Source organism: Microbacterium sp. Mcb102 (assembly GCF_024519805.1).
In the GTDB taxonomy this organism is placed as follows: Bacteria; Actinomycetota; Actinomycetes; order Actinomycetales; family Microbacteriaceae; genus Microbacterium.
In genome coordinates, this window is sequence record NZ_JALJRG010000001.1 from 113,076 (window position 1) to 168,814 (window position 55,739).

Sequence of the window (55,739 nt, forward strand, 5' to 3'; positions counted from 1 at the left end):
GCCGGTTGACCGAGATCATGCACGGCAGCCACGCCGAGAACATGCTCGCCGAGGGGGATCCGGTCGTCGCCGCGCCGTTCGGCGGCCTCGAGCAGGAGCGCTGGGAGTGGGTCCGCCCCATCACGCGCGACCTGCTGCACCGCATGGCGGCGTCGCGCAGCTACATCATCACCGCCTCCGAGGATGAGAAGGCTCGGATCCGGCACGACCTCGACGCGCTGTTCGACGAGCTCGATCTGCACGGCGACACGACCATCGACCTTCCGTACGTGACACGGGCCTACCGCGCCGTCCGCGACTGAGGAGCGGCCTTCCGCAGGGCGATGGGGGTGGGGCCAGGTAGACTCGTGCCCCGTGGCTCTCACTATCGGCATCGTCGGCCTGCCCAACGTCGGCAAGTCCACCCTCTTCAACGCACTCACCAAGAACGACGTGCTCGCGGCGAACTATCCGTTCGCGACGATCGAGCCCAACGTCGGCGTGGTGAACCTGCCCGACCCGCGCCTCGACAAGCTCGCGGAGATCTTCGGCAGCGAGCGGATCCTCCCCGCGGCGGTGTCCTTCGTCGACATCGCCGGCATCGTGCGCGGCGCGAGCGAGGGTGAGGGGCTCGGCAACAAGTTCCTCGCGAACATCCGTGAGGCCGACGCCATCGCTCAGGTCGTGCGCGGCTTCTCGGACGACGACGTCGTGCACGTCGACGGCACGGTGAACCCCGCCTCCGACATGGAGACGATCAACGCCGAGCTCATGCTCGCCGACCTCGAGACGGTCGACAAGGCGATCACCCGGTACGAGAAGGAAGTCCGCGGCAAGAAGATCGAGCCCGTCGTTCTCGAGACCGCGAACGCGGCGAAGGATGCCCTGGAGCGTGGCGTGCTGCTGTCGGTCGCGGGCATCGACCTGACACCGATCCGCGAGTTGGGCCTCCTGACCGCGAAGCCTGTCATCTTCGTCTTCAACGTCGATGAGGCCGTGCTGACGAACGACGCCCGCAAGGCGGAGCTCGCCGCCCTCGTTGCGCCCGCCAAGGCCATCTTCCTCGACGCGAAGATCGAGTCCGAGCTCATCGACCTCGACCCGGAGGACGCCGCCGAGCTGCTCGCGTCGACCGGCCAGGACGAGTCGGGGCTCGACCAGCTCGCCCGCATCGGCTTCGACACCCTCGGGCTGCAGACCTACCTCACGGCTGGTCCGAAGGAAGCTCGCGCGTGGACGATCCCCAAGGGGTCGAAGGCCCCGCAGGCGGCCGGTGTGATCCACACCGACTTCGAGAAGGGCTTCATCAAGGCCGAGATCGTGTCGTTCGAGGACCTGGTCGAGACGGGCTCCGTCGTCGAGGCTCGCGCCAAGGGCAAGGCTCGCCTCGAGGGCAAGGACTACGTCATGCAGGACGGCGACGTCGTGGAGTTCCGCTTCAACAACTGAGCGGGGATCGTAGGTCCGGGGACCTCTCAGACCCTGTCTATTCCGCGGAGTCGGCACCAGGCTGTCGGGCCTCGGCGTCTGTCAGACCCTTCCGATACTTCGTGGTCCCACGCCGGATCGAGGCCACCTTCGGGTTATCCGCCCGCGATGCGGGAAGACGGTCGAGGATCGTCACGTCGGCTCGGGCGGCGAGCGTCAGAAGTCCCCAGATGCCGATCGAGTCGAGCTCGAAGTCGGCTTCCTCCGGGGTCGCTGCCGCGAACGCCGCATGCGCGGCCGCTTCGATCTCGGGGGCGCTCGGCCTCTTCGCCGCACCTTTCACCGCGTTCGGCTGATTCGAGTAGTCGTCGAGCTTCGTCAGCAGTCGCTCTGCGCGCTCTGCGCCGAGTGTCGATGCGAGCTCGGCTTGGATCGGGTACGTCTCCGTCACGCTCGTCTCCAGAGTTCTGATCAAGGCAGCTGCTGTCGGAGCCGAGGAAGGGCCCCGCACGGGCAGAATACCCAGTCCGAGGCCCTTCGCGTGCGGCCGGGAGCTCGTCAGAACATCCCGGGAATCTGCTGGAGCAGCCAGGAGAAGCCGATCATGACCACGGTCGCAAGCGGGAGGACGAAGACGGTCACCAGGCCTGCGCTGGCGCTCTCCGGCTGCTCGCCCGGCCCGACGATGGGATCGTCCTGCACCCGACCGCCGAGGTAGGCGCGCATCTGCAGGAGGAAACCGGCGGCGAGGAGGACCACGCCGATGGCCGAGGCGACCCAGATGCTCACCTCTCCGATCTGCTGAGGCAGCAGGAGAAGTGCGCCGACCATCACGATGAGCAGCGCCATCCAGCCGACCCAGCTGCGTACCGGATGCTGAGCGATCAGCTGCAGAGGCACGTGCGACGCGAAGAGGAGCAGCGCGAGCGCCCCCGAGGCGATCGCGAGCACGACGAGGTGCCCGACGGTCACGGCAAGAGCGTATTCGCCCGCGAATGCCGCCTGCGCGCTGAAGGTGGTGAGCAGCATGCCGAAGAGGCCCAGAACGAGAGCGATGCCCCATTCGCGATCGATTCGTTGAGGTGACTGCTGAGGCTGCTCCGGGGCGTCCTCGGCGGCGTACGCACGGGGTTCGCCGAATGCGGCAAGGGCGCTCTCGCCCGACTCGGACACATGACTCTCCACGACCACGAGGGAATCCCCGATCCGCGATCCCGGAACGCCGAGGAGACGCTGCTCGAGCACGAACTGCTCGATCCAGTCCCTCTCGACACTCGGCGCCAGTCGCGTGTAGGTGTCGACGGAGCCGAAGCCCGTCCTGTCGTTCAGGTTCATCGGTGCTGCCTTTCGGTTCCCGGTGGTCATGTCAGTTCCCGGCGCTTCTCGAGCGCTCCGTCGGTGAGCTCGCGGGTGGTCTTCGTGAAGTCGGCCCAGAGCTCGGCCATCGACCGGGCATGTGCGCGGCCCTGATCCGTCAGCGAGAAGTACTTCCGGCCGGGGCCGCCGTCGCCGGGACGCCATTCGACTTCGACGAACCCGGACTCCTCCAGACGGCCGAGGAGGGGGTAGAGAGTGCCGCCCTTGACGGTGCCCAGTCCGGCTGCGGTCAGGTTCTGGGTGATCGCGTACCCGTAGTTCGGGCCATCGAGGAGGGTCCGCAGCACGCACACGCCCAGCACGCTTCTCATCCACTCGCTCGGCCACTCTTCCGGACTCATGACTAGAGCGTACGTCGGACTAGTCAGATCTGCAACTAGTGCCGCTTCTGATCTCACCCGCGCGGAGGAGGGCACTGATACCTCTGAGCGATGGTCGACTCATGCGGGACGCGCCAGCCTGGGGGCATGCTCTCATCGACAAGCACAAGCACAAGCAGCACCGCCGAGACCCGGGCAGTCGGGTTCCTCCGTTCCCGCCGCATATCGGGCGGTATCGGCGCTCTCGCCTTGGCCGGCCTGGGCGTGGCGCATACGGCGACCAACGCCGTCGGCTTCGCGGCGGACGCGGACGCGTCCTGGCCGATGTTCTTGATCTTCGGCGTCGGAGTCAGCCTCGTGCTGTGGGCGGTCGCGGTCGTCGCCTGGCTCTTCTCGCGGCGCGGAGGCGGGCGCGTCGGGCGAGTGATCATCGCCGTGGTGGGTGCTCTCTGCTGTCTGATGGCGTTCAACGTGCTGCGCGTGCACCCCGAGATCGTCCTCTCGCCCGCCGGCCCAGGGCCGTGGACGCTCGTCGGAGGTCCGGCGCTGCTGCTCGCAGCGCTCCTGCCGTGGCGGAAGAAGGAGGCAACGGACGCAGGCTGCTTCTCCTCGACCCGGTCCGCGCACCACCCCCGCGGGTGACAGGATTGACGGATGACCGCAACACTCGTGGCCCAAGGGCTGGCCGGCGGGTACGGCCACCGCACACTGTTCGACTCGCTCGACCTGACCGTCACGGCCGGCGACGTCGTCGGCCTCGTCGGAGCCAACGGGGCAGGAAAGTCGACCCTCCTGAAGCTGCTCGCCGGCGTCGATCAGCCGCAGGCCGGCACCATCAGGCTCGCTCCCGCGGATGCGTTCGTCGGCTGGCTTCCGCAGGAGCACGAGCGCCTCGTCGGAGAGAGCGTCGTCGACTACATCGCCCGCCGCACCGGATGCGCGGCGGCGACCAGGGACATGGATGCCGCAGCCGCAGCCCTGGGAGACCCCTCGCTCGCGGCTCCGGGCACAGACCCCGCCGACACCTACTCCACGGCGTTGGATCGGTGGCTGGCCAGCGGTGCCGCCGACCTCGACGAACGCCTCCCCGCCGTGCTCGCCGACCTCGGACTCGACCTGGGTGATGAGCCCGCCGACACCATGATGACCTCGCTGTCGGGTGGGCAGGCCGCCCGTGTGGGCCTCGCCGCGCTGCTGCTCTCTCGCTTCGACATCGCGCTGCTCGACGAGCCGACCAATGACCTCGACCTCGACGGGATCGAGCGCCTGGAAGCCTTCGTCCGCGGTCTTCGGGGCGGTGTCGTGCTGGTCAGTCACGACCGCGAGTTCCTCGCCCGCTGCGTGACCAGAGTCCTGGAGCTCGACCTCGCCCAGGGGAGCAACAGAGTGTTCGGCGGTGGCTACGACTCGTACCTCGAGGAGCGGGCCACCGTGCGTCGACACCAGCGCGAGAAGTACGACGAGTTCGCCGATAAGAAGGCCGACCTCGTGTCCCGCGCCCGCACACAGCGGGAGTGGTCGAGCCAGGGTGTGCGCAACGCCATGAAGAAGGCGCCGGACAACGACAAGATCAAACGCAAGGCGTCAGCCGAGTCCAGCGAGAAGCAGGCGCAGAAGGTGCGTCAGATGGAGAGCAGGATCGCCCGGCTCGAAGAGGTCGAAGAGCCGCGCAAGGAGTGGCAGCTGGAGTTCACGATCGGCTCGGCCCCGCGTTCCAGCTCCGTCGTGTCGACCCTGAGCTCGGCGGTGTTCCGGCAGGGATCCTTCCAACTCGGACCGGTGTCGCTGCAGGTGAACGCGGGGGAGCGCATCGGCATCACCGGTCCCAACGGTGCCGGAAAGTCGACGCTGCTCCGCGGGCTGCTGGGGCGGCAGCTTCCCGATGAGGGAACGGCGAGCCTCGGCGCGAGCGTGCAGATCGGCGAGATCGACCAGGCCCGCGCGCAGCTCGTCGGAACGCAACCGCTCGCGGTCGCGTTCGAAGAGCTCGTGCCAGAGATGGCATCCGCGGAGATCCGCACACTCCTCGCCAAATTCGGCCTCAAGGCCGATCACGTGACGCGCGCGGTCGATGAACTGTCGCCGGGGGAGCGCACGCGGGCAGGGCTCGCCCTGCTGCAGGCCCGCGGCATCAACCTGCTCGTGCTCGACGAGCCCACCAACCACCTCGACCTGCCCGCGATCGAGCAGCTGGAGCAGGCGCTCGAGTCGTACGAGGGAACCCTGCTGCTCGTCACGCACGACCGGCGGATGCTCGCCACGGTGCACACCGACCGGCACTGGCGGGTGGAGGCCGGGCAGGTCGCCGAAGCATGACGGCCCTCGTCATCGACAGCGTCCCGCACGGCCGCCTGACCACGAATGACGTGGCGCGACTGCGAGAGTTGTTCGACGCCGAGTACTCCGCAGAGTTCGGGGCCTGGGATCCGGATCAGCCCTACGGCTACGCGCCCCATGACCATCACCTGATCGCGCGCGCCGGCGATGAGATCGTGGGTCACGTCGGTTGGGCGCGACGGACGATCGGCGTCGGCGCGGCGGAGGTCATGGTCGCGGGAGTCGGTGGGGTGCTGATCTCCCCACGCGCACGTGGGCAGCGCGTCGGTGCTCGGCTCCTGATACACGCGGCCGCGTCGATGACGGATGCCGGCGGGATCGAGTTCGGCTACCTCGGCTGCCGCGAGGAGGTCGTCTCCTTCTATGAATCGTGCGGATGGCGCCGAATCTCGGCGGTCGAGCACTCTATCGATCGCACGGGTCAGCCCACCACGCAGCCCTCAGGGCCTCCCATCCTGACCCTCGCGCTCGGCCCGACACCACGCATGTGGCCCGCGGGCACGATCGAGCTTCGGGGGCGGGCCTGGTAGTCGTCGGGCGAAGATGCTCCGGCAGTCCTCGTCTCGGTGGCCGCCGGGTCGGGATACGCTGGTGGACGGCGGCTCCGGTCGCGGTCCGGTCGCAGGCGTCCGCCGTGGAGGTTTCGCCTGAGTTCCTGACACCGACGGCACGAGGAGATTCACGCCGATGACCGACACCCAGATCTTCGAGCCCGACGGCCGCGCGATCCCCTTCGTCGATGAGGGCGACGGACCCGTCAAGCTCGTCCTGATCCAGGAGCGCGACCTCCCGGCCGACATCCTCGGTGTCGTCGCGCACTACCTCGCCGAAGAGGCGGGCTTCCACGTGCTGCGGATCGGTCACCGCGCCGAGGTCAAGGGCGAAGAGGTGTCGCTGGACGAGCGCGTCGAGGATGCGCTCGCCGTGATCGACCACGTCGGCCTCGGCGACACCTGGATCGGCGGACACGGATTCGGCGGCACCGTCGCACGTGCTTTCGCCGTCGCGCACGCGGACAGTGTCAACGGACTGGCGCTGCTCGGCGTCGAAGAACTCGACATCCCCCTCGCGCCGGTGATGCCCGTTCTGATCATTCAGGGGACGAAAGACAACGTCACGCCGTTCGCCAACGGTGAGCAGCTGCAGTCGACGGCACCCGAGCGTGCGAGCGTGAAGAGCATCGACGGGGGAGACCATCACTTCCCGATGACGCACCCGATCGAGACCGCGGTCGTGATCGAGGAGTACCTCGACTGGGACTGAGCCCCTAGCGGCCCTGCCGCTTCTTGTAAGGCTTCGGCTGACCCTTCACTGCGGGCGTTCGGCCCTTGCCCTTCGAGGCCTTCGCCTTGCCGCCGGCGGGTGCGGGGGCGTTCTTCACCGGCGCGGGCGCCGCGGCGACCTCCGCTTTCGCCTCGACCAGCAGGAGCTCGCCGACGTGCGTCAATCGAGTCTGCCCCTCGCGGTGGACGATCGGATGGCCGACCTCGGCCTCGAGCTTGTCGATCGACGTGTACAGCGAGGCCAACGGGATGCCGAGCTTCTCGGCCGCCCGCGGAAAGTGGAGTTCCTCCGCGAGGACGACGAAACGGCGGAGCAGAGAGATCTTCACGGGGGCCCTTCGACTGTTCGCACGGGATTGCGAGCCACTCCAGGTTACGCGGTGGAAGCCTGCGGTCAGACGTCGCTGAAGTCGTTCGCGGGAATGTTGATCTGCGTCACTGTGTCACCGTCGAGCCAAAACAGGGTGTAGAGGATGCCGACGGATCCCGGATGGGTCAGCGACTCGGTTCCCGGTACCTCGCGCGCGCCCAGCCCGACGTATTCCGCGGTCGTGGGGTCCTCGGTATCGACGATCCCCCATGCGCCCGCGTCGAGGAGCTCTGCGCGTGTGGACCCGACGGCGAGGCCTTCCTCGGTCTGGATTGGCACGCCGGCAAGCGAGGGGCCGGTAATCGCCATCGATGCCGGGCCCCCGAGGGCGCTGTCCGTGAACACTCGGAGCCCGTCCCACGTGTAGTTCACGAACGCGGAGTCGTAGCCGGGGGCGTTCTCGACCTTCTCCGGTTCCGGCAGCTCGCCGGTCGTGTCCTCCAGCAAGTCCAACAACCCGGCGGGATCCTCGAAGGCGGCGCTCCGGGTGCCGGATTCGTCGGTGACGACGATGCCGTCGAGGGAAACGACGATCTGGGGATCGATCTCGACCGTCGGACTGGGCGTCGGCGATGACGAGGCAGGCGTAGGGCTCGTGCGGGGCTCCGCCGAGGTGGGTGAAGCGCACCCGATGAGAACGAGAGCAGACACGGCGAGCGCCAGTGCGGGGGCGAGGGAACGACGCATGGTCACAGGCTATTGGAGTCACGCATCCTGTCTCGCGCACGGCAGGTCGAAAGATCTGAAATGTGATGTTCGATACACGACGGATGCCGCGACCGAATCGGCCGCGGCATCCGGAATCCTTCGGTCAGGCGACCTGAGGGAGCACGGCGAACGACACGGAGCCCTCGTCGTCCACGCCCGCATCGAGGATCTTGTCGTCGAGCGCGGCGACGGCGGACTCATCGAGGAAGAGTCGGGTGCCGGAGACTTCGACGACCTGGTCCTGGGGCTCCGGATCTGCGGCGACGAGCACCGCGAGACGCGCGCCGCCCTCCGCGTTCTGAGGTTCGGACGAGTGGATGCGCAGTCCGGCATCCGGGGCGTCGGTCTGGCGACTGACGAGCGTCGTCACGATGGCGGAGGCGTTGTCGGTGAGGGTGAGCACGAGACTCTCCTTCCGTTCGGGGCATGTCACGGTCGCAACATGTCCGGGCTACGATGCCGAACTCGGACGATCACCTCAACCCCCTTGTGCCGATTCGGAGGAGGCTCTTATCCTCCTCGCAGGTTCTTCCGCAGGAACACCTGCTCCGTGCCGTCGCCGTCCGGCACCCTCTCGTGCTCGACGTAGCCGCACCTCTCGTAGAGGCGGATGTTCGCCTCGCTCAGGCTGCCGGTGAAGAGCTCGGCGACCTGTGCGTTGGATGCGCGCTCCGCGTGATCGAGCAGCGTCCGCCCGACGCCCTCGCCCTGCATGTCGGGGGCGATCGCGATCCTCCCGATGAGGAGCATCCCGTCCTTCTCCACGAAGCGGATCGCGCCCACGAGGCGCCCGTCGATGCGGGCCGTCAAGCCGGACTCCGCGCGCAGCTCCGCCTCGAGCTCGGTGAGGGTCTGCGTCAGGGGAGGCATGTCCACGCTCCCGTAGATCGCGGCTTCCGAGACGAACGCCGCGCGCTGCACGGTGAGCACTTCACCGGCGTCCGCTTCGCTGATGTGCGAGATGACGATGTTCCGGTCCTTCTCGTCGTTCTGTTCTGTCACGATGCGGGGCTTCTCCTTGTGTCTCACGTTCGGGTCCGGTCGCCACACTCGGGCTCCGGGCTTCCGGTGTCAACCCCCTCGGGTCTGGGCCCAGGTCGCCGTTATCCTCACCGGCAGGAGGTCACAGACATGGCTGAAACGAAGACGAAGAAGACCGGCAGCTCGACGAAGGGCTCCGTGAAGACCACGCGTCAGCAGAATGCGGAGAAGGGCTTCACTGCCTCTCCCGCGCTCGCGAGCAACCTGCAACTCGTGCTCGTCGACCTGCTCGAACTGGCGATCCAGGGGAAGCAGGCGCACTGGAACGTCGTGGGCCGCAACTTCCGCGACACCCATCGCCAGCTCGACGAGATCATCGACGATGCGCGCGCGTTCAGCGACACGATCGCGGAGCGGATGCGCGCCCTGCATGCGGTTCCGGACGGGCGCAGCGCCACCATCGCCAAAACCACGACTCTGCCCGCGTTCCCCGCGGGGGAGGTCTCGACCACCGAGACCATCGATCTGGTGACCGAACGACTGGAGGCGGCGGTCGGGACGATGCGCGACGTGCACGACGCCGTCGACGAGGAAGACCCGACGTCGGCGGATCTCCTGCACGCGGTCATCGAGCGACTCGAGCAGTTCGCCTGGATGGTCAGCGCCGAGAACCGCAGTCCCGCCGGTCGCTGACTTCGCCCTGCTCCTCGGGCCGTGATCAGTCCGGTGCGGTTCCGGGGGAGCGGGGGCGGCCGCGCATGATACGCGGGAGGGCGGCCCACAGCGCGATCACCAGCACGAGCGCCGATACCAGGGCTACGAGCCCGGCCGTGCGGTTGACCGTGAAGTCGACGATCAGCATCGTGACCCCGATCGTCAGCGCTCCGATCACGATCAGATCGATCCTGACGATCCGGGAGGCGATCCGCACGAGCTCGGGTTTGCGGCGGTGTCCGAACAGGGCGCGGTGCATTCCCACGGGAGCCAGCGCCAGGATGGTCGCGATCGCGGCCAGGGCGACGAGGACGACGTAGAGGTCACGCTGGAATTCGTCCATCTCGGTGAACCTCGGCTGGAATGCCACGGCGAGGAGGAACCCGGTGAGGATCTGGGTCCCCGTCTGCATCACGCGGAGCTCCTGCAGGAGCTCTTCCCAGTTGCGGTCCGCGCGTTCGTTCGCAGTCTCGTCACGTCCGTCCCTGCGGTCATCGAGTTCGTGGTCGCTGCGCGGAGGATCCGATGTCATGATCACAGTGTCGTGCCGCCGCTCGCACGATGTCCAGGCTCTTGCACCGACGGATCGAAAGAAGGCATCATGACGCTCCCGCCCATCAGCGACTGGTGGTCCGAACTCTCGGAGGACGCACGCCGCTCTGTACTCGACGGCGACTCCCCGCACCTCGACGAGGACGTCCGCGAGGAGATCCGCGTCATCACCGGAGCGGTCGTGGGAATGGTGGAGAGCCTGACCGATGACGACCTCGACTACGCCCGCGCACACGCGGAGGAGCCGGCCGACTGATGCGAGCGGCAGCCGTGGTGATTCACCCCAGGGCGTCGGGATCCGGAGTGGGCTGCTCCTCGCGAAGCCGCGGCTCGGTGCGTCGCTCGGGTCGTGCCCCGGCCTTGTCGGCGTAGAACGCGCGGATCCGATCCATGTCCGCGGCGACGTCTCCGGTCAGGTCGATGGTGGGGCCGAGACCCGTCGTCATCGTCGTGCGATCGACGAAGCCGAGCGTGACCGGCATCCCCGTCTCCCGCGCGATGCGGTAGAAGCCCGACTTCCAGTACTCGTTGCCGCCACGGGTCCCGTCCGGGGTGACCACGAGCCCGAAGACCGTTCCGGCGTGCACCTGCCCGACGACATCGTTCACCACACGCGCCGGGTCCGCGCGATCCACGGGGATGCCGCCGAGACCACGCATGAGCGGACCTCGCCAGCCGCGGAAGAGGCTCTTCTTCCCGAGCCAGTGCACGTCGATGCCGAGTCGCCAGGCGATCGCGAGCATGAGGACGAAGTCCCAGTTGCTGGTATGCGGGGCGCCGACGAGCACCGTCGGGCGTGTGGGGGCTGCCTCGCTCGCGAGCGTCCATCTGCTGAACGCCCAGAACATTCGGGCGAGGAGTCGTTTGAGCATGGATCAACCGTAGGGGAGAACGGCTGTCGAGCCGCTGTCCGCACCCGGCGTGCGGCTTCGGCGCCACCGCCTCGGAGCAGGCGTACGATCGAGGGATGAAGAAGACGCCGGAGGACACCGTGCAGCAGGAAGCGCCCATCGGGCTGCAACCGCTCCCGGGAGCCCTGGACCTGCTCGAGGGCGATGCCGCCGGCTATTGCAGCAACGGCGTCTGCCACTTCCCCGCCCCGAAGGCCGAGTAAGAAGCAGACGCCGTCGCGTGCAAGCGCTGGGGTCAGTGACCGCCGTGGAAGCCCTCGCCGGCGTCGTCGGCGGGCTTGCGGACGAACGGGCTGAGCGCCACCGCTGCGAGCGAGATGATCGCGGCGATGAGGAACGCCATGCGCGCGCCCGGTGCTCCGGCCGCTGCTCGCGACAGGCCTTCGCCCTCGCCCGCGTGCAGGATCGCCGAGTAGGTGACCGTCAGCAAAGCGACACCGGCCGCGCCGCCGACCTGCTGGAGCGTGTTCAGCACAGCGGAACCGTGCGAGTACAACGACCGCTGCAGCGAACCGAGCGAGGCCGAGAACAGGGGCGTGAACGACATCGCCAGTCCGACGGACATGGCCGCCTGCACGATGATGAGCACCCACCACACGGTGTGCTCGCCGACCGTGGAGTAGAAGAACAGCGCCGCCGACACGAGGATCGTGCCCGGGATCAGCAGCGGACGCGTGCCGCGCGCGTCGTACACGCGACCCATGACCGGACCCAGCAGACCCATCAGCACCGAGCCGGGGAGCAGGATCAGGCCGGACTCGAGGGCGTTCAGCCCCGCGACGTTCTGCAGGTACTGCGGCAGCAGGGTCAGCGTTCCGAACATAGACAGCGCCAGGATCGTCATGATGATCACCGAGAACGTGAAGTTGCTCGAGCGGAAGACACGCAGGTCGAGCAGTGCGTCGTCGACACGCTGCAGGATGAGCTGACGCCACACGAACAGCGCCAGCGACACCGCGCCGACGACCAGAGCGATGATGCCCGTGGTCTCGCCGGATCCGCCTTCGCCGCCGAACTGGCTGAGGCCGAACACGATGCCGCCGAAGCCGAGCGCCGCGAGAGGGATCGAGAGGACGTCGAGCGGGACGACGCGGGTCTCGCCGAGGTTCGTCATCCACTTCACGCCCATGAAGAGCGCGATGAGCGCGATCGGGAGGATGATCGCGAAGAGCGCGCGCCAGTTCAGCGTCTCGAGCACGGCACCGGCGATGGTGGGTCCGATCGCCGGGGCGAGCGAGATGACCAGGCCGACGCGGCCCATCATCCGACCTCGGGACTGCGGCGGGACGACGTTCATGATCGTCGTCATCAGCAGCGGCATCATGATGCCGGTACCGGCGGCCTGGATGACGCGCCCCACGAGCAGGATCGAGAAACCGGGAGCGACCAGCGCGACGAGCGTGCCGAGCGAGAACGCGATCATCGCGGCGATGAAGACCTGCCGCGTGGTGAAGCGCTGCAGGATGAAACCGGTGGTCGGGATCACGACGGCCATCGTCAGCATGAAGGCACTGGTGAGCCACTGGCCGAGCTCGGGCGGGATGCCGAGATCGGCGTTCAGATGCGGGATCGCGATCCCCATCGTGGTCTCGTTGAGGATGGCGACGAACGCGGCGACGAGCAGCAGCCAGATCACGCGCATGTCCTTGCGCGAGATCTCACCCGCTGCCGGTGCGGGGGTCGTCGAGATGGAGCCGGTATCGACGGCAGACATGGGCGGCCTCCTGGGCGAAGAAGAAATGGAGATATCGCGAGAGTTCGCAAGAGTCCTTCAGCGTAACGGCGGGTGCGGACATTTCATTCCGAACTCACAGAAATCCGCTGTCGGCAGATCCGGGCGGCCTCGATGTCGCGGGGGCTGAGTACGCTGGCGCCATGAGCATGGGCGGTGGACGAGGTGGAGGAGCGAGCTTCCGCGGGGTCGATGAGGATACGCAGCGGAAGCTGAATGCCGAGGCGCCGCGGATCAGCGGCCTCGGCTCACGGGTCGTCTCCCTGTTCCGTGCCTACCGCGCGCGTATCTTCCTCACCGGGATCCTCGTCGTCGTCGGCGCCGCGATCGCCGTCATCCCGCCCCTGATCGTGCAGCGCATCTTCGACGATGCGCTGTTCCCGGTCGCCGGCGGCGGGCCGCATCTCGAGCTGCTGGCCTGGCTCGTCGCCGCGATGGTCGGGCTCTTCCTGCTCTCCGCCGTCCTCGGCGTGGCGCAGACCTGGCTCACCTCCACCGTCGGCAACAGCGTCACCGGCGACCTGCGGGTGAAGCTTTTCGAGCATCTCCAGGCCATGGAGCTCGGATTCTTCACGCGGACGAAGACCGGAGTGATCCAGTCCCGGCTGCAGAACGACGTGGGCGGCGTCTCCGGCGTGCTGACCAACACCGTCACCAGCATCCTGGGCAACGTCGTGACCGTCATCGCCTCGCTCGTCGCGATGATCCTGATCGACTGGCGCCTCACCCTCATCGCCGTGATCATGATGCCGTTCCTCATCTTCGTCCAGCGCAAGGTGGGCCAGGTGCGCGCACGGATCGCCGGCGAGACGCAGGAGTCCCTCTCCGAGCTCACATCGATCACCCAGGAGACGCTGAGCGTCTCGGGCATGCTGCTGTCGAAGGCGTTCAACCGTCAGCGCACGGAGTCGGAGCGCTATCAAGCCGAGAACCGCAATCAGGTCGTCCTGCAGGTGCGCAGGGCCATGAGCGGCCAGGGCTTCTTCGCGGTCGTGCAGGTGCTCATGGCCAGCGTGCCGGCGGTCATCTACCTCGTCTCGGGCTATCTCATCGCCGGGGGCACCGGGGCGATCACGGCGGGAACCGTCGTCGCGTTCACCACGGTGCAGGCGCGGCTCCTCATGCCGCTCATGGGCCTGATGCGGGTCTCGCTCGACCTGCAGACGTCTTCGGCGCTGTTCGCGCGCATCTTCGAGTACCTCGACCTGGTGCCGGAGATCCAGGACGCTCCGGACGCGATCACCGTCGACGAGGCACCGGGGCCCAAGGGGCGGCTCGAGTTCGCCGATGTGCTCTTCCGCTACCCCGACGCCTCGGCCGACGCCCGACCGACACTGGACGGCGTCTCGTTCGTCGCCGAGCCCGGACAGCACGTGGCGTTCGTCGGCCCCTCGGGCGCGGGCAAGACGACGATCCTTTACCTCGCGCCGCGGTTGTACGAAGCGAAGGGCGGCTCCGTGCTCTTCGCGGGGGCCGACGTGCGCACGCTCACGCAGGAGTCGATCATCGACCACGTGGGCATCGTGTCGCAGGAGACCTACCTGTTCCACGCGACGATCCGCGAGAACCTCCGCTATGCCAACCCGGATGCGACAGAGGAAGAGCTGATCGCCGCGTGCACCGCGGCCAACATCCACCACATCATCGCCGGGTTCGAACAGGGATACGACACCGTGGTCGGTGAGCGCGGGTACCGGCTCTCGGGCGGGGAGAAGCAGCGCATCGCGATCGCGCGCGTGCTGCTGAAGGATCCGCCGGTGCTTCTCCTGGATGAGGCGACGTCGGCCCTCGACACCGTGTCGGAGCGCGTGGTGCAGGAGGCGCTCGACGAGGCGGCGAAGGGGCGCACGACGCTGTCCATCGCGCACCGCCTGTCCACCGTGATGGGTGCCGATGTGATCCACGTGCTCGAGGCGGGGCGCATCGTCGAGTCGGGGACCCACGCCGAGTTGCTCGCGCGGGGCGGGTTGTATGCGGAACTCGCCGCTCAGCAGGTCGCGGCGTCGCGCGTGCTCGACACCGAGGCCGCGGTCGAAGAGGCCGTGACCGGGGGAGCCGAAGCCGCGCTCACCGACCGCCGTGCGGATCGAGCGCCCGCGGACTCCGCCGGCGCCGATGCCGTCGCGGCCATCACCGCGGCGGTTCCGCTGCTCGCCCAGCCCCGCCCCGACGAACGGGTCTACCCGGCCGAGCCCTGATCTGCGCCGGGGGTCAGTGCACCGACAGCCCACCGTCGACGAACAGGGAGTGGCCGGTGACATACCCCGAACCGGCTCCAGCGAGGAAGACGGCTGCGCCGGCGAAGTCACTCGGGAGCCCGTTGCGGCCGATCATCGTGCGGGCGGCCAGCTCGGCGATCTTCGCCGGGTCCTGCTGCAGACGGGCGTTCAGCGGCGTCAGGACGAACCCCGGCACCAGCGTGTTGCTGGTGACGCCGGTCCCTCCCCACGCTTCTGCCTCGGAGCGCATCAGCGACTCCGCCGCACCCTTCGAGGCTCCGTATACGCCACTGCCGACGAAGGCGCGATGGGCCTGCTGGGAGCTGATGTGGATAAGTCTGCCGTAGCCGCGCTCCGCCATGCCCTGCGCATAGCGCTGACCGAGCAGGAAGGGCGCGAGGGCGTTGACGGTCATCGTCGCGTCCCAGTCGTCTTCGGTGATCTCCACGAACGGCGGACGGATGTTGATGCCCGCGGAGTTGACCAGGATGTCGGGCTCCCCGAACGGCTCGGCCGCGGCCTCCGCGACGGCATGGATGCCCGACCGTGTGCTGAGGTCGCCGACGACTCCGGCCGCGCGGCAGCCGTGCGCGCGGAGTTCCTCGACGGTCTCCTCGATGCGGGCCTCGCCGCGAGCGACCACGACCGTCGCGGCACCGGACCGGGCGAGTGCCGTGGCGATGCCGCGGCCGATTCCGGAGCTGCCGCCGGTGACGACCGCTGTGCGGCCCTCGAGCGAGAAGAGGGAGGCGAGGTAATCGTTCATGCGGTCATCCGTGTCGTTCGTTCAGCGGTGCGGCGTCACCACGCGAGTGCGGCGGTGATGGTGGGATCGGGGGAAGCATCGGCGAACTCGGGGAGTGCCCGCAGCTCTGCGATGAAGGTGTCGACCTCGGCGGCGTATGCCGGGTCGGGGTGGCTGTGCGCGATGTCGAGGAGGGACGGCATGTCCATGGCGAGGATCAGGTCGAGCCGGGCGACGACCGAGCGTCGGGCACCCGCCTCGTGCAGCACACGGATACCGCCACGCAACGCCGCGAGGTAGTCCCTCAGCACGGGCAGCTGTGCTTTGCCCTGCGTGATCGAGGTGCCGTCGGCCCGGAGTCGCCACTGCACGACGACGTCGGGGATCACATCGAAGGCCCGCGCCCGGGTGTACATGAGCTGGGCGACCACCTGGTCCTCGTACGCGACCCCCTCGGGGAAGCGGAGATCTTGCCAGAACTCGGTGCGGCTCACCTTGGACCAGGCGACGATGTTCGACACCGCCCGCGGGTGTGCCGCGAGTGCGGTGCCGATGCGCTCCGGCGAGGTCGCCGCCGCCACCCAGGGCTGCACGCGCCCGGCGACGTACGCGGCTCCCTGTGAGCGTGAACGCACGTAGGCGCCCGCCACGAAGTCGCTCCCGGACTTCTCGAGTGTGCCCGTCATCCGGGCGAGCGCGTGGGGCAGAAGCTCGTCGTCGCCGTCGAGGAACCCGAGATAGGGCGTGTCCACGAGGTCGAGGCCGACGTTGCGCGCGGCGCCGAGGCCGCGGGATGCGGCGTGGTGGATGGCCGTGAACCGGTCGTCGGCGGCGGCCGCCGCGTCGAAGATCGCACCGGTGTCGTCGGTCGAACCGTCGTCGATGAGGATCGCGCGCCATCGCAACTCGGTCTGTGCACGCAGCGAGTCGAGTGCGGCGGGGGCGAAGGCGGCGATGTCGCGTCCGGGGACGATCACGGTCACGATCGGGGCGGCAGCGGTCACCAGCCGAGTCTATGGCTGTGCATCAGCCTCGCGCCGCGCGCACGGACTCCGCGACGAGCGCAGACAGCCGCTCGGGTGCGTCCTCGGCCAGTTCCTCCCGACCGAAGGTGAACCGGACGGATGTCTGCGCGACCTCGGAAGGCACGCCGCACGCGAGGAGCACATGAGACGGCTCGTCGCTGCCGGCCGCGCACGCCGAGCCACTGGAGGAGATGACCCCGCGGCGCTCCAGCTCCAGCAGCACGGACTCGCCGCTGGTGCCGGCGAACGTGAAGTTCGCCGTCCCGGGCAGACGGCGCACGGCGTCGCCGGTGAGCGCGGCTTCCGGAACGCTGTTCAGCACGAGGGAGATGAACCGCGCGGTGGCCGAACCCACCCGCGCCGTCACGGTCGCCCGTTCCTGCTCCGCGAGCTCCAGCGCGGTCGCGAGCGCCACAGCCCCGGCGACGTTCTCGGTGCCCGAGCGCCGCCCGCGTTCCTGACCGCCACCGTGCAGCAGAGGCTCGATGGGCACACGTCCGCGCACGGCGAGTGTGCCGATCCCCTTGGGGGCGCCGAGCTTGTGCCCGGCGATCGATACTGCATCGGCACCGAGCTCGTGCAGGGGAAGCCACCCGGCCGACTGCACGGCGTCGAGGTGCAGGGGCACGCGGGCGGCGCGGGTGGCGGCCGACAGCGCCGCTGCATCCTGAACGGTGCCGATCTCGTTGTTCGCGTGCCCCACCGAGACCAGCGCGGTGTCGGGGCGGATCGCCGCGGCGACGGCATCCGCAGAGATCCGTCCGCCGGTATCCACCGGCAGCAGGCTCACGTCGACGGAGTGGAAGCGTTTCAGGTACTCGGCCGACTCCAGGATCGATTCGTGCTCGATCGGGGAGATCACCAGGTGTCGTCGCCCTGCCTCGAGCGCCGCGAGCACGATGCCCTTGACCGCGAGGTTGTTCGCCTCGGTGCCGCCTGCGGTGAACACGACATCACCGGCACGCATCCCCAGGACGCGTGCGACCCGGGCGCGGGCGTCGTCGAGGGCGCTCGCCGCAGCCTCTCCCGCGGTGTGGTGGCTGGACGGGTTGCCGAACACGCCCGTCAGGTACGGGCGCATCGCCTCCAGCACCTCCGGTCGCACCGGGGATGTCGCGGCGTGGTCGAGGTACAGCACGGGCTCAGTCGATCCGCAGGTCCAGGCCGAGGTCGAGAGCGCGCGCGGAGTGCGTCAGCGCCCCCACCGAGATCACGTCGACGCCGGTGCGTGCGATGTCACCGACGGTGTCGAGGTTCACTCCTCCCGACGCTTCGACCGTGGCCCGGTCGCCGATCAGGGCGACACCTTCGCGCAGATCGTCGAGCGAGAAGTTGTCCAGCAGCACGGTGTGGGCACCACCGTCGAGGACGGCAGCGATCTGGTCGAGGCGATCGACCTCGACGACGACGTGCGTGGTGTGCGGCAGACGGGACAGAGCGTCGCGCAGCGCCGAGGCGAGGTCGAGGCCGGAACGGGTGAGCACGGCGAGATGGTTGTCCTTGGCCATCACGGCGTCGGACAGCGAGTACCGGTGGTTGCGGCCGCCGCCGGATTCGACCGCGTGCCGCTCGAACGCGCGCAGGCCCGGGGTCGTCTTGCGCGTGTCGGCGATGCGCGCGCGGGTGCCGTCGACAGCCGCGACGTAGGACGCGGTGAGCGTCGCGATGCCGCTCATCCGCTGGGTGAAGTTCAAGGCGACGCGTTCCGCGGTGAGGATGCCGCGCGCCGATCCGGAGACCGAGGCGAGGACGTCGCCCGCGATGAAGTCGTCGCCGTCGCCGACGTGCAGATCGACGACCAGGGTCGGATCGGTGAGGGCGAACGCGGCAGTGAAGACCTCACCGCCGCTGAACACCCCTGCCTCGCGCGCGACGAGGTCGGCGGTGGCTGTCGCCTCGACGGGAAGCAGCGTCGTGCTGGTGAGGTCGCCCCACGGCGCGTCCTCCTCGAGGGCTGCGCCGACGACGCGGGTCAGGGTGGAGCGGGTGAGCATCAGACGGTCTCCAGGATCGATGAGCGGGGGCGGGCCGGCGCGGCGTCCGCGGAGGCTGCGGCGTCGATTCGGTGGTGGGCGCCGACCGAGACGGTGCGCTCCAGCGCGGCGGAGGCGGTGGCTTCAGCGAGGAGCAGCAGGTTCGCGTTCTCGTGCTCGACGGTCGTGGTCGGCCGCGACGAAGATGCAGTCCAGGCGCGCACGATGGCCAGTGCATGTGCGAGGCCGTCGTGGGTACGGAGCAGCCCGACCTCATCCCACATCAGCTGCTGCAGCGCGGCGCGGCTGAATTCCGGCGTATCCGATCCGCTGTCCTCCACCGGCGGCCGGACAGCGGCAGGGGGTGCGGGCACCGGCACGAGACGCCAAGGCATCGTCAGCGCAGCAGCGGCCCTCGCGCCGAAGACGGCTCCCTCGAGCAGGGAGTTGGACGCCAGACGGTTCGCCCCATGCACGCCGGTGCGGGCGACCTCGCCGACCGCGAAGAGTCCGGGGAGTGTGGTGCGGCCGTCGAGGTCGGTGACGACACCGCCCATCAGGTAGTGCGCGGCGGGGGTCACCGGGATCGGCTCGCGCGACCAGTCGAATCCACGCTCCCTCGTCACATGATCGATGGTCGGGAAGCGCGCGGCGAGGGTCTCGGCCCCGAGCATCGTGGCGTCCAGGCGCACCGGCCACCCCTGCGCGGACGCCTGCCGTGCGATGGCCCGGGAGACTACATCGCGAGGGGCCAGCTCACCGTCGGGATGACTGTCGAACGTGAAGCGTCGACCGGCGTCGTCGAGCAGGGTCGCACCCTCCCCGCGCACGGCCTCCGAGATGAGGAACGCCGGACCCGACGCCAGGATCGTCGGATGGAACTGCACGAACTCCAGGTCGGCGACAGCCGCGCCCGCGCGCAGGGCCACGGCGATGCCGTCGCCGGTGGCGCCGGTCGGGTTGGTCGTGTGCGCGTAGAGGCGGCCCGCGCCACCCGTCGCGAGGATCACCGCGTCGGCGTGGAGCTCGGTGGTGTCCCCGTCACGCAGCACACGGATGCCGCGCACGGTGCCGTCGGCCACTATGAGCTCGGTGAGCAGAGCCTGCTCGACCGCGGTGATCGGTGCGCGCCGCACGGCAGCGATCAGCGCCGCGGAGATCGCCGCGCCCGTGGCATCCCCGCCGGCGTGCACGATGCGTGCATGGCGGTGGGCCGCCTCGCGTCCGAGCTGCAACGCCCCCTCGGCCGTCCGATCGAACCCGACGCCGCGGGCGATCAGCTCCGCGATCCGCTCGGCGCCCTCGGCCACCAGCACGTCGACAGCCGCGGGATCCGAGAGCCCGGCACCGGCGTCCATCGTGTCGGCGGCATGCTGCTGCGCCGAGTCGTCGGGCCCGTAGATGCCCGCGACGCCTCCCTGGGCGAGGCCGGTCGACCCGTCCCCGAGCGCTCCCTTGGTGACGAGCGTCACCGCGTGTCCGGCCTCGTGCGCGTGGAGTGCCGCCGTGAGACCGGCGATGCCCGAGCCGACGACCAGGACGTTCATCGTGTGCTCGCACTCACCGGGGGCTTCGCAGCGAGCATCCGCTCCAGCGCCACTCGGGCGGGCTCGGCGACGTCGCCGGTGACCGTGATCCTGTTCGGCGTGCGACCGGCGACGAGCTCCTCCAGCACCCAGGCCAGGTAGCCGGGGTGGATGCGGTACATCGTCGAGCAGGGGCAGACGACCGGGTCCAGACAGAAGATCTCGTGCTGCGGGTACTGCGCCGCGAGCCGGCGCACGAGGTTGATCTCGGTTCCGATGGCGAACGTCGTGGGCTCGGTCGCCGAGTCGATCGCTCGGCGGATGTACTCGGTCGAGCCGGCCTCGTCCGCCGCGTCGACCACCTCCATCGGGCATTCCGGGTGCACGATCACCCGCACGCCGGGGTGGTCGGCGCGGGCCTGGTCGATCTGCCCGACGGTGAAGCGCCGGTGCACGGAGCAGAAGCCGTGCCACAGGATCACCCGGGAATCGACGAGCTCAGCGGCCGAGGAGCCGCCGAGCGCTCGCCGCGGGTTCCACATCGGCATCTGCTCGAGCGGCACGCCCATCGCCTTGGCGGTGTTACGCCCCAGGTGCTGGTCGGGGAAGAACAGCACCCGCCGGCCGCGCTCGAAGGCCCACTCGAGAACGGTCTGGGCGTTGGACGAAGTGCACACGATCCCGCCGTGGCGTCCGACGAAGCCCTTGATCGCCGCCGAGGAGTTCATGTACGTCACGGGGATCACGGGCACGCGGCCGTCCGCGTCGGGGGTGTCGAGATCGCCGAAGACGTCTGCCAGCTGCTCCCAGCACTCCTCGACCTGGTCAATGTCGGCCATGTCGGCCATCGAGCATCCGGCGGCGAGGTTCGGCAGGATCACGGCCTGCTCGGGCTGCGAGAGCAGATCCGCGGTCTCGGCCATGAAGTGCACGCCGCAGAACACGATCGCCTCGGCGTCTGCTCTGCCTTTGGCTGCCGTGGCGAGCTGGAAGGAGTCGCCGACGTAGTCCGCGTGCCGCACGACCTCTTCGCGCTGGTAGAAGTGGCCCAGGATCACGACCCGATCGCCGAGAGTGGCCTTCGCCGCGCGGATGCGTGCGTCGAGCTCGTCCTCCGAAGCCTCCCGATACGCGACGGGGAGTTCGCCTTGCCGTGGGGATCCCGTGGGGATCACATCACCCATCGAGGAGCCGGGTCCGTATCCGGGTCGGGAGTCGAAGTCCCACGGCCCCGCGGCCAGGTCGGTGGCGCAGGTCGGGTCGGTGGATGTGCCCGCGACGATCGCCTGGATCGCGTGGTCCACCGAAGCGTCCAGCGGCGGAACCGCGGGCGCGGGGACGAAAGTGATGCTCATCGGGTGCTCGTTTCTTCGGGACCGAGGGGGCCGCGGTCGGCCAGCTCGACATCGGTGTTGTCGCGGTACAGACGTGCAGGACGGTGGCTCCCGGTGCGGAAGCGGTCGGTGGGGAGCAGGTTGCCCGCGGATTCCACCTGACGACGGAAGTTGGCGGGATCGAGGTTCTTGCCGAGGATCGATTCGTACGCCTCGCGCAGCTCCGCCAGCGTGAACTCGGCGGGCAGGAAGCCTTGTGCGACTCGGCTGTAGCCGACCTTGTTGCGCAGGCGCCAGAGGGCGTATTCGACGATCTGGCCGTGATCGAAGGCCAGTTGCGGCAACTGATCGATGTCGAACCACCGGACGTTCTCGGGGGCATGACCGGATGCCCGGTGGGCGGAGATCTGCGCGGTCACGTCGTCTTGACGCAGCAGCGCCCAGTACACGATCGAGACGACTCGGGTGGGGGAGCGGTCGACAGCACCGAAGGCGTACAGCTGCTCCAGGTAACTGGGGGCGAGACCCGTCGTCTCGGCGAGGGTGCGAGCTGCGGCGTCGACGGGCGACTCGGTCGCGGTGAGCCAGCCACCGGGAAGCGCCCACTGGTCGGCGAAGGGCTCGCGGGTGCGCAGGACGAGGGGCAGCGCGAGGACCGCGCGTCCGTCGTCGGTGCGCCGCAGCGTCAGGATGACCGTCGAGACGGCCACCCGGATGTCCCCGCTTCGAGTCATAGACACCTTAACCTCCGAATTCGATCTTAGTGTCATCGAGACCCTTAGTGCGCGCACATGACGCCTTCTCGCGTCGAGGCCGAAACGTTATCTGGCGCGTTCCAGGAGGGTTGTTCGCCGCCACAGGGTTTGTTAGGTTACTGTCCTAACAAACCCCCTCCGGGAAGAGGCCGATCGGCCACCTCCCCGGGCCCACGAACCCCACAGTCGGGGTTCCGCTCCATCCGGAGCGATCCCTCCTGCAGTGCAGCACCGAGAGGAAACAAGAGAAATGATCCGAAACGGAAAGCGCAGAATCGCGCTCACCGCGATCGCCGGAGCATCCGTCCTCGCCATGGGCCTCACCGCCTGCGGCACCGGCGGCGGCGACGACGGCAATGCCGACAGCGACCGCGCCCTTCGCGTCTGGGCCGGCAGCCAGACGCCGATCGCCGCGAACTACAACCCGTTCGCGCCCACCGTGCTCCACGGCGCGCTCGGCCCCATCTACGAGCCGCTGTTCTTCTACAACAAGACGGCTGACACCGAGCCCGTCGGCCTGATCGGCGACACCTTCGAGTACAACGAGGACGGCACGGTGATCACGATCGCCATCAAGCCCGACCTCAAGTGGAGCGACGGGGAGCCCCTCACCGCGAAGGACGTCGCGTTCTCGTTCAAGTACGAGGCGAACAATCCCGAGGGCAACGGTCTGGTCTCCGCCGAGGCCACCGACGACACCACCGTCGTGCTGACGTACTCGTCCGCGCAGTACACGACGGAGTTCCAGCGCCTCGGCTCGACCTACATCCTCCCCGAGCACATCTGGGCGGACGTCAAGGACTTCGCGAACTTCACCAACGAGGAGCCCGTCGGTTCGGGCGCATACGTCGTCGAGAAGACGACCAGCGAGTCCTACACCATCGTCGCGAACGAGAACTTCCGCGACGCCGACAAGCTCGGTGTCAAGAAGGTCCAGTACATCGCGGTCGACAACAACCAGACCGCGCAGGACCTGCTCGCCGCCGGCGAGCTCGACTGGACCGGCATGTTCATCCCGAACCCGGACGATGTGACCGGCAACGGAAAGATCGACTGGATCAACACCCCGCAGGACCCCACAGTCCTGTACACCTGCTCGAACGCCGAGCTCGGCTGCACCGGTCCGCAGACCGACGTCGCCGTGCGTCAGGCGCTCAACGTCGCGATCGACCGCGCCACCATCAAGGACAAGGCGTTCGTCGGGCTCACCGGTGACATCTCGCCGACGTACGCTCTGCTGCCCCGTGACGAGAAGTGGGTCGCGGATCCCGCCAACGAGGTCAGCCCCCAGGAGGCGAACGTCGCAGAGGCGGGTGCGATCCTCGAGGCCGCCGGTTACACGAAGGACGGCGACTTCTATGCGAAGGGCGGCGTGCCTCTCGAGCTCACCCTCACCTCGGTCGACGGCTGGACGGACTACAACGACGCCGCCAAGCTGATCGCCGAGCAGGCGGCCGCGGCCGGCATCAAGATCAACGTCTCCACCGTGCAGTGGCAGGAGTTCTCCGACTCCCGACAGGGTGGAGAGTTCCAGCTCATCGTCGGCGGCATGATCGGCACGTCGGTGGCAGACCCGTTCCAGATCTACCGTGACTGGTTCGGCGGCACCGCGGTGCAGTCGACCAGCCCGGTCGGCACCGAGGTCCCGGCGGGTCGCTGGAACTTCAGCCGGTACAACAACCCGACGGTCGACGCTGCGGTGCAGGCCGCGATCAGCACCGATGACGAGGCGGAGAAGAAGGAGCTGTACGGCACGATCCAGACCGAGATCGTCCGCGACCTGCCCTACATCCCGCTGGTGATCAACGCGACCCAGACGTTCTACAACACGAAGGACTTCACGGGTTGGCCGACGGAGGAGGACCTCTACGCCTTCCCGCCGTCCTGGGGTGCGATCGCGGCAGGCTACGTCCTGACGCAGCTGCAGCCGGCCAAGTAGTCGAAAGGAGACGGGAAGCAGGAAGTCAGGAAAGAGTGACATGAAGTTCTATGCACGAAGAATCGGGTTCTACGCGTTCACGCTGTGGGCCGCGATCTCTCTCAACTTCCTGCTTCCCCGTCTCATGCCGGGGAACCCCGCCGACATCATGATCGCCAAGATGCAGCGGGCGGGCGGCGAGATCTCGGAGACGACGATCCGCAACATCAAGCTCCTGCTCGGTGGCGACGACTCCTCGCTCTGGGACCAGTACCTCGCGTACTGGGGCCGCATGTTCCGCGGCGACCTCGGGATCTCGGTCACCAAGTTCCCGACGCCGGTGAGTGAGCTCATCGCCGGAGCGCTGCCCTGGACACTCGTCCTGGTCGGCACCGCGACCGTCATCTCCTTCGTCCTCGGTGTCGCGCTGGGTGCGTGGGCCGGATGGAAGCGGGGCACCTGGGTCGACCACGTCATCCCTGCGACCACCGTGCTGCAGTCCATCCCGTACTTCTGGCTGGCGCTGATCCTGGTCTCGGTGTTCGCGGTCGGCCTCGGCTGGTTCCCGATCTTCGGGGGCTACGACGTGTTCGACTTCCCGGACGGGCCTGAGCCCACCTGGGCGTTCTTCTCCGACGCGTTCGCGCACTCGCTCCTCCCGGCGATCACGATCGTGATCAGCTCCGTGGGCGGCTGGTTGTTCGGCATGCGCAACATGATGGTGGCCACACTCGCCGAGGACTACGTCCTCACCGCCGAGGCCAAGGGTCTTCGGCACCGCCGCATCATGACGACCTACGCCGCGAGGAACGCGGCGATCCCGTCGATCGCCGGATTCTCGATCACGCTGGGCTTCGTCGTCTCCGGCTCCATCGTCATGGAGCAGGTGTTCACGTATCCCGGCATCGGCAAGCTGATGTTCCAGGCCGTCACGAACAACGACTATGCACTGATGCAGGGACTGTTCCTGGTGATCACCATCACGGTGCTCGCCGCCAACTTCATCATGGACCTCGTCTATGGCTTCATCGACCCGAGGGCGCGCCAGAATGTCTGATCCGCAGAACACCGCCGGTCTCCTGACCGTGGAAGACGCGCCCATGACGGCGCCGGCCAGCACCGTCTCACTCGCCACACAGAGCCGAGGCCGCAAGCGGCGCATCCTGCCGAGCACATCGCCGAAGTTCATCGTCGGCTCGCTCCTCGTGCTCGCCATCGTGCTGTTCGCGATCATCGCGCCGTTCTTCACGCAGAACCCGCGCAGCACGGCGAACCCTGCACTGCAGCCGCCGTCGGCGGAGCACTGGTTGGGCACCACGAAGCTCGGCAACGACATGTTCGCCCAGCTCGCGATCGGTGCGCAGGGATCGCTCATGGTCGGGTTGATCGCCAGCGTGATCGCGATCGTGCTGTCGCTCGTCTTCGGTGTCCTCGCCGGATACCTGGGCGGCTGGCGCGAAGACGGACTCGCCCTCATCACCAACGTGATGATCGTCATCCCCGCCTTGCCGCTGGTCATGGTGATCGCCTCCTTCGTGCCCCAGCGCACCTGGCAGCTGGTCGCGATCTTCCTCGGCATCACCTCCTGGGCCGGCGCCGCCTACGTCCTGCGCCTGCAGACCCGTTCCCTCCGCACCCGCGACTACGTCTACGCCTCGAAGGTGGCCGGCGAGCGGTCGCTGCGTGTGATCCTGGTCGAGATCATGCCGAACCTCCTGCCGCTGCTCACGGCGCAGTTCCTCTTCGCTCTGATCTTCGCGATCCTCGGCGAGGCCGGGCTGTCATATCTGGGGCTCGGGCCGACGGACTCGATCACCTGGGGAACCATCCTCAACGACGCACAGTCCGGCCAGGCGCTCGGCCGCGGAGCGTGGTGGTGGTTCGTCCCGCCGGGCATCATGATCGCCATCCTCGGCGCCGGCCTCGCACTGATCAACTTCGCGATCGACGAGGTCATCAACCCGAAGCTGCGCAACGCGCCCGACGCCGCGCGCCGTGTGCGCAAGGCCGCGAAGACCAAGGGGGTCACCGCATGAGCGAGCCGGTGCTGACGGCGCGGAACGTGTCGATCGAGTACGAGGTCGACCCGCCGGTGAAAGCCGTGCGCGATGTGTCGCTGACGCTGAACCGCGGCGAGATCCTGGGTCTCGCGGGAGAGTCCGGCTGCGGCAAGACGACCCTGGCCTATGGGATGAACCGACTCCTCAAGGCGCCGGCGCTGATGACGGCGGGGGAGATCGTCTTCCATGACCGCGACGGTCATGACATCGACATCGTGGGTCTCGACGGCGAGGGCCTCCGGGCGTTCCGGTGGGACAAGATCTCGATGGTCTTCCAGGGGGCGATGAACTCGCTCAACCCGGTGATCTCGGTCAAGGCGCAGATCTTCGACATCTTCGACACGCATCGACCTGGTATGGGCAAGAAGGCGAAGACCGCACGGGCGGAAGAGCTGCTCACCCTGGTCGGCGTCGACCCGAACCGCCTGACGAGCTTCCCGCACGAACTCTCGGGCGGCATGCGGCAGCGGATGATGATCGCGATGGCCCTCGCCCTCGATCCGCAGGTGATGATCATGGACGAGCCGACGACCGCGCTCGACGTGGTCGTGCAGCGCGGGATCATCCGCGAGATCATGCGGCTGCGCGAGAAGCTCGGGTTCGCGGTGATCTTCATCACCCACGACCTGCCGATGCTGATCGAGATCAGCGACCGGATCGCGATCATGCTGCAGGGACAGATCGTCGAGCAGGGCACGGCGGAGGATATCTACCGGACCCCGCAGCACGAGTACACGAAACGGCTGCTGTCGAGCTTCCCGTCGCTCAAGGGCGAACGCGGCGACTTCGTCCGCACCGGTGTCAGCCAGGAGGGCGTCCGATGAGCGCGAACACGACCGCACCCACCGCGGCGCAGCCGGCGCGGCTGGAGGCCCGGAACCTGGTGAAGGACTTCCCCCTGCGCTCCGGTTTCAAGACGAGCATCCTGCACGCGGTGAAAGACGTGTCCTTCACGATCGAGGCGGGCAAGACGGTCGCTCTGGTCGGCGAGTCGGGGTCGGGGAAATCGACCATCGCGCGGATGCTCATGAAGCTGGAGACCCCGACCAGCGGGGAGATCCTGCTGGACGGGAAACCGTCCGGAACCCGCGGCCGGGCGCTGGAACGCTACCGCGCCGATGTGCAGATGGTGTTCCAGGACCCGTTCGCGTCGTTGAACCCTTTCCACACGATCGTGCATCACCTCGAGCGGCCGATCCGCCTGCACCACCCGGAGCTGTCTCGTGGCGAGGTGCGGGAGCGGGCCGTGGAGCTGCTGGAGCGCGTGCGACTCACTCCGGGGGAGAGCTACGCCGACCGTCGCCCGCACGAGCTCTCCGGTGGACAGCGTCAGCGCGTCGCGATCGCACGGGCCCTGGCCCCCGGGGCGCGGTTCATCGTCGCGGACGAGCCGGTGTCGATGCTGGACGTGTCGATCCGTCTCGGGGTGCTGAACCTCCTCGCAGACCTGCAGCGCGAGGAGAACCTCGGCGTCCTCTACATCACGCACGACCTGGCCACCGCCCGACACTTCTCGGACGAGATCATGGTGCTCTACAAGGGCGACGTCGTGGAACGCGGGCCTGCGGACGAGGTCATCCTCAACCCGCAGCACGAGTACACCAAGACGCTCCTGGGCGCCGCACCCGAGCCCGACAACCTCGGCCGCCTCCGCGACGAGGTGCGCGCCGAGCTCGGCATCGCGCACTGACAGCCTCGCTTCGAATCGCGCGAATGGCCCTCTCGGAGCCCCGAGTGGGACCATTCGCGCGATTCGAACGCGCGTCCCCGGAATCCGGCGCCAGGGACCGGACGGGCTAGACTGAACCCACAATTGAAGACAGGCCGAATGAACCACGCGGGAGAGCCCCGGCGAACGCAGCCGGGCACCGAAGGAGCAAGCCTCCCCGCCAATCTCTCAGGTACGCGTACCGCGCGGTTCCGGCCACTCTGAAAAGCGATCCCGCGAGACTGCGGATCCGCCGACGGTGAAAACCCCGCCTCCGTGCATGGGTGAAGCTCTCAGGCCTATGACAGAGGGGGAGTTCCGAGGAGCGGCGATGCCGCCGTTCCGCCCGTCACAGCCCGGGAGAACTCCATGTCCGACCCCCGCTACACCCCGCTGCGTGAACGCCATGAGGCGCTCGGCGCGTCGTTCACCGACTTCGGCGGCTGGCAGATGCCCGTGCGCTACACCTCCGACCTCGCCGAGCACCACGCCGTGCGACAGGCTGCCGGTATCTTCGACATCTCGCACATGGCGGAGTTCCTCGTCACGGGCGAGAAGGCGGCCGAGTTCCTCGATTTCGCGCTCGCCGGACGCATCTCCGCGATGCCGGTGGGCAAGGCGAAGTACTCGCTGATGCTGGCCGCGAACGGCGGCATCGTCGACGATGTCATCGCGTACCGGTTGGCGGACGACCGCTACCTCGTGATCGCGAACGCCGGCAACCGCGGCTTCGTCGACTCCGCGTTCGCGAAGCGCGTCCGCGATTTCCCCTCGCTCATCGAGCGCGAGCTGCCACCGCTGACGCCGGGGGAGGACCGCAGCTTCGCCGGCTTCCTCGGCGACCGCGGCGTCGATGTGGAGGATGTGTCGGACTCCTACGCGCTGCTCGCGGTTCAGGGGCCTGCCGCCGAGGCGATCCTCGCTGCGACCTCCGGCATCACTGAGCTCAGCAGTCCCTGGGCCGATCAGAAGTACTACGCGTGGGCCGACGCACGTTTCCTCGGAGAGCCCCTGCTCATCGCCCGCACGGGATACACGGGCGAAGACGGCTTCGAACTGCTCGTCTCTGCTGCTGACGCGCTCGCACTGTGGGACGCACTGGTCTCGGCAGGCGAACCGCACGGGCTCGTGCCCGCCGGTCTCGCGGCGCGCGACACCCTTCGCCTCGAGGCGGGCATGCCGTTGTACGGGCACGAGCTGAGCCTCGACACGCTGCCGGCACAGGCCGGACTCGGACGCGTCGCCGTAACGGCCAAGGATGAGTTCGTCGGCAAGGAAGCGCTCGCCGCCGTCGAGCAGGGCGGCGCATCCGACGCCCCCGTGCTGGTCGGCCTCGTCGCCGAGGGCAAGCGCGCCGGCCGCGCCGGCTATGCCGTCGTCGACGGCGAAGGGGAGAAGCTCGGCGAGATCACCAGCGGAGCCCTCAGCCCTACTCTCGGCCATCCGATCGCGATGGCCTACGTGCACCCTTCTTCCGCCGAAGAGGGAACAGCAGTATTCCTTGATGTGCGGGGGACGAAGATCCCCGCGACCGTGACCGCCCTGCCTTTCTACCGGAGGACCAAATGACCGACCTCGCCGCCCTCAGCTACACCGAAGAGCACGAGTGGATCGCCGCTGACGGCGACACCGTGACCATCGGCATCACCGACTACGCCGCCGAGAAGCTGGGTGACGTCGTGTTCGTCGAACTCCCCGCCGTCGGCACCGAGGTCACCGCCGGCTCCGTCGTGGGAGAGATCGAATCCACGAAGTCGGTGGGCGAGCTCTACGCGCCGGTCACCGGCACCGTCGTCGAGATCAACGACGCAGCCGTCGACGATCCGTCGCTCGTCAACGCGGCACCGTTCGAGGGTGGCTGGCTGCTCAAGGTCACCGTCTCCGCCGGTGCGCTCGACGGTCTGCTGGACCGCGACGCCTACGTCGCGCTGACGGAGGGCTGATTCACCAGTGGTCACTTTCGCCGATCGTCACATCGGACCCACGGATGCCGCGCAGCGCACGATGCTCGCTGCCCTCGGTCTCGACACCGCCGGAGCGGACGACGCGCTGAGCCCGGTCGAGGCGCTGATGCGCCAGGCCGTGCCGGCGTCGATCTACACCGGACCGTCTCCCGAATCCGAGGGTGGAACGCCGACTCGCATCCCCTCGGCAGCGAGCGAGACCGAGGCGCTCGCAGAGCTGCGGACCCTCGCGTCCCGCAACACCGTGAACCGCCCGATGATCGGCCTCGGCTACTACGGGACCATCACGCCGCAGGTGATCCAGCGCAACGTGCTGGAGAATCCGTCCTGGTACACGGCGTACACGCCCTACCAGCCGGAGATCTCGCAGGGTCGCCTCGAGGCGCTCATCAACTTCCAGACCATGGTCTCCGACCTCACCGGTCTCACCACGGCCAACGCCTCGATGCTGGACGAGTCCACGGCCGTCGTCGAGGGGATGCTGCTGGCGCGACGCGCCTCGAAGTCGTCCTCGAACGTGTTCGCGGTCGACGCCGACGCGCTGCCGCAGACCAGGGCGATGCTCACGACCCGCGCGGAAGCCCTCGGGATCGAGATCGTGTCCGTCGACTTCGCCGCGGGGGAGGAGCTGCCCGGTGATCTCTTCGGTGTCTTCGTCCAGTACCCGGGCGCATCGGGTCGGGTCTGGGATCCGTCCGCCGTGTTCGACGCCGCGCACCTCGCCGGCGGACTCGCCGTCGCAGCGGCTGATCTGCTCGCGCTCACACTGATCGCGTCGCCCGGGTCGCTGGGCGCGGATGTGGCCGTCGGCACGACGCAGCGCTTCGGAGTGCCGATGGGCTTCGGCGGGCCGCACGCCGGCTACATGGCCGTCCGCTCCGGCCTCGAGCGACAGCTCCCTGGCCGTCTCGTCGGGGTGTCGGTGGATGCCGACGGCAAGCCCGCGTACCGTCTCTCTCTGCAGACGCGCGAGCAGCACATCCGCCGTGAGAAGGCGACGTCGAACATCTGCACCGCCCAGGTGCTGCTGGCCGTGATGGCGGCGATGTACGCGGTCTATCACGGCCCGGATGGGCTCCGTGGGATCGCCTCAGAAGCAGCCACGAAGGCGGCGCTGCTCGGTACCTGGCTCGCCGAGGCGGGCGCCGAGGTCGTGCACGACGCGTTCTTCGACACGGTCACGGTGCGGGTGCCGGGGCGTGCGGCCGAGCACGCCGCGCAGGCGCGCGACGGATACGGCATCCTGCTCCGCGTCGCCGATGCCGACACGATCGGCATCTCGGTCGATGAGACCACCACGGTGACCGAGCTGCATCAGGTGGCGATGGTCTTCGGTGGCGCGCAGGAGCGTGCGTTCGGCTTCCTGCAGCGTGGCAGCAACGCCCTGCCGTCGGACCTGGGGCGTCAGGACGAGTACCTCACGCACCCGGTGTTCCACGCACACCGCAGCGAGACCGCCATGATGCGGTATCTGAAGAGCCTCGCCGACCGCGACTACGCGCTCGACCGCGGCATGATCCCGCTGGGCTCCTGCACGATGAAGCTCAACGCGGCCACCGAGATGGCGGCGATCACGTGGCCCGAGTTCGCGGGCATCCACCCGTTCGCTCCGGCGGCCGATGTGCAGGGATACCTCGAGCTCATCGATCAGCTCGAGGGCTGGCTCGCCGAGGTCACCGGGTACGACGCGGTCTCGCTGCAGCCGAACGCGGGCTCGCAGGGTGAACTCGCGGGGCTGCTCGCGATCCGCGGCTACCACCACGCCAACGGCGACCAGCACCGCACGATCTGCCTGATCCCGTCTTCGGCGCACGGCACGAACGCGGCGTCGGCCGTCCTCGCCGGCATGAAGGTCGTGGTCGTCGCGACCGACGAGCTCGGCAACGTCGACCTCGACGATCTGCGCGCGAAGATCGCGCTGCACGCCGACGACCTCTCGGCCCTGATGATCACGTACCCCTCCACGCACGGCGTGTACGAGGAGCAGGTGGTCGACATCACGGCAGCCGTGCACGACGCGGGCGGGCAGGTCTACGTCGACGGCGCGAACCTCAACGCGCTGCTCGGCTATGCGCGGTTCGGCGACCTGGGGGGCGACGTCTCGCACCTCAACCTGCACAAGACGTTCGCCATCCCGCACGGCGGCGGCGGCCCCGGCATCGGTCCGGTGGCGGCGAAGGCCCACCTCGCGCCGTTCCTGCCCTCGCACCCGCTCGCCCAGAGCGCGGAGCACTTCGGCGGGTACACGTTCGAGGGCGGTGTGATCTCCGCAGCGCCCTACGGCTCTGCCGGGATCCTGCCGATCTCGTGGGCGTACGTGCGGATGATGGGTGCCGACGGACTGCGTCGCGCCACCGCAGCGGCCGTTCTCTCCGCGAACTACATGGCGGAGCGGCTCGGCGCGCACTTCCCGGTGCTCTACACGGGCGAGAACGGGCGGGTGGCTCACGAGTGCATCCTCGATCTGCGTCCGCTCAAGGAGGCCACCGGCATCACGGTCGACGACGTCGCCAAGCGCCTCATCGACTACGGCTTCCACGCCCCGACCATGTCGTTCCCGGTCGCGGGCACGCTGATGATCGAGCCGACCGAGTCGGAGGACCTCGACGAGATCGAGCGCTTCATCGAGGCCATGGTCATGATCAAGGCCGAGGCGGAGGGGGTCGCCGCCGGTCGCTGGCCGGCCGACGACAACCCGCTCGTGCACGCGCCGCACACCGCGGTCTCGCTCATCGCGGGGGAGTGGAACCACGCGTACTCGCGGGAAGAGGCGGCATACCCCGTGCGCGCCCTCGTCGCAGGCAAGTACTGGCCGCCGGTGCGCCGCATCGACCAGGCGTACGGCGACCGCAACCTCGTCTGCGCCTGCCCGCCGGTGGAGGCTTTCGCCTGAGTCGGATGCTCATGTGAGCACACGGTGCTGCACCCCTGTTGTGGGTGCGGCACCGTCGCTCTTTTCCCGGTGTTTCGGCCTTGTTACGTATGGTCACCACTCAGTAACAGTTCGTTAGCTGAGGGCGGGGGCGACGCGGGTGCGGGTTACGCTCAGGTATCCCTGCCTGCTCGATGGTGAGCGCGCAGAATCCCCGTGTCCACAGGAGGACAAAAGTGAAAAGAAACAGGACTGCCCTCGCGGGCACCGCTCTGCTGGCCGTCGGCGCGATCGCGCTCGCAGGCTGCGCATCCGGCGGCGACAACGGCAGTGGTGAAGAAGGCGGCGAAGCGTCGACCGGAATCGTCACGGTTCAGAGCAACGAGCCTCAGAACCCGCTCCTCCCCGCCGTGACCAACGAGGTCGGCGGCGGACTCGTTCTGCAGAACATCTTCGCCGGTCTCGTCTACTACGAAGCCGACGGCGCCCTCGCCAACGACCTTGCCGAGTCGATCGAGTCGGAAGACAACCAGACCTGGACCATCAAGATCAAGGAGGGTGAGAAGTTCAGCGACGACACCCCCGTGACCGCGGAGTCCTTCGTCGAGGCATGGCAGTATGCCGCCTCCGACCCCGCCTTCGAGAACCAGTGGTGGTTCGCCAACTTCTCCGGCTACAGCGCCGACGCCGTGAAGGAAGACTCCCTCGCTCTCGAGGTCGTCGACGACACGACGTTCACGGTCGAGCTCGCCGCTCCGCAGTCGGACTTCCCGACCACTCTGGGCTACCAGGTGTTCGCGCCGCTCCCCGAGTCGTTCTTCGATGACCCCGAGGCGTTCGGCCAGGCTCCCGTCGGCAACGGCCCGTACGTGCTCGACAAGTGGGAGCACGACTCCGTGATCTCGCTGCTCCCGAACGAGAGCTACGACGGTCCCCGCAAGCCGCAGAACGGCGGAGTCGACTTCGTCAGCTACGCGACCGCCGAGGCTGCGTACACCGACCTGCTCTCGGACAACCTCGACGTGATCAACCCCGGCGTGCCGCCGACGGCTCTGGCCACCTACAAGGACGACCTGGGTGACCGCGCCGTCGACCAGCCGGCCGCGATCTGGGAAGGCCTGACCATCCCGGCACGCCTCGCTCACTTCGGCAACGACGAAGAGGGCAACCTGCGTCGTCAGGCCATCTCCTACGCGATCGACCGCGAACAGGTCACCGACGTGATCTTCGAGGGTACCCGCACGCCGGCCGTCGACTTCACCTCCCCGGTGATCGCGGGCTGGAACGACGAGATCGCCGGTTCCGAGGTCACGCACGCCGACGCCGACAAGGCGAAGGACCTGTGGGCTCAGGCCGACGCCATCGCCCCGTGGAGCGGCACGTTCACCATCGCGTACAACGCCGACGGTGGACACCAGCCCTGGGTCGACGCGGTCACCAACCAGCTCAAGAACACGCTGGGCATCGACGCCGCCGGTCAGTCCTTCCCCGACCTGGCTACGCTCCGCGAGGAGATCAAGAACCGTTCGCTGAACGCGGCGACGCGTTCGGGATGGCAGTTCGACTACCCGGGTGCGTACAACATCCTGGGCGCGCTGTTCATCACGGGTGCCGGTTCCAACGACGGCGACTACTCGAACCCCGAGTACGACGAGCTCGTGCAGAAGGGCTCCACGGCGCCGTCGGTCGAAGAGGGCAACAAGCTCTTCGAGCAGGCGCAGGAGGTCCTGTTCACGGACCTTCCCGTCCTGCCGCTCTGGTACCGCTCGACCAACGCCGGTTTCTCCACGCTCGTCGACAACGTCGAGTACGGCTGGGACAGCTGGCCGATCGTGTACGAGATCACCAAGGCCGGCGAGTAACACTCCCGCTCTGATCTGAACCCGCCGTGCGGGGCGATGCGCAAGCGTCGCCCCGCACGGCGCGGTTGAGTTCACGCCTATGACTGCCTACATCATTCGTCGCCTTCTTCAGGCGATACCCGTCTTCCTCGGGGCGACCTTCCTGATCTTCTCGATGGTCTTCCTGCTACCGGGTGACCCGATTCTCGCTCTGTTCGGTGACAAGACACCGACCGATGCGCAGTACGCCGCCTTGCAGGCGCAGTACCACCTGGACCAGCCGTTCTTCACGCGCTACCTGATCTACCTCGGCGACCTGTTCCAGGGCGACCTGGGAACGACTTTCCGCGGCCAGAGCGTCAATGAGATCCTCGCCGCGAAGTTCCCGGTGACGCTGCGCCTCGCGCTGCTGGCGATCGTCATCCAGCTGCTCTTCGGCGTCGTCGTCGGTCTCATCTCCGGCCTGCGCAAGAACAGCCTTTTCGACCACGCCTCGATGCTGGTGAGCCTTCTGCTCATCTCGATCCCGGTGTTCGTGCTGGCCTTCATCGCGCAGTACTTCCTCGCCATCGAGTTGCATCTGTTCCGACCGACGGTCGGACGAGGTGCGCCCTGGTCGGACCTGATACTCCCGGCGATCGTGCTCGCCGCACTGAACTTCGCCTACGTGGTGCGGCTCACGCGCAACTCGGTCATCGAGACGCGTCAGCAGGACTTCGTGCGGATGGCGTTCGGCAAGGGCCTCCCCACGCGGCGTGTCATCCCGGTGCACGTGCTGCGCAACTCGCTCATTCCCGTGACGACGAACCTCGCTGCCGACTTCGGCATCCTGATCGTCGGCGCCACCGTCACCGAGGGCGTGTTCAACGTGCCCGGTATCGGAAACGAGCTCTTCAAGGCCATCAACCAGCACGATGGGCCGGAGATCGTCTCGATCGTGACCGTGCTCGTCGTGATCTACGTCCTGGTCAACCTGTTCATCGATCTGCTCTACGGTGTGCTCGACCCGAGGATCCGCTATGTCCGATAACACTCCCACCCGCCGCATGGCGCACTATGTGGCCGAGGCAGACGAGGGCGGCCTCGGGGCCGTCGATGCCGTCCGTGTCAGCGAGCGCAAGAGCAACCTGTGGCTCGATGCGTGGCGCGACCTCCGTGGTCGCTGGATGTTCTGGACCGCCGGCGTCTTCGTCGTGCTGCTGGTCATCATCGCGTCGTTCCCCGACCTGTTCGCTCCGGTCGACCCCTTCCAGTGCGACCTGAAGTTCTCGAACGACGGCCCTTCCGCAGGGCACCCGCTCGGGTACACCTTCCAGGGCTGTGACGTGTACTCCCGTGTCGTGCACGGCGCAGGGACCTCGCTGTCGGTCGGCATCCTGGTGACGATCATCATCGCTGCCATGGGCATCGTGATCGGAGCGTTCGCCGGCTTCTTCGGCGGCTGGATCGATTCGCTCCTCATGCGCATCGGCGACATGTTCTTCGCGATCCCCTACGTGCTGGCCGCAGTGGTCATCATGTCGATGTTCCTCGACAACCGGAACATCCTCGTGGTCTCCCTCGCGATCGGCTTCTTCGGATGGCCCTCGGTGGCGCGCATCCTGCGCGCCGAGATCCTGCGCGTGCGTTCGGCTGACTTCGTGATGGCGTCCGAAGCGCTCGGGGTATCCAGGGTGCGGACGATGTTCTCGCACGTCATGCCGAACTCGATCGCCCCGGTGATCGTGCTCAGCACGGTCGGTCTGGCCGCGGCCATCACGGCCGAGGCCACGCTGTCCTTCCTGGGCGTCGGTCTGCCGCCGGAGTTCATCTCCTGGGGTAACGACATCGCGGCCGCGCAGACGCGTCTGCGCACCGACCCCATGCCGCTGATCTATCCGTCGATCGCTCTCTCCCTCACCGTGCTGTCGTTCATCATGCTCGGCGAGACGGTGCGAGACGCGCTCGACCCGAAGGCGAGGGCACTGCGATGACCGCCGAATACAACCCCGATGTCCCGCTCCTGTCGATCGAGAACCTGGAGGTCGCGTTCAAGACGCAGGACGGTTTCGTCCCAGCGGTGCGTGGCGTCAGCTTCGACATCTACCCGGGCGAGACCATGGCGATCGTCGGTGAGTCCGGCTCGGGCAAGTCGACGACCGCGCACGCGATCATCAACCTGCTGCCCGGCAGCGGGCAGGTCACCGGTGGCGCCGTCAAATTCGAGGGTCGCGACCTGACGAAGCTCGGGCGCTCCGAGATCGAGCATGTGCGCGGCAACCTCATCGGCCTGGTTCCCCAGGACCCGATGAACAGCCTCAACCCGGTGCACCGCATCGGTTTCCAGGTGGAGGAGACCATCCTCGCCAACGGGCAGGCCGACGGCCGCAAGGCTGCACGCAAGCAGGCGATCCAGGTGCTGAAGGAGGCGGGACTGGCGGATGCCGATCGGCGTCTGCGGCAGTTCCCGCACGAGTTCTCCGGCGGCATGCGCCAGCGGGTGCTCATCGGCATCGGGCTGTCGTCCGATCCGAAACTGCTCATCGCCGACGAGCCCACCAGCGCGCTCGACGTCACGGTGCAGAAGCGGATCCTCGATCACCTCGACACCCTCACGAAGGAGCGCAACACCGCGGTCCTGTTCATCACCCACGACCTCGGCCTCGCCGCGGAGCGGGCGGAGAACCTCGTCGTGATGCATCGCGGTCGCATCGTGGAATCGGGTCCCGCGCTCGAGATCCTGCAGAACCCGCAGCACCCGTACACCCAGCGGCTGGTCGCCGCGGCGCCGAGCCTGGCGTCGAAGCGCATCCAGACGGCGGTCACGGGTCACGTCGACCCTCTCGCCGAGGTGCTCACGGAGTCCACGGGCACGGTCGATCTCGCATCGATCGCCCACACCGAGGCGGTTCCTGCCGAGCCGGTGATCGAGTTCCGAGATGTGACGAAGGTCTACAAGATCCGGGGGAGCGGCTTCCGTTCCACCGATTTCACGGCCGTCGACAAGATGTCCTTCCAGGTGCCCAAGGGCTCCACGATGGCCATCGTCGGCGAATCCGGTTCCGGCAAGTCGACCGCCGCCAAGATGCTGCTGCGTCTGGAGACGAAGACGTCGGGCTCGATCCTCGTGAACGGTCGGGACACCGACACGCTCTCACGGCCCGAGCTGCAGGCACTGCGTCGCGAGATGCAGCCGGTCTTCCAGGACCCGTACGGTTCGCTGGATCCGCTGCACAACATCGGCAACACGGTGGCGGAGCCGCTGCGCGTGCACGGGGTCGGCGACTCCGCCTCGCGCCGCAAGCGCGTTCTCGAGGTGCTGGACCAGGTCGCGCTCCCGTCGAGTGTGGCCGACCGGTATCCGAACGAGCTCTCGGGCGGTCAGCGTCAGCGCGTCGCCATCGCCAGGGCCCTCGCGCTCAAGCCGGAGATCGTCGTCCTCGACGAGGCCGTGTCGGCGCTGGACGTGCTGGTGCAGGCGCAGGTGCTGAACCTGCTCGCCGAACTCCAGTCCGAGCTCGACCTGACGTATCTGTTCATCACCCACGACCTCGCGGTCGTCCGGGTGATCGCGGATCGCGTCTGTGTGATGGAGCAAGGGCGCGTCGTCGAACACGGCACGGTCGACGACATCTTCGCGAACCCGCAGCAGGAGTACACGGAGCGTCTGCTCCAGGCGATTCCCGGCGCGTCGATCACCCTCGGGAGCCACTGACGGTGACGACGGACGACAGGTCGGAGGGCGTACGGACATTCCGTGCGCCCTCCGGTCCCGCCGCGCTCGTGATCGGCTCGCTTCTGGCCCTGTTCCTGTTGGGCGATGCCGTCCTGCGGGCCGGGTGGGGGCCGATGCTGCTGCTCGCCCCGTGGGTGCTGCTGGTGCTCTGGCTCGTGTATGTGAGCTCCTTCGCCTCGGCCGTGCGCATCGACGACGACGGTGTGGTGGTGCAGAACCTGCTCCGCCGCATCACATTCGGCTGGCAGCGCGTGCGCGCCGTCGACCTGCGGTGGCAGCTGATCTTCTCGCTCGACGACGGGAAGGATCTCGCCTGCTACGGGGGACCGGCCAAGGCCGGCCCGATCCGCATGCCCGCTCGCGGGGGCGACGGCGAGGAGAAGATGCCCGCAGGCATCCGCGCGCTCACCGAGATCGAGGAGCGCTGGGAAGCCGCCCCCGCCACCGCGGACGCCCCGATCCGACGCAGCTGGGATCGTCCGGCCACGATCGCGCTGGTCGTGATCGTCGTCTGGGCCGTGCTGGCCGTCCTCGTGGCGAACGCGGGTTGACCGCGACTCTTCGGCTCAGCCGGGGAGTCCGAACAGGTCGGGCCACAGCGCTGCCGCCCACGGGTACCCGACGAACGCGGCCGCATCGATAAGGAAGTGCGCGACCAGGAACGGCATCAGGCGCCCTGAGCGCTGATACAGCCAGCCGAACAGCAGACCCATCGCGAGGTTCCCGAAGAACGCGGGATAGCCCTGATACAGGTGGTAGCTGGCCCGCAGCACCGATGTGCCGATGATGATCGACCACGGCCCCCAGCCGAGCTGCTTCAGCCGCGTGAAGAGATATCCGAGCAGAACGAACTCCTCCTGCAGCGAGGCCCGTGCGGCAGCGAGCAGAAGGACGGGCACCGTCCACCAGTAGGCGTCGATGCCGGCGGGGTCGATCGCCACGGTCATCCCGAGCGCGCGACCGGCGATGTAGAGGCCGATGCCGGGCACGCCGATGGCCAGGACCAGCAGGACGCCGCGACCGATGTCGCGCCCCGCCCTGGTGCCGTCCAGCCCCAGCTGCCCCAGGTGCGGTCGGCGCGACTGCCAGAGCAGGAAGCACACCAGCAGCACGGGGACGAGCGAGAAACCGATCGCGAGCACCTGGTAGATGAGGTCGAAGATCTCCCGGTCGCTGCGTGAGGGGTTCAGCTTCGCGACCTGATCGGCGATCGGGATCTCATCGGTGAGGCGGTAGGCGAGCTGCACGATCGCGTACACGGCGGACTGCCCGAGCCCGAGCGCCAGGACGATCGCGATCTCCCACCACAGCCGTGCGCGAGAGGGGGCGGGGGAGAGCTCGGGAAGGTCTCCGGAGGCCTGCGGTCGGGTCACGATCTCGATGCTACGACCTGTTTTCAGGAACACGCCCTGAGCTTGCGTTATCCTGGAACGTCGGCTTCCCGGCAAAATCCCACACTCTTTAGGACACCTGCATGGCGCACGCCCTCCGCTCTGACCTCCGCAACGTCGCAATCGTCGCCCACGTCGACCACGGCAAGACGACTCTCGTCGACGCCATGCTGCGTCAGACGGGCTCCTTCGGCGAACACGCCCACGTCGATGAGCGCGCCATGGACTCCAACGACCTGGAGCGTGAGAAGGGCATCACGATCCTCGCCAAGAACACGGCGATCACGTACAAGGGCAAGCACGCCGGCGGCAAGGAGATCACGATCAACGTGATCGACACCCCCGGTCACGCCGACTTCGGTGGCGAGGTCGAGCGCGGCCTGTCCATGGTCGACGGTGTCGTGCTGCTGGTCGACGCCAGTGAGGGTCCGCTGCCCCAGACCCGCTTCGTGCTGCGCAAGGCGCTCGAGTCGAAGCTGCCGGTCATCCTGCTCGTCAACAAGACCGACCGTCCCGACGCGCGCATCGCCGAGGTCGAGGAAGAGGCGCACGACCTGCTGCTGGGCCTCGCTTCCGACCTGGTCGACGACGTGCCCGACCTCGACGTCGACGCGCTGCTCGACGTGCCGGTCGTCTACGCCTCCGGTCGTGCCGGCGCCGCGTCGCAGAACCGTCCCGCCGACGGCTCGCTGCCCGACAACGACGACCTCGAGCCGCTGTTCGAGGCGATCCTCGAGCACGTGCCCGCGCCGTCCTACGACGACGAGCACCCGCTGCAGGCCTGGGTCACGAACCTCGACTCCAGCCCGTTCCTCGGCCGTCTCGCGCTGCTGCGCGTCTTCAACGGCACGCTCAAGAAGGGCCAGACCGTGGCCTGGGTCCGTGCCGACGGCACGCACCAGAACGCGCGCATCACCGAGCTCCTGAAGACACGCGCACTCGAGCGCTATCCGGCCGATTCCGCAGGCCCCGGCGACATCGTCGCCATCGCCGGTTTCGAGAACATCACCATCGGCGAGACCATCGCCGACCCCGAGGACGTGCGTCCGCTGCCGGCCATCACGGTCGACGACCCTGCCATCTCGATGACGATCGGCACCAACACCTCCCCGCTCATGGGCAAGGTCAAGGGCCACAAGCTCACCGCTCGCATGGTCAAGGACCGTCTCGACAAGGAGCTCATCGGCAACGTCTCGCTCAAGGTCGTCGACATCGGACGTCCGGATGCGTGGGAGGTGCAGGGCCGCGGAGAGCTCGCCCTCGCCATCCTCGTCGAGAACATGCGCCGCGAGGGCTTCGAGCTCACCGTCGGCAAGCCGCAGGTGGTCACGAAGAAGATCGACGGCAAGACCTACGAGCCGTTCGAGCACCTCACGATCGACACGCCGGAGGAGCACCTCGGCGCGATCACCCAGCTGCTGGCGGGCCGCAAGGGTCGCATGGAGAACATGACGAACCACGGCACCGGCTGGGTGCGCATGGAGTTCGTCGTCCCGTCGCGCGGCCTGATCGGCTTCCGCAGCGAGTTCCTCACCACCACGCGCGGCACCGGCATCGCGAACGCGATCTCGCACGGCTACGAGCCATGGGCCGGCTCCATCACGACGCGTCAGAACGGCTCGATCGTCGCCGACCGCCAGGGTGTCGTCACCCCGTTCGCGATGATCGCCCTGCAGGAGCGCATGTCGTTCTTCGTGCAGCCCACGCAGGAGGTCTACGAGGGAATGGTCATCGGCGAGAACTCCCGCGCCGACGACATGGACGTGAACATCACGAAGGAGAAGAAGCTCACCAACATGCGTGCGGCGAGCTCCGACACCTTCGAGTCGATGACGCCTCCGCGCCAGCTGACGCTCGAGGAGAGCCTCGAGTTCGCACGTGACGACGAATGCGTCGAGGTCACGCCCGAGGTCGTCCGCATCCGCAAGGTGAACCTCGATGCGAACACCCGTGCTCGCGAGACCGCGCGTCTGAAGCGCCAGGACGCCAGCGCCTGAGTCTGCTCCGAGAAGAGGGCCTCGTGCCGCCGAAAGGCGTGCGCGAGGCCCTCTTCTCATGTAAACCCCAGGTCAGGGATGGTTTTCACTCAGGTTGATGGTGCAGACTCGTTGGCTTGCGCCCGGGACGAGCTCCCGATGAGTCTCCTGCGAGGGCGTACGACAACCCGAAAGTCGAACCCGATGCTTCAGAAAACCCGTGCGCTTCGGCGTGCCTCGGACGCGGCGTCCGCCCGCGCCGCCGTCACCGCCCGCCGCCCGATGGCCATCCTCGGAGTGACCGCCGCCACCCTGGTCGGAATCACGCTCAGCGTGGGCCTGGCCTCCACCTCTGCCGCGGCCGCCATGAGCCCGGCCATCGCCGTCGCCGCGCCCGCACTGTCCGGTGCCGAGCCGCTGGCGCAGATCACCGCAGACGCTTCGTCTACGCGCGTGGAGGCCCGGAGTGCTGTCGCGGCCGCCGAGGCGGTGAGCGCCGACGTTGCAGCATCCGGCCTCGACGTGGGTGTCTCGACGTCGGTCGACACGACCGAGCTCGAGAGCGGCATCGACAAGCTCTCCGACAGTGAGGTGACCCCGTTGCTCCTCGTGGGCATCGTCACCGACGACGTGGAGTCGGAGCTCGCGAAGGTCGTCTCGGACACGGAGGATCTGCGTGCCGCGCTCACCGCGGCACAGGAGAAGCGGGCTGCGGAGGAAGCCGCTGCAGCCGCGGCCAAGGCGGCGGCAGAGCATGCAGCTGCCGAGCGGGCGGCCGCCGCGGCGCTCGCGTCCGCCAACACCGTCGAGGGTGCGAAGGCCTCCGCGCAGCAGCAGATGTCGAGCCGGTACGGCTGGGGCGGGGATCAGTTCTCGTGCCTGGACTCCCTGTGGACCAAGGAGTCGGGCTGGAACTACCAGGCATACAACGCCGACGGCGGGGCTACCGGCATTCCGCAGGCGCTGCCCGGCAGCAAGATGGCATCGGCGGGAGCCGACTGGCAGACCAGTGCCGCCACGCAGATCGCCTGGGGCCTCGAGTACATCTCGGCGGCCTACGGAACCCCGTGCAGCGCCTGGTCACACTCGCAGGCGATGAACTGGTACTGAGGCTGTGACGCCCCGACCCGTCGCCTGTCGCCGGCGGTGGGTGAGCCTCAGCGGAGCTCGGAGATGAGCGCCGCGCTCGTACCGACGGCTGTCGCTTCGAAGATGTGCGGGGCGTCGCCGGCATATGTCAGGTAGTCGCCGGGGTTGAGGAGCACCGGCTCGTCGACCGGTCCGATCAGTGCTTGGCCGGAGACCAGGATGACGTGCTCGATGGTGCCCGGGTGGTGCGGGTCGGAGCGTCGGGCATCGCCCGGTTCGGCCTGGATCAGGTAGATGTCACGGCGCGCGCCGGGAGGGCTGGCCGACAGCAGCGTCGCGCTGTAGGCGGCCGCGGAGGAGGGGACGCCGGCGAGGTCGTCGGCGCGGATCAGGGTGGGCGCGTTGCTGTGCTGGTCGACGAGGACGGCGAACGGCACTCCGAGGGCCACTCCGAGGGCCCACAGTGTTTCGACGCTGGGATTGCCCGCTCCGCTCTCGAGCTGCGACACGGTCGCTTTGGACACACCAGCGCGGCGCGCGAGTTCCGAGACCGACAGGCCGACGGCCTCTCGTTCTCGGCGCAGAGTGCGGGCGATGCGCGTGCGAAGGTCTTCCATGCGTTCATCATGTCAAACGTTCGTTCGCTTGACTATCCGTTCGCGACTGTTCAGAATTATGGTCATGTGTTCAGCGAAGCGAACAAGGATCCGCAGGGCGTGCGATGACCGCCGAGCGTGAGGTCTGGCGCGAGGCGCTCGGCGTCGTGCTCGCGACCAGCGCCTACGGCGTCTCCTTCGGAGCGTTGGCTGTCGCGTCCGGGCTCGATGTCTGGCAGACCTGCGTCCTCAGCCTCCTGATGTTCACCGGAGGATCGCAGTTCGCATTCGTCGGCGTCTTCACCGCCGGAGGCCTCGCCGCTCTGCCCTCTGCGGTCGCGTCCGCCGCCCTCCTCGGCGTGCGCAACGTGGCCTACGGAATGCGCATGTCGCCGATCGTCGGCGGAGGGCCGGTGCGCAAGGCTGCCGCCGCGCACTTCACGATCGATGAGTCGACGGCCGTGGCGATCTCACAGGGCGACCCGCGGCTGCGTCAGGTGGGCTTCTGGGTGACCGGCATCGGCATCTTCGTGGGCTGGAACATCACGACCCTCGTCGGTGCGCTCGTCGGTGACGTGCTCGGAGACCCCCGGACCTGGGGTCTCGACGCCGCTGCTGCTGCCGCGTTCCTCGCGCTGCTCTGGCCGCGGCTCCGGCAGCGGCAGGCCATCGTGGTGGGCGTGGCGGCTGCGGTGGTCGCTGCGGCGTTCACCCCCTTCCTCATGCCGGGTCTCCCGGTGCTCGTCGCGGCGGTCGTCGCGATCGCCGTCGGCTGGTTCAACTGGCTGGGCCGCCGCGAGACGCCGCCGGAGGATCACGCCCGCGTCGGAACGGAGGGGGCGCCATGAGCCTGTGGAGTGCGATCCTCCTCGCCGCGCTCATCTGTGTCGCGCTCAAAGCCGCCGGATACCTGGTGCCGCCCAAGGTCCTCGAAGCGCCTCGCACTGCTCGCATCTCCGACCTGCTGACCGTGGCGCTCCTGGCCGCACTCGTCGCGGTGCAGACCCTCGGCGACGGCCAGGCCATCACGGTGGACGCGCGCGTGCCCGCCCTGCTGGTCGCGGGAGGGCTCCTGTGGCTTCGGCAGTCGTTCCTCGTCGTCGTGGCAGCGGCCGCGCTCGTCGCGGCGCTCCTGCGGCTCTTCGGTCTCGCCTCCTGAGCGACTGCTCGGCCACAGGCGGCGCCGGTAAGATCGACGGGTGCGCGTGAGCTGGGTGTCGAGAGTGTTGTCGTGGGTCGCTGCGGCCCTGGTGGGCGGCGTCTACGGCATCGCCGGCACGATCGCGCACAGCGTGATGTGGGGGCCGATCCCGGTGGGGCTCATCGTGGCCGCCATCGCCTGCGCGGCGATCCTCGTCGCCGTACGAGCGCTCACACACGACAGGGGAGCGGCGGTGGCAGCCGGACTCGGCATGATCGGCATGCTGGTGCTGATCTCCGGCGTGGGGCCCGGCGGATCCGTCGTCGTCCCGGACTCGCTCAGTGGGCAGATCTGGACCTACCTGGTCGCGGGAATCGTGCTGCTCGTGATCGCCTGGCCCTCCTTCTCACGGGTTCCCGTCCGCACGGTCGCACCTGCCGCGCAGGAACCCGAGCGCCACGAGTCGTAGACTGAAGGGGTGACGTATGTGATCGCCCTCCCGTGCGTCGATGTCAAGGATCGCGCCTGCATCGACGAGTGCCCCGTTGACTGCATCTACGAGGGGGAACGGTCGTTGTACATCCACCCCGACGAGTGCGTGGATTGCGGCGCCTGCGAACCGGTGTGCCCGGTCGAGGCCATCTACTACGAAGACGACCTGCCCGACGAATGGCAGGACTACTACAAGGCCAACGTCGAGTTCTTCGACGAGATCGGCTCGCCCGGAGGCGCCGCCAAGGTCGGCGTCTACACGTTCGACCACCCGATCATCGCCGCGCTCCCGCCCCAGGGCGAGTAGGCGTCTTCTGTGAGCGTCCGCGACCTCGCCGACTACCCGTGGGATGCCGTCGTCCCGTTCCGTGAGCGTGCCGCGCAGCATCCGGAGGGTCTGGTGGATCTCTCCGTGGGCTCGCCGGTGGATCCGACGCCGGAGCTCATCCGCCGTGCCCTGGCCGAGGCGACCGACGCACACGCCTATCCGCAGACGGTCGGCACGCCGACGCTGCGCGAAGCCATCGTCGAATGGTACGCGCGGCGCCGGGGAGTACCCGACCTCCGCGTCGACAACGTGTTGCCGACTATCGGCTCCAAGGAGCTTGTCGCGCTGCTGCCCACGCTCCTCGGACTCGGTGCGGGCGACGTCGTCGTGCATCCGCGAGTCGCGTACCCGACATACGAGGTCGGCGCCCGGGTGGTCGGTGCGACGCCGCTCCCGGCCGACGATCCCGCCGAGTGGCCGGAGGGCACCAAGCTCATCTGGATCAACACTCCGGGCAACCCGGACGGCCGGACCTGGACGGTCGATGAGCTCGCCGCGGCCGTGCGCCGTGCGCGCGAGCTGGGTGCCGTCCTCGCGAGCGACGAGTGCTACGCCGAGCTGGGCTGGGACGGAAACTGGGCGACCGAGCCGATCCCCTCGATCCTCGACCCTCGGGTGACCGGCGGCAGTAGGGCGAACCTGCTCAGCGTGTACTCGCTGAGCAAGCAGTCGAACCTCGCCGGCTACCGCGCCGCGTTCGTCGCCGGCTGCGCGCGCGTGGTCGGAGAACTGCTCACCGCTCGCAAGCACCTCGGGCTCATGCCGCCCGCACCCGTGCAACACGCCATGGCGGTCGCGCTCGGTGACGACGAGCACGTCGCGGCCCAGAAGAACCTGTACCGCACCAGGCGAGAAGCACTGCGCCCCGCGCTGGAGGCCGCAGGCTTCCGCATCGACGGTTCGGAAGCAGGACTGTACCTCTGGGCGACGGAAGGGCGCGATGCCTGGGAGTCGATGGGTCGCCTCGCCGACCTCGGCATCCTCGCCGGTCCCGGTCCGTTCTACGGTGCGGACTCCTCGCAGCATGTGCGCCTCGCGCTGACCGCTCCCACCGAGCGGGTGCGAGAAGCCGCGCGCCGCCTCACCGCCTCCGCTCTGTAGGTTTTCTCCGTGAAGTTCGCATCTGTTTGGCGGATGTCACAGTAGGCCTGTGTGCCTACTAGGCTGTAAAAGCGATTCGGTCGTGTCTCGACCTGGTGCCACAGCGCCGTGAGATCGCCAGTTCCGACTTGATCAAGATCTTGTCCGATATACCGCGACCAGCGGGGTCGGACGCCAGGAGGAGGACCGCGTGAGCGCAGCGGCAGAGCAGACGGCGAAGCTGACGATCGGCGATACGACCGCCGAATTCCCGGTACTGCGCGGCACGGCAGGCCACGACAGCATCGACTTCTCGACGCTGACCCGGCAGACCGGCTACACGGGCCTCGACTACGGCTTCGTCAACACGGCGTCCACGAAGTCCGACATCACCTTCATCGACGGAGACAAGGGCATCCTGCGCTACCGCGGGTACCCGATCGAGCAGCTGGCAGGGTCCACGAGCTACCTCGAGGTCGCCTGGCTCCTGATCTACGGCGAACTGCCCTCGGCTTCGGAGCTCGCAGAGTTCGACGAGAAGATCCGCCGTCACACGCTGCTGCACGAAGACCTCAAGCGCTTCTTCTCGGCGCTGCCGCACACGGCGCACCCCATGTCGGTGCTCTCGTCGGCGGTCGCCGCCCTCTCGACGTACTACGAGGGGCAGACCGACCCGCACAACCCCGAGCACGTCGAGCTCAACATGGTGCGCATGCTCGCCAAGCTGCCCGTGATCGCGGCGTACGCGCACAAGAAGAGCGTCGGCCAGGCATTCCTCTACCCCGACAACTCGCTGAGTTTCGTGGACAACTTCCTCAAGCTCAACTTCGGCGTGCACAGCGAGGAGTACGAGGTCAACCCGGTCATGTCGAAGGCTCTCGAGCTGCTCCTGATCCTCCACGAGGACCACGAGCAGAACGCCTCCACCTCGACGGTCCGCCTCGTGGGCTCCACCGGTGCGAACCAGTTCGCCTCGGTCTCCGCCGGCATCCAGGCGCTCTCCGGTCCGCTGCACGGCGGTGCCAATGAGGCCGTCCTGACCATGCTGGGTCAGATCCGCGACTCCGGCCAGAGCGTCTCACGCTTCGTGGAGCGGGTGAAGAACAAGGAAGAGGGCGTGAAGCTGATGGGCTTCGGGCACCGCGTCTACAAGAACTACGACCCGCGGGCCAAGCTGGTCAAGGACGCCGCCGACGAGGTGCTCTCGTCGCTGGGCGTCACCGACCCGCTGCTCGACCTCGCGAAGGAGCTCGAGGAACTCGCCCTCGCCGACGACTACTTCCGTGAGCGTCGACTGTACCCGAACGTCGACTTCTACACGGGCGTCATCTACAAGGCGATGGGCTTCCCGACCCGGATGTTCACGGTGCTGTTCGCCATCGGTCGTCTGCCCGGCTGGCTGGCCCAGTGGCGCGAGCTGCAGCTCGACCCGCAGACCAAGATCGGCCGTCCGCAGCAGCTGTACACGGGGTCTCCCGAGCGGTCGTTCCCGACTCGCTGAGCGCACAACGAGAAAGCGCCCCTTCCGCCGAAGCGGAAGGGGCGCTTTTCAGTCGAGCTGCGTCCGCGGGTCAGCGACCCTGCGAGCTGCGGCCACCGCCCTGACGGGACTGGCCACTCTGCGTGGAGTAGCCACCGCCCTGGTAGCCGCTGCCCTGGCCGCCGGCGCCACCGGCGCGGGGGCGGCGACGACGACGCGCGGGCGGGTTCGCCGCGCCGCTCTTCTCGCCGCCGGCCGGACGCTGCTTGGAGGACTGACGCTGCTGCTGCTGCGGAGCCTGCACCGGGGCCGGACGCACGTGCGGGGCGCGCTCGGGGACCAGGGCGGTGACGGCAGCGGTCGTGACATCTTCCAGCGGAGCCGAGATGGCCGCCTTGCGCAACAGGTCCTTCACATCGCGGCGCTGCTCGGGAAGCACGACGGTCACGACGGTGCCGGCCGCGCCGGCACGAGCCGTACGTCCGGAACGGTGCAGGTACGCCTTGTGCTCGACGGGCGGGTCGACGTGGACGACGAGGTCGACGTTGTCGACGTGCACACCACGGGCGGCGACATCGGTCGCGACGAGGACGCGCACTCCGCCGTCTTCCGGTGCTGCGGAGAACGCACCGAGGTTGCGCTCGCGAGCGTTCTGCGACAGGTTGCCGTGCAGGTCGACGGCCGGGATCCCGGCAGCCGTGAGCTGCTTCGCGAGCTTCTTCGCCTGGTGCTTGGTGCGGGTGAAGAGGATGCGGCGTCCGGTGCCGGAGGCGAGCTCCTTCACGAGAGCGGTCTTGTTATCGGTGGAGTCGACGACCAGCACGCGGTGGGTCATCTCGCCCACGGGCACGCTCTCTTCATCGACCTCGTGGCTGACCGCGTTCGAGAGGAAACGGCGGGCGAGGGTGTCGATGCCGCGGTCCAGCGTGGCGCTGAACAGGAGACGCTGGCCACCGGCCGGCGTTGCGGTGAGGATGCGGGTGACGCCGGGGAGGAAGCCGAGGTCGGCCATGTGGTCGGCCTCGTCGAGCACGGTGACCTCGATCGCGCTGAGGCGCACGACCTGCTGCTTCATGAGGTCTTCGAGTCGACCGGGGCAGGCAACGACGATGTCGACGCCGCCGCGCAGCGCCTGCTCCTGCGGACGCTGGCTGACACCGCCGAAGACGGTCGTGACGCGCAGACCGGCAGCCTCGGCGAGCGGGGCGATGGTCGCGGCGATCTGCGTCGCGAGCTCGCGGGTCGGAGCGAGGACGAGTCCGCGCGGGAGACCTGCGCGGCGCTGACCGCCGGATGCGGCGAGGCGCGCCACGAGCGGCAGGGCGAAGGCGATGGTCTTGCCGCTGCCCGTGCGTCCGCGGCCCAGGAGGTCGCGTCCCGCGAGGGAGTCGGGAAGGGTGTCGCGCTGGATCGCGAAGGCCTCCGTCTTGCCCGAATCGGCGAGAACGGCGGCGAGCTCGGCGGGAACGCCGAGTTCAAGGAAAGTAGACATGCAGGAACTCCGTCAGCGCACGAGTGATCGGCGCGAGATAAGGGGTGAGGTGGGCGACGGCGCAGGAATTGCGCATCGGTTCGCCGTTCGAAATGCCAGCTCATGCTGGTGGTGGGAGCAGTTCTGCTCGCTTCGGTCCTCGGAGACCCCATGACGACGACGATGTTGCAGCACCGGCGGTGCGGACAACGGTGTCAGTCTACCAGTGCGTGCATGCCGTCGGCTGCATGCCGCCTCCACGCGCGGGTCGCGGGCTGACGATGAAGGCGCGCGGGCGGCTCTCAGGCGTGGAGGGCCTCGTTGAGCGTCACGCCCACTCCGGCGCGGCGCACGGCCTCGACGGCGCCGCTGAGGGAGTTCCGTCGGAAGAGCAGTCCGTCCTGGCCGGAGAGCTCTCCGCCCTTCACGGTCTTCCGTCCGCCGTCCGGCGTCACCGGGCCGTCGACCAGCACGATCTTCGTCCCGGCGGTCACGTACAGGCCCGCCTCGACGACGCAGTCGTCGCCGAGGGAGATGCCGATGCCGGCGTTCGCTCCGAGCAGGGTGCGTGCACCGATCGACACCCGGTGAGTGCCACCGCCCGAGAGCGTGCCCATGATCGAGGAACCGCCGCCGATGTCGCTGCCGTCGCCCACGACGACGCCCTGCGAGATGCGTCCCTCGACCATGGAGGAGCCGAGCGTTCCGGCGTTGAAGTTGACGAAGCCCTCATGCATGACGGTGGTGCCGGGGGAGAGATGTGCGCCGAGCCGCACGCGCGAGGCGTCAGCGATCCGGACGCCCGCAGGCTGCACGTAGTCGGTCAGGCGGGGGAATTTGTCCAGGCCCTGCACCTGGATGCCGGCGCGCTGGAGGTGCGGCCGCAGACGCGCGGCGTCGGCGGGGAGTACCGGCCCGGCGTTCGTCCAGGCGACGTTCGGCAGATGGCCGAAGATGCCGTCCAGGTTCAGCTCGTTGGGGCGCACGACGAGGTGCGAGAGGGCATGCAGCCGCAGGTACGCGTCCGCCGTGGAACCGGGAGCCTCGTCGAGGTCGATCTGGAGCCGGATGATCTCGACGGTCACGTTCCGTCGCTCATCGGCGCCGACCAGGGGCTCGAGCGCGGCGACGGCGGCATCGTCTGCAGCGTCAGATCCCGTGCGCACGTCCGGGTACCACGCGTCGAGAACCGTGCCGTCGCCGGCGATCGTGGTCAGGCCGATACCCCATACGGTGCGTGCGTCGCTCATCCCTCCACGCTATCGCGCCGGGAGGCGAGGGACTTCACGCATGACGGGGTAAGTAGGCTTGACCCATGGTGCTCGATCTGACCGCGTCCTCCGTCGACCTCACCCGTGCGATCTGTGACATCCCGAGCGTGTCCGGCGACGAGAAGACCCTCGCCGATGCGATCGAAGCGGCCATCACCCCGCTGTCCCACCTCGAGGTCTTCCGCCACGGCAACACGATCGTCGCCCGCACCGAACTCGGGCGCGCTCAGCGCGTCGCCATCGCCGGACACATCGACACCGTGCCGATCAACGCGAACCTCCCGACCAGGGACATCGAGATCGACGGTGTGCCCTACCTCTGGGGGCGGGGAACCGTCGACATGAAGGCGGGCACGGCCGTGCAGCTCAAGCTCGCGGCAGAGCTCACCGATCCCGCGATCGACATCACCTGGATGTGGTACGACAACGAGGAGATCGAGGCGTCCAAGAATGGCCTGGGCCTGCTCGCCGCCGTGCGACCCGACCTGTTCCGGGCGGACTTCGCCATCCTCGGCGAACCGTCCAACGGCGAGGTCGAGGGCGGATGCAACGGCACGCTGCGCGCGATCGTGCGCACGACCGGCGTTCGCGCGCACAGTGCACGAGCGTGGATCGGCGAGAACGCGATCCACCGTGCTGCTCCGATCCTGACGCGGCTCGCGGAGTACCGCGCCAGGGAAGTGCCGGTCGAGGGCCTTCTGTATCGGGAGAGCCTGAGCGCCGTCCGCATCGCCGGCGGCGTCGCGGGCAACGTCATCCCCGACGCATGCGAGGTCGAGGTCAACTATCGCTTCGCTCCCAGCAAGTCCGCGGCGGACGCCGAAGCGCACTTGCGCGGGGTTCTCGCCGGCTTCGAGATCGAGATCACCGATGCAGCCGAGGGGGCGCGCCCCGGACTCGACGCCGAGATCGCGCAGCAGTTCGTTGCGGCTGTGGGCGCCGAGCCTCGCCCGAAATACGGTTGGACCGACGTCGCCCGTTTCTCGGCGCTCGGCATCCCTGCGGTGAACTACGGTCCCGGCGACCCGCACCTCGCGCACCACGACGAGGAGCGCGTGCCGCTCGCGCAGATCGACGCCGTGGAGCGGGGCCTGCGCGCATGGCTCACCTCGCGCTGAGCACGGTTCGCCGGTGGGCGCAGACGCCGGTCGCGCTGCGGATCGCGGTCGTCTACGTCGCCGCCCGGGCGACGACCACGATCTTCCTGCTCATCGCCGCGTCGCTGTCGACGTCGTTCTCGCGCTTCGGGGCCGATGCCGGACTCGAAGACTTCATCCTCGGGTGGGATGCCCAGTGGTACTGGCTCGTCGCCGAGTCCGGTTATCCGACCGAGCTTCCCCGGACCGAGTCGGGCGACGTCGCCGAGAACGCCTGGGCATTCATGCCCGTGTTCGCATTTGCGGCGAAGGCGGTGGGCTTCCTCTTCGGATCTTGGGGAGTCGGCGCTCTCCTGATCTCGCTCGCCGCGGGGTATCTCGCGTGCCTTGCGCTCCATCGCCTGCTTCGCGACCGCATCGGCGCTTCCGCCGCGCTCTGGGCGGTCGTGTTCTTCGCTGCCGGGCCGATCGCCGCGATGTTCCAGGTCGGCTACGCGGAGACCCTGTTCCTGCTGCTGCTGTTCCTCGCGCTCGACGCGACGATCCGACACGAATACGGCCGGCTCTACCTCCTGATCCCGGTGATGGCCTTCACCCGCCCCGGGATCCTCGCCTTCGCCCTGTACCTCGGGTTGCACGGCGTCGTGCGCTGGTTCCGGCGGAAGCAGGAACCCCTCTCCGGGCGGGAGATCACGCACATCGTCGCGCTCGGGGCGCTCGCGACCGCGGCGGGCTTCGCCTGGCAACTGATCGCCGGTGTCGTCACGGGCGATCCCGGTGCCTATCTCGCGACAGAACTCGCGTGGCGCCGGCACTGGATCGTCGGCGGCGTCGACGGTTTCCTGCCGTTCGAAGGATGGGTTCAGGCGTCGCAGTTCTGGTTCGCACTCTGGGGCATGCCCCAGTGGTGGGGCCCGGTGGCGCTCGTGCTGCTGGTCGCGGCGGCCGCCGTCACCCTCCTGCGCTCGCCCCAGGTGCGCGCCCTCGGCGGCGACCTCCGCCTGTGGAGCGCCAGCTATCTGCTGTACCTCCTCGCGGTGTTCTTCCCACAGTCCAGCACGTTCCGCCTGCTGCTGCCTCTCAGCCCGCTCTGGGGCGCCGTCGCGGTTCCTCGATCGCGGTGGTGGCGCGTCGGTGTGGTGGCTCTCTGCCTCCTGGGCCAATGGCTCTGGATCTACCACGTGTATGCGCTCGGGAGCACGTTCTGGCAGGTGCCGTGACGGTGTCGGGCGACCCAATTGTTGCTCGGTGACCGCCAGGTCCCGGTGACACCCGATAAACTCATTCCATACCACCGGAGGAAAGGGAGCCACGATGGCAGCGATGAAGCCGAGGACCGGAGACGGACCCATGGAGGCCGTGAAAGAAGGACGACTCATCATCGTGCGCGTTCCGCTCGAAGGCGGCGGCCGTCTGGTCGTCTCCGTGAACGACGCTGAGGCCAAGGAACTTCACGACGTGCTTGCCGCCGTCGTGGCACCGGCCTGAACGATCTGAGGTCCGCATCCGTGGACCGAAAGGGCGGTGGATCCTCGGATCCACCGCCCTTTGTCGATTCCGGGGCGTACCCGGGCGAGGCGACTCTCAGTCGCGGTCGGCGAGCCTGATCAGCTGGAGCAGTCCTTCACCTGCGGGCGACACGGTCGCCAACACGGCCGACGACTCCTGGGTCTCCTGCACCAGCGAGCGGTAGGCCGACGTTACCTCATCACGCTGCACCGGGTCGGCCACGCGGCCGCCGCCGAGGATCCGCGGCACCAGCACCAGGCCGCCGGTGCGGGCGAGGCGGAGTCCGTGCTCGACGTACTCGATGATGTGGTCGGGGTCGGCGTCGACGAGCACGATGTCGTACGAGGACTCATTCATACGGGGGAGCACGTCGATGGCGCGCCCGGTGATGAAGCGGACCTTCGTGGACGGTACCTTCGCGTCGGCGAATGCCTGTCGCGCTGCCGCGAGGTGTTCGGGCTCGTTGTCGATCGAGGTGAGCACGGTCTGCGGCGCTCCGTGCAGCAGCCAGAGTCCGGAGACGCCGGCACCGGTGCCGATCTCGACGATCGAGCGTGCGCCGGTCGCGGCGGCGAGCACGGCGATCTGGGAACCGACGACGGTGCTGATCGGCATCGCGCCGAGCTCGACCGCGTGTGCGCGTGCGCGTGCGATGGAGTCGGGTTCCACGATGGACTCGCGAAGGAATCGCGCGTTCGCGTCGTGCTCGCTCATGGCCTGTTTCTCCCTGCCTGCCCGGTGGTTCCCTCCAGAGTATTCGCTCGGTGTACCCGCGGACCGCAGGCGCGACGGTAGCCTGTAGAGATGACGTTCGGGCTCACCTTCGAGAAGCTGCTGCTGATCGGTCTCATCGCGGTCCTCATCATCGGCCCGGAGCGTCTCCCGCGAGCTGCCGAGGGCTTCTCGCGCATGGTCCGAAAGGCCGGCGAGTACCTCCGCTCGACCAAGTCCCGCATGCGTGAGGAGATGGGTCCGGAGCTCGACGATGTGGACTGGCGCAAGCTCGACCCCCGTCAGTACGATCCCCGCCGCATCATCCGCGACGCGCTGTTCGAGGAGCCGCAGCCGACGACGACGCCGACGCAGGCGCGGGAGACGATCGCGGAGCCTGTCGCTCCCCGTGCGCTCCCGCAGGAGTTCAGCGCGAGCAACCGGCCGCCCTTCGATCCCGAAGCCACGTGACCCGAGGGCGGCTCGCCGATCGCGATGCCGTGGCATTCGGGTTCTCCGCTCTGTGCGCGTGCATCGGCGTCCTGATCTGGACGCTCTGGGTGTTGCCCGTCGCCGCCTCCGTGAGTGACGCCGATCCGGTTCCGCTGGGACGCGGGGCGACGGTCGAGCTGCAGGAGGGCGAGCGCGTCGGCATCTGGGGCAGCGGTGTCTCCGCAATGCTCGGGACGCTGGAGTGTTCGGTATCGGGTCCGGACGGCGTCGAGCTCTCTCAGCGCACGGGACCCTCGCTGTCGTGGGACGACACGCTCTGGTGGATGACCCCGAAGCGCGGGTTCGAGCAGCACACGCAGTTCACCGCTGTCCGCGCGGGCGTCCACACCGTCACCTGCGCCGACTCGCTCGACACCTACGACGGCGAGTTCCTCGTCGCCGGGGACGCCTTCGGAAGCGGCGCCATCGGTCTCGGCCGCACGGGCGGGAACGACTTCGCCGTGGGGACGTTGCTGGCGTTCGGCGCGGTGTTCTGTCTTCCCGTCGCCGTGGTGCTGCCCGTGGTCATCCTGGTCCGCCGACGCGTCACCAGGCGAAGAAGCACGCGAGATGCCGAGCGCGCGCACGCGTCCTGGACGCAGTTCCCGGAGCCGTAGGAGAGCCGCACTCAGCCGATCGTCATCGGCAGCGAGCGGCCGGACAGGCCACGCCCCTGCCGAGCGAGGGTGCGGGCGAGATCGAGGATCGTCGTGGCCGCGGCATCCGTCGTCGCGCCGGCGACGATCGGGATGCCGGCGTCTCCGCCCTCACGGAGCGCGGGGCTCAGGGGAATGGAGGCCAGCAGCGGGACCGTGGTACCCGGCTCGGACAGCGCTTCGGCGACCGCCGCACCGCCACCCGAGCCGAACAGATCGATGACCGTGCCGTCGGGGAGCGCGTACGCCGCCATGTTCTCGATGACCCCGATCACCCGCTGACCGGTCTGCCGTGCGACGAGTCCGCTGCGGATCGCCACCTCCGCGGCAGCGGTCTGCGGGGTGGTCACCACGAGGACCTCCGCGTGGGGGAGGAGCTGGCCGATCGAGATGGCGATGTCGCCGGTGCCGGGCGGCATGTCGATGAGCAGCACGTCGAGATCGCCGAAGAACACATCGGTGAGGAACTGCTGCACAGTGCGGTGCAGCATCGGTCCACGCCACGCCACGACCGCCTCTCCGTCGCGGAGGAACATCCCGATCGAGATGGTCTTCACTCCGTGCGCCACCGGGGGCAGCATGAGGTCGTCGATACGAGTCGGCTGCGTCCCG

At 68.4% G+C, this 55,739-nt stretch carries 59 protein-coding genes and 1 riboswitch (2 of these 60 cut by a window edge); of the genes, 36 read left to right on the plus strand and 23 right to left on the minus strand.

The window, feature by feature from the left end; all coding sequences use genetic code 11:
- Positions 1–302: the end of a class I SAM-dependent methyltransferase gene (locus tag OC372_RS00550; RefSeq protein WP_262000623.1), read on the plus strand. It extends 439 nt beyond the left edge of the window; the window shows 302 of its 741 coding nt (coding positions 440–741); its start codon lies beyond the left edge, outside the window; its stop codon occupies positions 300–302.
- Positions 303–354: 52 nt separating this feature from the next.
- Positions 355–1,428 carry a redox-regulated ATPase YchF gene (gene ychF / locus OC372_RS00555; RefSeq protein WP_105709560.1) on the plus strand — a complete coding sequence of 358 codons (1,074 nt, stop codon included), beginning with the start codon at positions 355–357 and terminating at the stop codon, positions 1,426–1,428.
- A 37-nt stretch (positions 1,429–1,465) separates the two neighbouring features.
- Here the strand turns inward: ychF and OC372_RS00560 are convergent, their stop codons facing one another.
- From OC372_RS00560 to OC372_RS00570, 3 genes are all read right to left on the minus strand, one after another.
- On the minus strand, positions 1,466–1,858 hold the full coding sequence (locus tag OC372_RS00560) for a hypothetical protein (protein WP_262000624.1): 393 nt from the start codon (positions 1,856–1,858) through the stop codon (positions 1,466–1,468).
- Positions 1,859–1,965: 107 nt separating this feature from the next.
- Positions 1,966–2,742, minus strand: coding sequence for a hypothetical protein (locus OC372_RS00565; protein WP_262000625.1), 777 nt, complete (start codon positions 2,740–2,742; stop codon positions 1,966–1,968).
- A gap of 26 nt (positions 2,743–2,768) precedes the next feature.
- A complete protein-coding gene (locus tag OC372_RS00570) occupies positions 2,769–3,125 on the minus strand; it encodes a PadR family transcriptional regulator (RefSeq protein ID WP_262000626.1) in 357 nt (118 codons plus the stop codon).
- Between the two features lie 126 nt (positions 3,126–3,251).
- On the opposite strand from OC372_RS00570, the gene OC372_RS00575 reads away from it, so the two are divergent.
- The 4 genes from OC372_RS00575 to OC372_RS00590 all read left to right on the plus strand — a co-directional run bounded on the left by OC372_RS00575 (position 3,252) and on the right by OC372_RS00590 (position 6,704).
- Entirely contained in the window at positions 3,252–3,746 is a 495-nt protein-coding gene (locus OC372_RS00575; RefSeq protein WP_262000627.1) for a hypothetical protein, read from the plus strand.
- Positions 3,747–3,758: 12 nt separating this feature from the next.
- Positions 3,759–5,420 (plus strand): ABC-F family ATP-binding cassette domain-containing protein, encoded by a 1,662-nt coding sequence (locus OC372_RS00580; protein ID WP_262000628.1) that lies wholly within the window; start codon positions 3,759–3,761, stop codon positions 5,418–5,420.
- A complete protein-coding gene (locus OC372_RS00585) occupies positions 5,417–5,971 on the plus strand; it encodes a GNAT family N-acetyltransferase (protein WP_105709566.1) in 555 nt (184 codons plus the stop codon). Before OC372_RS00580 ends, OC372_RS00585 begins: the two co-directional genes overlap by 4 nt.
- A 157-nt stretch (positions 5,972–6,128) precedes the next feature.
- Complete coding sequence (locus tag OC372_RS00590) at positions 6,129–6,704, plus strand: alpha/beta fold hydrolase (RefSeq protein ID WP_105709567.1); 576 nt, start codon at positions 6,129–6,131, stop codon at positions 6,702–6,704.
- Positions 6,705–6,708: 4 nt separating this feature from the next.
- On the opposite strand, the gene OC372_RS00595 is transcribed toward OC372_RS00590, so the two are convergent.
- The 4 genes from OC372_RS00595 to OC372_RS00610 form a co-directional block, all read right to left on the minus strand.
- On the minus strand, positions 6,709–7,053 hold the full coding sequence (locus tag OC372_RS00595) for a LysR family transcriptional regulator (protein WP_029262938.1): 345 nt from the start codon (positions 7,051–7,053) through the stop codon (positions 6,709–6,711).
- A 65-nt stretch (positions 7,054–7,118) separates the two neighbouring features.
- Positions 7,119–7,781, minus strand: coding sequence for a hypothetical protein (locus tag OC372_RS00600; protein ID WP_262000629.1), 663 nt, complete (start codon positions 7,779–7,781; stop codon positions 7,119–7,121).
- A gap of 124 nt (positions 7,782–7,905) precedes the next feature.
- Positions 7,906–8,205 (minus strand): Fe-S cluster assembly protein HesB, encoded by a 300-nt coding sequence (locus OC372_RS00605; RefSeq protein ID WP_029262936.1) that lies wholly within the window; start codon positions 8,203–8,205, stop codon positions 7,906–7,908.
- Positions 8,206–8,312: 107 nt separating this feature from the next.
- Positions 8,313–8,804 (minus strand): GNAT family N-acetyltransferase, encoded by a 492-nt coding sequence (locus tag OC372_RS00610; protein WP_231481819.1) that lies wholly within the window; start codon positions 8,802–8,804, stop codon positions 8,313–8,315.
- 129 nt (positions 8,805–8,933) lie between these two features.
- Here OC372_RS00610 and OC372_RS00615 point away from each other — a divergent pair, with 129 nt between their 5' ends.
- Positions 8,934–9,476, plus strand: a complete 543-nt coding sequence (locus tag OC372_RS00615; RefSeq protein WP_105709569.1) for a Dps family protein — start codon at positions 8,934–8,936, stop codon at positions 9,474–9,476.
- Positions 9,477–9,501: 25 nt separating this feature from the next.
- Here the strand turns inward: OC372_RS00615 and OC372_RS00620 are convergent, their stop codons facing one another.
- The gene (locus tag OC372_RS00620) at positions 9,502–10,029 is read right to left on the minus strand and encodes a DUF6328 family protein (RefSeq protein ID WP_105710308.1); all 528 of its coding nucleotides are present in this window, start codon (positions 10,027–10,029) and stop codon (positions 9,502–9,504) included.
- A gap of 69 nt (positions 10,030–10,098) precedes the next feature.
- Here OC372_RS00620 and OC372_RS00625 point away from each other — a divergent pair, with 69 nt between their 5' ends.
- A complete protein-coding gene (locus OC372_RS00625; RefSeq protein WP_105709570.1) occupies positions 10,099–10,305 on the plus strand; it encodes a hypothetical protein in 207 nt (68 codons plus the stop codon).
- A 22-nt stretch (positions 10,306–10,327) separates the two neighbouring features.
- Here the strand turns inward: OC372_RS00625 and OC372_RS00630 are convergent, their stop codons facing one another.
- Entirely contained in the window at positions 10,328–10,921 is a 594-nt protein-coding gene (locus tag OC372_RS00630; RefSeq protein WP_262000630.1) for a 1-acyl-sn-glycerol-3-phosphate acyltransferase, read from the minus strand.
- Positions 10,922–11,016: 95 nt separating this feature from the next.
- Between OC372_RS00630 and OC372_RS00635 the strand changes: the two genes are divergently transcribed.
- The gene (locus OC372_RS00635; RefSeq protein ID WP_167381615.1) at positions 11,017–11,163 is read left to right on the plus strand and encodes a hypothetical protein; all 147 of its coding nucleotides are present in this window, start codon (positions 11,017–11,019) and stop codon (positions 11,161–11,163) included.
- Positions 11,164–11,195: 32 nt separating this feature from the next.
- Here OC372_RS00635 and OC372_RS00640 read toward each other — a convergent pair whose 3' ends face one another.
- Positions 11,196–12,674 (minus strand): MDR family MFS transporter, encoded by a 1,479-nt coding sequence (locus OC372_RS00640; protein ID WP_029262930.1) that lies wholly within the window; start codon positions 12,672–12,674, stop codon positions 11,196–11,198.
- Positions 12,675–12,841: 167 nt separating this feature from the next.
- Here OC372_RS00640 and OC372_RS00645 point away from each other — a divergent pair, with 167 nt between their 5' ends.
- On the plus strand, positions 12,842–14,890 hold the full coding sequence (locus tag OC372_RS00645) for an ABC transporter ATP-binding protein (protein WP_262001216.1): 2,049 nt from the start codon (positions 12,842–12,844) through the stop codon (positions 14,888–14,890).
- Positions 14,891–14,903: 13 nt separating this feature from the next.
- Here the strand turns inward: OC372_RS00645 and OC372_RS00650 are convergent, their stop codons facing one another.
- From OC372_RS00650 to OC372_RS00680, 7 genes are read right to left on the minus strand one after another with little or no spacing between them, the layout of a single operon-like run.
- A complete protein-coding gene (locus tag OC372_RS00650) occupies positions 14,904–15,677 on the minus strand; it encodes an SDR family NAD(P)-dependent oxidoreductase (protein WP_262000631.1) in 774 nt (257 codons plus the stop codon).
- Between the two features lie 35 nt (positions 15,678–15,712).
- A complete protein-coding gene (locus OC372_RS00655) occupies positions 15,713–16,660 on the minus strand; it encodes a glycosyltransferase family 2 protein (RefSeq protein WP_262000632.1) in 948 nt (315 codons plus the stop codon).
- 22 nt (positions 16,661–16,682) lie between these two features.
- On the minus strand, positions 16,683–17,819 hold the full coding sequence (locus tag OC372_RS00660) for a cysteine desulfurase family protein (protein ID WP_262000633.1): 1,137 nt from the start codon (positions 17,817–17,819) through the stop codon (positions 16,683–16,685).
- A gap of 4 nt (positions 17,820–17,823) precedes the next feature.
- Complete coding sequence (gene nadC, locus OC372_RS00665; RefSeq protein ID WP_262000634.1) at positions 17,824–18,675, minus strand: carboxylating nicotinate-nucleotide diphosphorylase; 852 nt, start codon at positions 18,673–18,675, stop codon at positions 17,824–17,826.
- A complete protein-coding gene (nadB, locus tag OC372_RS00670) occupies positions 18,675–20,201 on the minus strand; it encodes an L-aspartate oxidase (protein ID WP_262000635.1) in 1,527 nt (508 codons plus the stop codon). The genes nadC and nadB overlap by 1 nt, the downstream gene beginning before the upstream one ends.
- Positions 20,198–21,535: a quinolinate synthase NadA gene (nadA, locus tag OC372_RS00675; protein WP_262000636.1), complete on the minus strand. Its 1,338-nt coding sequence runs from the start codon at positions 21,533–21,535 to the stop codon at positions 20,198–20,200. Before nadA ends, nadB begins: the two co-directional genes overlap by 4 nt.
- Positions 21,532–22,248, minus strand: coding sequence for an NUDIX hydrolase (locus tag OC372_RS00680; protein WP_262000637.1), 717 nt, complete (start codon positions 22,246–22,248; stop codon positions 21,532–21,534). Before OC372_RS00680 ends, nadA begins: the two co-directional genes overlap by 4 nt.
- Positions 22,249–22,519: 271 nt before the next feature.
- On the opposite strand from OC372_RS00680, the gene OC372_RS00685 reads away from it, so the two are divergent.
- The 13 genes from OC372_RS00685 (at position 22,520) to OC372_RS00745 (ending at position 38,898) form a co-directional block, all read left to right on the plus strand.
- Positions 22,520–24,208: an ABC transporter substrate-binding protein gene (locus OC372_RS00685; protein ID WP_105709580.1), complete on the plus strand. Its 1,689-nt coding sequence runs from the start codon at positions 22,520–22,522 to the stop codon at positions 24,206–24,208.
- A gap of 40 nt (positions 24,209–24,248) precedes the next feature.
- On the plus strand, positions 24,249–25,244 hold the full coding sequence (locus tag OC372_RS00690; protein ID WP_105709581.1) for an ABC transporter permease: 996 nt from the start codon (positions 24,249–24,251) through the stop codon (positions 25,242–25,244).
- Complete coding sequence (locus tag OC372_RS00695) at positions 25,237–26,223, plus strand: ABC transporter permease (protein WP_105709582.1); 987 nt, start codon at positions 25,237–25,239, stop codon at positions 26,221–26,223. Before OC372_RS00690 ends, OC372_RS00695 begins: the two co-directional genes overlap by 8 nt.
- Positions 26,220–27,071 carry an ABC transporter ATP-binding protein gene (locus OC372_RS00700; protein WP_262000638.1) on the plus strand — a complete coding sequence of 284 codons (852 nt, stop codon included), beginning with the start codon at positions 26,220–26,222 and terminating at the stop codon, positions 27,069–27,071. The genes OC372_RS00695 and OC372_RS00700 overlap by 4 nt, the downstream gene beginning before the upstream one ends.
- Entirely contained in the window at positions 27,068–27,937 is an 870-nt protein-coding gene (locus OC372_RS00705) for an ABC transporter ATP-binding protein (RefSeq protein ID WP_105709583.1), read from the plus strand. The genes OC372_RS00700 and OC372_RS00705 overlap by 4 nt, the downstream gene beginning before the upstream one ends.
- Positions 27,938–28,075: 138 nt before the next feature.
- Positions 28,076–28,170: riboswitch (glycine riboswitch) on the plus strand.
- Between the two features lie 154 nt (positions 28,171–28,324).
- Positions 28,325–29,524: a glycine cleavage system aminomethyltransferase GcvT gene (locus OC372_RS00710; protein ID WP_262000639.1), complete on the plus strand. Its 1,200-nt coding sequence runs from the start codon at positions 28,325–28,327 to the stop codon at positions 29,522–29,524.
- Positions 29,521–29,898, plus strand: a complete 378-nt coding sequence (gene gcvH, locus OC372_RS00715; protein ID WP_105709585.1) for a glycine cleavage system protein GcvH — start codon at positions 29,521–29,523, stop codon at positions 29,896–29,898. The genes OC372_RS00710 and gcvH overlap by 4 nt, the downstream gene beginning before the upstream one ends.
- Before the next feature lie 61 nt (positions 29,899–29,959).
- On the plus strand, positions 29,960–32,812 hold the full coding sequence (gene gcvP, locus OC372_RS00720; protein ID WP_410054851.1) for an aminomethyl-transferring glycine dehydrogenase: 2,853 nt from the start codon (positions 29,960–29,962) through the stop codon (positions 32,810–32,812).
- Positions 32,813–33,027: 215 nt separating this feature from the next.
- Positions 33,028–34,653 carry an ABC transporter substrate-binding protein gene (locus tag OC372_RS00725; RefSeq protein WP_029262913.1) on the plus strand — a complete coding sequence of 542 codons (1,626 nt, stop codon included), beginning with the start codon at positions 33,028–33,030 and terminating at the stop codon, positions 34,651–34,653.
- A 79-nt stretch (positions 34,654–34,732) separates the two neighbouring features.
- Positions 34,733–35,662, plus strand: coding sequence for an ABC transporter permease (locus tag OC372_RS00730; protein ID WP_029262912.1), 930 nt, complete (start codon positions 34,733–34,735; stop codon positions 35,660–35,662).
- Positions 35,652–36,605 (plus strand): ABC transporter permease, encoded by a 954-nt coding sequence (locus OC372_RS00735; protein WP_029262911.1) that lies wholly within the window; start codon positions 35,652–35,654, stop codon positions 36,603–36,605. Before OC372_RS00730 ends, OC372_RS00735 begins: the two co-directional genes overlap by 11 nt.
- A complete protein-coding gene (locus tag OC372_RS00740) occupies positions 36,602–38,326 on the plus strand; it encodes an ABC transporter ATP-binding protein (RefSeq protein ID WP_262000641.1) in 1,725 nt (574 codons plus the stop codon). Before OC372_RS00735 ends, OC372_RS00740 begins: the two co-directional genes overlap by 4 nt.
- Before the next feature lie 2 nt (positions 38,327–38,328).
- A complete protein-coding gene (locus OC372_RS00745; RefSeq protein WP_029262909.1) occupies positions 38,329–38,898 on the plus strand; it encodes a PH domain-containing protein in 570 nt (189 codons plus the stop codon).
- A 15-nt stretch (positions 38,899–38,913) separates the two neighbouring features.
- Here OC372_RS00745 and OC372_RS00750 read toward each other — a convergent pair whose 3' ends face one another.
- Positions 38,914–39,720 carry a CPBP family intramembrane glutamic endopeptidase gene (locus OC372_RS00750; RefSeq protein ID WP_262000642.1) on the minus strand — a complete coding sequence of 269 codons (807 nt, stop codon included), beginning with the start codon at positions 39,718–39,720 and terminating at the stop codon, positions 38,914–38,916.
- A 101-nt stretch (positions 39,721–39,821) separates the two neighbouring features.
- Here OC372_RS00750 and typA point away from each other — a divergent pair, with 101 nt between their 5' ends.
- The gene (typA, locus tag OC372_RS00755; protein ID WP_029262907.1) at positions 39,822–41,735 is read left to right on the plus strand and encodes a translational GTPase TypA; all 1,914 of its coding nucleotides are present in this window, start codon (positions 39,822–39,824) and stop codon (positions 41,733–41,735) included.
- Positions 41,736–41,918: 183 nt separating this feature from the next.
- Positions 41,919–42,824 (plus strand): phospholipase, encoded by a 906-nt coding sequence (locus OC372_RS00760; protein ID WP_262000643.1) that lies wholly within the window; start codon positions 41,919–41,921, stop codon positions 42,822–42,824.
- Between the two features lie 47 nt (positions 42,825–42,871).
- Here OC372_RS00760 and OC372_RS00765 read toward each other — a convergent pair whose 3' ends face one another.
- Positions 42,872–43,420 carry a helix-turn-helix domain-containing protein gene (locus OC372_RS00765; RefSeq protein ID WP_105709591.1) on the minus strand — a complete coding sequence of 183 codons (549 nt, stop codon included), beginning with the start codon at positions 43,418–43,420 and terminating at the stop codon, positions 42,872–42,874.
- A gap of 104 nt (positions 43,421–43,524) precedes the next feature.
- Here OC372_RS00765 and OC372_RS00770 point away from each other — a divergent pair, with 104 nt between their 5' ends.
- The 6 genes from OC372_RS00770 (at position 43,525) to OC372_RS00795 (ending at position 47,941) form a co-directional block, all read left to right on the plus strand.
- Positions 43,525–44,247 carry an AzlC family ABC transporter permease gene (locus tag OC372_RS00770; RefSeq protein WP_262000644.1) on the plus strand — a complete coding sequence of 241 codons (723 nt, stop codon included), beginning with the start codon at positions 43,525–43,527 and terminating at the stop codon, positions 44,245–44,247.
- On the plus strand, positions 44,244–44,558 hold the full coding sequence (locus OC372_RS00775) for an AzlD domain-containing protein (RefSeq protein WP_029262903.1): 315 nt from the start codon (positions 44,244–44,246) through the stop codon (positions 44,556–44,558). Before OC372_RS00770 ends, OC372_RS00775 begins: the two co-directional genes overlap by 4 nt.
- Before the next feature lie 40 nt (positions 44,559–44,598).
- Positions 44,599–45,009, plus strand: coding sequence for a hypothetical protein (locus OC372_RS00780; protein WP_029262902.1), 411 nt, complete (start codon positions 44,599–44,601; stop codon positions 45,007–45,009).
- A gap of 9 nt (positions 45,010–45,018) precedes the next feature.
- Entirely contained in the window at positions 45,019–45,339 is a 321-nt protein-coding gene (gene fdxA, locus OC372_RS00785) for a ferredoxin (protein WP_046013877.1), read from the plus strand.
- A gap of 9 nt (positions 45,340–45,348) precedes the next feature.
- A complete protein-coding gene (gene dapC, locus OC372_RS00790; protein ID WP_262000645.1) occupies positions 45,349–46,461 on the plus strand; it encodes a succinyldiaminopimelate transaminase in 1,113 nt (370 codons plus the stop codon).
- 190 nt (positions 46,462–46,651) lie between these two features.
- Positions 46,652–47,941, plus strand: a complete 1,290-nt coding sequence (locus tag OC372_RS00795) for a citrate synthase (protein ID WP_081859847.1) — start codon at positions 46,652–46,654, stop codon at positions 47,939–47,941.
- Positions 47,942–48,011: 70 nt separating this feature from the next.
- Here the strand turns inward: OC372_RS00795 and OC372_RS00800 are convergent, their stop codons facing one another.
- Both OC372_RS00800 and dapD read right to left on the minus strand, forming a co-directional pair.
- Positions 48,012–49,412 carry a DEAD/DEAH box helicase gene (locus OC372_RS00800; protein WP_105709594.1) on the minus strand — a complete coding sequence of 467 codons (1,401 nt, stop codon included), beginning with the start codon at positions 49,410–49,412 and terminating at the stop codon, positions 48,012–48,014.
- Positions 49,413–49,693: 281 nt separating this feature from the next.
- Positions 49,694–50,641, minus strand: coding sequence for a 2,3,4,5-tetrahydropyridine-2,6-dicarboxylate N-succinyltransferase (gene dapD, locus OC372_RS00805; protein WP_262000646.1), 948 nt, complete (start codon positions 50,639–50,641; stop codon positions 49,694–49,696).
- A gap of 65 nt (positions 50,642–50,706) precedes the next feature.
- Here dapD and dapE point away from each other — a divergent pair, with 65 nt between their 5' ends.
- The 3 genes from dapE (at position 50,707) to OC372_RS00820 (ending at position 53,247) form a co-directional block, all read left to right on the plus strand.
- A complete protein-coding gene (dapE, locus tag OC372_RS00810; protein ID WP_105709596.1) occupies positions 50,707–51,780 on the plus strand; it encodes a succinyl-diaminopimelate desuccinylase in 1,074 nt (357 codons plus the stop codon).
- Positions 51,762–52,979 carry a hypothetical protein gene (locus tag OC372_RS00815; protein WP_262000647.1) on the plus strand — a complete coding sequence of 406 codons (1,218 nt, stop codon included), beginning with the start codon at positions 51,762–51,764 and terminating at the stop codon, positions 52,977–52,979. Before dapE ends, OC372_RS00815 begins: the two co-directional genes overlap by 19 nt.
- Positions 52,980–53,073: 94 nt before the next feature.
- Positions 53,074–53,247 (plus strand): DUF3117 domain-containing protein, encoded by a 174-nt coding sequence (locus tag OC372_RS00820; RefSeq protein ID WP_017203323.1) that lies wholly within the window; start codon positions 53,074–53,076, stop codon positions 53,245–53,247.
- 96 nt (positions 53,248–53,343) lie between these two features.
- On the opposite strand, the gene OC372_RS00825 is transcribed toward OC372_RS00820, so the two are convergent.
- A complete protein-coding gene (locus OC372_RS00825) occupies positions 53,344–53,982 on the minus strand; it encodes an O-methyltransferase (protein WP_262000648.1) in 639 nt (212 codons plus the stop codon).
- Between the two features lie 90 nt (positions 53,983–54,072).
- Between OC372_RS00825 and OC372_RS00830 the strand changes: the two genes are divergently transcribed.
- Positions 54,073–54,450 (plus strand): twin-arginine translocase TatA/TatE family subunit, encoded by a 378-nt coding sequence (locus tag OC372_RS00830; protein ID WP_029262054.1) that lies wholly within the window; start codon positions 54,073–54,075, stop codon positions 54,448–54,450.
- Positions 54,447–55,088 (plus strand): hypothetical protein, encoded by a 642-nt coding sequence (locus tag OC372_RS00835; protein ID WP_262000649.1) that lies wholly within the window; start codon positions 54,447–54,449, stop codon positions 55,086–55,088. Before OC372_RS00830 ends, OC372_RS00835 begins: the two co-directional genes overlap by 4 nt.
- A gap of 11 nt (positions 55,089–55,099) precedes the next feature.
- Here the strand turns inward: OC372_RS00835 and OC372_RS00840 are convergent, their stop codons facing one another.
- Positions 55,100–55,739, minus strand: the 3' portion of a protein-coding gene (locus OC372_RS00840; RefSeq protein WP_029262052.1) for an Mrp/NBP35 family ATP-binding protein. Its footprint extends 482 nt past the window's final position; 640 of the gene's 1,122 nt are visible here — the last part of the coding sequence; the start codon falls outside the window, past its right edge; it ends in the stop codon at positions 55,100–55,102.

Excerpts from the sequence above, each read along its gene's own strand:
- OC372_RS00565 (WP_262000625.1), bottom strand. The coding sequence starts at position 2,742 with ATGAACCTGAACGACAGGACGGGCTTCGGCTCCGTCGACACCTACACG.
- OC372_RS00570 (WP_262000626.1), bottom strand. The coding sequence starts at position 3,125 with ATGAGTCCGGAAGAGTGGCCGAGCGAGTGGATGAGAAGCGTGCTGGGC.
- OC372_RS00575 (WP_262000627.1), top strand. The coding sequence starts at position 3,252 with ATGCTCTCATCGACAAGCACAAGCACAAGCAGCACCGCCGAGACCCGG.
- OC372_RS00580 (WP_262000628.1), top strand. The coding sequence starts at position 3,759 with ATGACCGCAACACTCGTGGCCCAAGGGCTGGCCGGCGGGTACGGCCAC.
- OC372_RS00585 (WP_105709566.1), top strand. The coding sequence starts at position 5,417 with ATGACGGCCCTCGTCATCGACAGCGTCCCGCACGGCCGCCTGACCACG.
- OC372_RS00590 (WP_105709567.1), top strand. The coding sequence starts at position 6,129 with ATGACCGACACCCAGATCTTCGAGCCCGACGGCCGCGCGATCCCCTTC.
- OC372_RS00600 (WP_262000629.1), bottom strand. The coding sequence starts at position 7,781 with ATGCGTCGTTCCCTCGCCCCCGCACTGGCGCTCGCCGTGTCTGCTCTC.
- OC372_RS00615 (WP_105709569.1), top strand. The coding sequence starts at position 8,934 with ATGGCTGAAACGAAGACGAAGAAGACCGGCAGCTCGACGAAGGGCTCC.
- OC372_RS00620 (WP_105710308.1), bottom strand. The coding sequence starts at position 10,029 with ATGACATCGGATCCTCCGCGCAGCGACCACGAACTCGATGACCGCAGG.
- OC372_RS00625 (WP_105709570.1), top strand. The coding sequence starts at position 10,099 with ATGACGCTCCCGCCCATCAGCGACTGGTGGTCCGAACTCTCGGAGGAC.
- OC372_RS00630 (WP_262000630.1), bottom strand. The coding sequence starts at position 10,921 with ATGCTCAAACGACTCCTCGCCCGAATGTTCTGGGCGTTCAGCAGATGG.
- OC372_RS00635 (WP_167381615.1), top strand. The coding sequence starts at position 11,017 with ATGAAGAAGACGCCGGAGGACACCGTGCAGCAGGAAGCGCCCATCGGG.
- OC372_RS00640 (WP_029262930.1), bottom strand. The coding sequence starts at position 12,674 with ATGTCTGCCGTCGATACCGGCTCCATCTCGACGACCCCCGCACCGGCA.
- OC372_RS00645 (WP_262001216.1), top strand. The coding sequence starts at position 12,842 with ATGGGCGGTGGACGAGGTGGAGGAGCGAGCTTCCGCGGGGTCGATGAG.
- OC372_RS00650 (WP_262000631.1), bottom strand. The coding sequence starts at position 15,677 with ATGAACGATTACCTCGCCTCCCTCTTCTCGCTCGAGGGCCGCACAGCG.
- nadC (WP_262000634.1), bottom strand. The coding sequence starts at position 18,675 with ATGCTCACCCGCTCCACCCTGACCCGCGTCGTCGGCGCAGCCCTCGAG.
- nadB (WP_262000635.1), bottom strand. The coding sequence starts at position 20,201 with ATGAACGTCCTGGTCGTCGGCTCGGGCATCGCCGGTCTCACGGCGGCA.
- nadA (WP_262000636.1), bottom strand. The coding sequence starts at position 21,535 with ATGAGCATCACTTTCGTCCCCGCGCCCGCGGTTCCGCCGCTGGACGCT.
- OC372_RS00680 (WP_262000637.1), bottom strand. The coding sequence starts at position 22,248 with ATGACTCGAAGCGGGGACATCCGGGTGGCCGTCTCGACGGTCATCCTG.
- OC372_RS00685 (WP_105709580.1), top strand. The coding sequence starts at position 22,520 with ATGATCCGAAACGGAAAGCGCAGAATCGCGCTCACCGCGATCGCCGGA.
- OC372_RS00690 (WP_105709581.1), top strand. The coding sequence starts at position 24,249 with ATGAAGTTCTATGCACGAAGAATCGGGTTCTACGCGTTCACGCTGTGG.
- OC372_RS00695 (WP_105709582.1), top strand. The coding sequence starts at position 25,237 with ATGTCTGATCCGCAGAACACCGCCGGTCTCCTGACCGTGGAAGACGCG.
- OC372_RS00700 (WP_262000638.1), top strand. The coding sequence starts at position 26,220 with ATGAGCGAGCCGGTGCTGACGGCGCGGAACGTGTCGATCGAGTACGAG.
- OC372_RS00705 (WP_105709583.1), top strand. The coding sequence starts at position 27,068 with ATGAGCGCGAACACGACCGCACCCACCGCGGCGCAGCCGGCGCGGCTG.
- OC372_RS00710 (WP_262000639.1), top strand. The coding sequence starts at position 28,325 with ATGTCCGACCCCCGCTACACCCCGCTGCGTGAACGCCATGAGGCGCTC.
- gcvH (WP_105709585.1), top strand. The coding sequence starts at position 29,521 with ATGACCGACCTCGCCGCCCTCAGCTACACCGAAGAGCACGAGTGGATC.
- gcvP (WP_410054851.1), top strand. The coding sequence starts at position 29,960 with ATGCTCGCTGCCCTCGGTCTCGACACCGCCGGAGCGGACGACGCGCTG.
- OC372_RS00730 (WP_029262912.1), top strand. The coding sequence starts at position 34,733 with ATGACTGCCTACATCATTCGTCGCCTTCTTCAGGCGATACCCGTCTTC.
- OC372_RS00735 (WP_029262911.1), top strand. The coding sequence starts at position 35,652 with ATGTCCGATAACACTCCCACCCGCCGCATGGCGCACTATGTGGCCGAG.
- OC372_RS00740 (WP_262000641.1), top strand. The coding sequence starts at position 36,602 with ATGACCGCCGAATACAACCCCGATGTCCCGCTCCTGTCGATCGAGAAC.
- typA (WP_029262907.1), top strand. The coding sequence starts at position 39,822 with ATGGCGCACGCCCTCCGCTCTGACCTCCGCAACGTCGCAATCGTCGCC.
- OC372_RS00760 (WP_262000643.1), top strand. The coding sequence starts at position 41,919 with ATGCTTCAGAAAACCCGTGCGCTTCGGCGTGCCTCGGACGCGGCGTCC.
- OC372_RS00765 (WP_105709591.1), bottom strand. The coding sequence starts at position 43,420 with ATGGAAGACCTTCGCACGCGCATCGCCCGCACTCTGCGCCGAGAACGA.
- OC372_RS00770 (WP_262000644.1), top strand. The coding sequence starts at position 43,525 with ATGACCGCCGAGCGTGAGGTCTGGCGCGAGGCGCTCGGCGTCGTGCTC.
- OC372_RS00775 (WP_029262903.1), top strand. The coding sequence starts at position 44,244 with ATGAGCCTGTGGAGTGCGATCCTCCTCGCCGCGCTCATCTGTGTCGCG.
- OC372_RS00800 (WP_105709594.1), bottom strand. The coding sequence starts at position 49,412 with ATGTCTACTTTCCTTGAACTCGGCGTTCCCGCCGAGCTCGCCGCCGTT.
- dapD (WP_262000646.1), bottom strand. The coding sequence starts at position 50,641 with ATGAGCGACGCACGCACCGTATGGGGTATCGGCCTGACCACGATCGCC.
- dapE (WP_105709596.1), top strand. The coding sequence starts at position 50,707 with ATGGTGCTCGATCTGACCGCGTCCTCCGTCGACCTCACCCGTGCGATC.
- OC372_RS00815 (WP_262000647.1), top strand. The coding sequence starts at position 51,762 with ATGGCTCACCTCGCGCTGAGCACGGTTCGCCGGTGGGCGCAGACGCCG.
- OC372_RS00820 (WP_017203323.1), top strand. The coding sequence starts at position 53,074 with ATGGCAGCGATGAAGCCGAGGACCGGAGACGGACCCATGGAGGCCGTG.
- OC372_RS00825 (WP_262000648.1), bottom strand. The coding sequence starts at position 53,982 with ATGAGCGAGCACGACGCGAACGCGCGATTCCTTCGCGAGTCCATCGTG.
- OC372_RS00830 (WP_029262054.1), top strand. The coding sequence starts at position 54,073 with ATGACGTTCGGGCTCACCTTCGAGAAGCTGCTGCTGATCGGTCTCATC.